Consider the following 57,671-nt stretch of genomic DNA (forward strand, 5'->3'; position numbering starts at 1 on the left):
ATTATCACCACCAATGGTTTGCCAGTATTTATTTGACACCCATCTCCCAGATTTCTTGGGGTGGCGGTGTTTTGCCCAAGCCCTCAGCTTTAGATGAACCTATCCCACTAACATCGAAATATGGTAATTTACTTCTCATATTGAGAAGGGTGTATCTGTTTATGGCTGGTCGTTTTGAAGGATTGAGTGAGCTGGAATGGAAACTATTTGAGGATATATTTCCTGAAGAACCGTCCAAACGTGGAAAAGGAATGCCTCATACACCATATCGTTATGTATTAAATAGTCTGTTATACATACTGATTACAGGGTGTCGATGGTGTGACTTACCACATGGAGATACATGGGCATCAAAAAGTTCAGCCCACCGATGGTTAAAGCGATGGCGTGACGATGGAACATTTGAATATATACAAGGACGTGTATTAGCGATGCCTGCGGCGGGCTACGCCTACGCTAATGAAAGAGGGCTTATAAATTGGGATTTTGGGGCTGTTGACGGCTCTTTTTCCCCCTGGAAAGGGAGGAGGTGAAGAAGTTGCCTACGGAGGTAAAGGCAAAGGTGTTCTTATTCACACACTTACCGAAGGTGGTGGAATGCCCTTGGCTAATTGCACTACCCCAGCCAACGGTAACGAAAGAGAACAAGTAATACCTCTACTCGATAAAGTTAAACTTAAAACATTAAAACCTGGTAGACCACGTAAGCGAATCAAAGTACTAGCTGCTGATAAAGGTTACGACTCGAAACAAAAACGCGCTGATCTACGCAAACGAGGTATTCGTCCTCAAATCCCAAAACGAGTTTGGAAAACCAAGAAAAACATCGGAAGACCAATCAAAATTTCTGTTCCTAGATTTCAGCAAGAGCGGTGTTTTGCTTGGTATCAGCGCAAATACCGCCGTCTGGTCGTTAGATGGGAACGTCAAAAAGTTTACTTTGACGCATTCATTGACCTTGCTACAATCCATATCTGGATTAACAAAATATTATTAGTGGGATAGGTTCTCTGTAAGAATCGAGCTTACTCGGTGTGGGCAGATAAGGAGTCACGCATGAATCTTGCGGGTGGGACTTTCACTCACATCAATCTGAGAGTTCAACCTTTAATGACAGTGATCTGCTGTCAGGCTGGATTAGTTATTTACGGACTGATTACCGTGATTCACTAATCAACGAATCGCACTACCAGACACATTTAAATCTTCTAACGCAATAGCATCAACCTTTCTGGATACTATGAGGTTTGCAATATCCCACTGGTAAGCGACTCGTTTATTTGTAATCTTTTTGTGAAAACGTCCTAACTTGGTAGCTGCTTTTTTACGATTTTTACTACCCTTAACTTTTCTGCTAACTCGCCTCTGTCTAATTTTTAAAGTCCGTCTCGCTTTCTTGTTGGTTGAAAACTTAGGATTATCAATTTGATGTCTGTCGGAGAGATGGACAAGTTTTGTTATTCCTAGGTCGCAACCAAGAATAGAATTAACTTCATTTAACGGTTTCTGCACATAGTCTGGTATGGTTTTATCTTCAATCCTAATAGATGCGTACCAACCATCTTGACGCTTACGGATTGTCGCAGCTTTGATGGTAAAACCTTCTGGTATCACGCGGGAGTTGAAAAAACGCATCCATCCTAATTTGGGAAGATAAACTTTATTCCCTTGAACTTTTGCACCCATCTGGTAAGTAAAGGATGTAAAGTTACTCCGGTTTTTAAACTTTGGAAAACCTCTACCTTCATTCGCGCAGCGTCTCGCAGAGAAGAAGTTTTTGTAAGCAGTATCTAGACGTTTAACGTTTTGTTGTAGCACAGTAGAGTCAATTTCACCAAACCACGGTCTAGCTTTCTTTAACTCTGGCAATGCTGTTACTTGGATATCTCCCGCACTGCGTCGTGGGTTTTTGAGTCTGCCATCCTGATCAAATTTGGCATCTTTCCAGGGTTCTCCACTTGCACCATTCTTACTTACAAAGCAAGTTAGTGGACAGGCTTCTCGCTTGGTTCTGATATCACAATAGTCTCCCTGAATGAATTGCTGATTAGATTGGGCTATTCTGTCACCTAAACTCCAGTTGTAAGTAGAGCGAAGCATATCCAGCCATCCGACCATTTTTTTGACTGACTAATGTTAGAACGCAGCTTAAAACAAAAGTTTGTTAGCAAATATTATTACCTCCTATTGTCGATTAACTTCTTTGAATATACACTACATATATACAAAACACAACCAGCAATTATAGAAAGATGGGAAGTTTTTCTCCAGATGAATACAGACATGAAGGCAATGCAATATCACTTCTTAACTATCACTTCGTTTTTATACCCAAACGCCGAAAGAAAGTGCTAGTAGATGCAATAGCCGAGAGATTACAGGAAATCATCTGTGAGGTTTGCAATGAAAATAGATGGATAATTGTTGCAATTGAAATTATGCCTGACCATGTTCACTTATTTTTGAATGTGAAACCAACAGACAACCCATCCCAAATCATGAACAGAATTAAAGGACGGGCTTCTCATCATTTAAGAAAAGAGTTTCCAGAGTTGCTTAAACTTCCAACTCTATGGACACCAAGTTATTTTGTTTCAACTGCTGGAAATATTTCTACAAAGAATGTAATAGAGTATATTGCACACCAAAAAGATTAAATCGGAACACCGTAAACGGTGCTATTAGCTTTCATCCCCTGCCTGTTCGCGCTTGCGTCTCCCCTTCTCCCAAAGGGAGAGGCTAGCGCCAAGGGAGAAGTACGAAAAACGCAACTGCGTTGCTGTTTCTCAGGGGTTTTCAGCATTTTCCTTATAATTTATGAGTTAAAGAAAGTTTTTAACTCATAACTTTTACTAGGATGTCAATAATTGCCGAATTAACCTGGCTACAGCCTTTTGCGTGAAGCGGTTGGCAATTTGTTGACCTAAACGCTGTACATCTGAATTTACCAATAACTGGGTAATTTGGGGTACAAGTTCCACTGGATCAAAACCTTTTGTTTCTCGGAGAATACCTAATATACGTTTGATATGCTCCAAGGTTTGTTGTTGCTCAACTGTCGCCGACGGAGTTTTATTAACTGCTGTCAATCCTACCCGTTCTCGCAACAAGGAGGTAAAGTTATGCAAAACATTTTTACCGAAAGCATCGAGTCCGTTAACAGATTCATCTACCAGCTTGTCACGAATGAAAGCACCGCGTTCAGATGACAGAAATTCTATCCCCTGATTCAGCACTAAATTAAAGTCGTAATCTTGACTGTTACGCGCATTTCGTAACAAGTTCTCTAAGCGATTCCAGCGAAATCTGCCATCTTTAAATAGCAAATCTTGCAATGATGCTCTTAATTGCGGTGCTGGATCAGTTAACAGGCGTTTAGAAACGTAAGGATAAGCTTCACTGAGAACTTTAAAGGTGGGATCTATAAATATTGCAATACCTTCGAGGGTCACGAGGGAGCGAATAATTAAGGCGTAGTAGGGCGGTACGCGGAAAGGATATTCATACATCAAAGCCGATAGTTCATCGGTGATGCTTTTAATATTAAGATCGGCAACACTTGCTCCTTCAGCATCAGCAAAGACTCTCGCAAAAGCTGGGATAATTGGTGTTAAATCGGTTTCTGGTGATAAGAAATCTAACTTAACGTAATCTTTTGCTAATCCTTCAAAGTCGCGGTTGACGACGTGGACGATCGCTTCAATCAAACCATAACGCTGCGCCGGCTGAATCTCGCTCATCATCCCAAAGTCGAGATAAGCCAGTTTACCATCTGGTGTTGCTAATAAATTACCAGGGTGGGGATCGGCGTGGAAAAATCCGTGTTCTAGCAATTGGCGCAAGGAACATTGTACACCCACTTCAATTAAGTAGCGAGCATCTATACCTTGGGCTTTAATTTCTTCTGTCTGGGTTAATTTGATGCCGTTAATCCACTCCATCGTCAAGACGCGACGATTGGTGTATTCCCAGTAAATTTTCGGTACATATATGTCTTTTATATGACCATATAACTCGAAAAATCGTTCAGCATTTTCGCCCTCGTGGATGTAATCCATCTCTTCAAAAATGCGATCGCCTAATTCATCGAGAATCCCAACTAAGTCACTTCTTACCCGCTTGACCTTTTTCTGCACCCAAGCGGCGAGGTTACGCAAGATATACAAGTCAATGGTGATCCCCTCTCTTAAGTCGGGGCGTTGAACTTTAACAGCGACTTCTTCACCAGTTTTGAGTTTACCTTTATAGACTTGCCCCAATGAAGCCGCAGCAATTGGCTGAACCGAGAGTTCGGCGTAAACCTCTTCTGGAGGTGCACCTAGTTCTTCTTTGATAAACTGGTAAGCAATTTCGTTGGGAAAAGCCGGTAATTGGTCTTGTAGCTTAGTTAATTCTTCTAGGTATACGGGAGGAACCAGATCCGGTCTGGTGGACAAAGCTTGTCCAATTTTGATGTAAGCAGGCCCCAGTTGGGTTAGCAATACTCGTAACTGAGTGGCTCGGCGGCGATCATTTTTAACGACAATTCCCCGTTTACTATCCGACCACAACCCAAAGGCAAAGGATAGAGTCGGTCCCAACACGGCGAAAATCCGCCGGACAACTTGCACTTTTCTATTTTTGTAATGCGCCGCTATGCCCACGGGATCGTAAAGCGTCTCACGTTGGGCAGTTGTCCTCACCTTTTGGGCGGCTAAGAGGCTTGGCGATGTCTGCGACGGGCTACGCCTACCTACAACCAAGCCTTGTGTACCATTTTCTTCTGGCACTACATCAATAACGTCCAGTTCGCCTCGGCCATTTGTGCCGTTGCGACTGTCTTCCGAAATCGGTCGGGAACTAGGGGGAAGTGTCTTAACAATCATGAAGAAGGCCACCAGTCAGAACGATCACGTTAAGTATTGTAACAATATGTTGAGGAATTGGGCATGGGGCATTGGGGATTGGGCATTAATTATTTCCCACTTGCTCCCCGGCTTTGCGACTCCTCTGCCTCTTAAAAGTCTTCAGTACCAATAGGTCTGCTACACTTAAATGGGCATACTAGTTCAATAGTAGTAGCTATTGCTAGTTGCTGAAAGCTCATACTTATTGTCCTGTAAATTGGAAGTATTTGGCATCTGCCCTCATGGAGAATTTGGCTTGATGTTGCTTTGCCTGCGAATTGAAAACTTTGCCCTAATTGACCAACTGGAATTGGAATTTGGCGCGGGACTAAATGTGTTAACAGGTGAAACCGGCGCTGGAAAATCGATTATCTTGGATGCCATTGATGCTGCTTTGGGCGGTAAAGTCTCTAGTCGAGTTATTCGCACAGGGACAAGTCGGGCGATGGTAGAAGCGACTTTCACCTCAAACGCTCCCCTAGCCGCTTGGTTGACTGAACAAGAAATAGATTTGCTTGATGAAAATTCCGTAGTTATTAGCCGAGAAATCACAGCCAGTACTAGTAATATCCGCAGCCGATCGCGGGTGAATGGCGTGTTGGTAAATCGGCAGATCATGGCAGGAATGCGCGATCGCTTGGTGGAAATTACAGCCCAAGGTCAAACGGTGCAAGTGGGACAATCTGCTCAAGTCCGCGACTGGTTAGATTTATATGGCGGCGACTCTCTAATGCAGCAACGTCATAAGGTGGCCACGAATTTCAGTGCTTATCAACAGGCGCATTTAGCACTAGAAAAACGCCGGACATCAGAACGGGAAAGGTTGCAACAATTCGACTTGCTCACTTATCAAGTGCAAGAATTGGGAGCAGCTAATCTGTGCGAACCGAATGAATTGGAACAGTTGGGACAAGAACGGGAACGCCTGAATCATGTCGTCGATTTGCAACAAATGAGTTACAAAGTTTATCAGGCTTTGTATCAAAACGATAATGAAACTCCCGCCGCCGCAGATTTATTGGGAGACAGTGAGGTGACATTAAATCACATGGTAGAATATGATACCCAACTGCAACCCCTATTGGAATTGGTACGGGACGCGCAAGCGGCGGTAATGGAAGTGGGAAGGCAGATTAATGCCTATGGTGATGGTTTGGAAGCCGATCCGCAGAGGTTGGAAGAGGTGGAAGAACGGATTCAGGAATTAAAGCAAATTTGCCGTAAGTATGGGCCAACGCTTACAGAAGCGATCGCTTATTACCAACGTATCCAAGGGGAATTAGCCCAACTTAACGACACCGAACAATCTATTGAAAACCTAGAACAGCAAGAAAAGGCGTATTTTGAAAAACTCACCCAAGCAACTAATCAGTTAACTCAACTGCGGAGTAAAGCGGCTGCTAATTTAGAATCACGTTTGATCGCTGAACTCAAGCCCCTAGCAATGGAAAAGGTAAAGTTTCAGGTTGAGATCGTGCCTACTTTTCCAACTGCCACCGGAGCAGATAAAATTACCTTTATGTTTAGTTCCAATCCTGGAGAACCACTGCAACCTTTAACGGAAATTGCCTCTGGCGGGGAAATGAGCCGCTTTTTACTGGCGCTAAAAGCTTGTTTTTCTCAGGTTGATGTGGCTGGAACAATGGTATTTGATGAAATTGATGTCGGGGTTTCGGGAAGGGTCGCCCAAGCGATCGCGGAAAAATTACACCAGCTAAGTCAACGCAACCAAGTATTATGTGTTACCCATCAGCCTTTAGTTGCAGCAATGGCCGATCGCCATTTTCGCGTAGATAAGCAAACTATTAATCAAGGCAAGGGTAAAAAAGCCAACAATGACAACACCGAACAGCGTACCGTTGTCAGAGTTACTACCTTAGATAATTTAACTACTCGCCGGGAAGAATTAGCGCAGTTAGCTGGTGGTAAATCTGCAAGTGATGCGATCGCTTTTGCCGAATCTCTGTTATTGCAAGCTGCTAATCATCGTCGCGGGGAGCAGACTTGACAAGTTTAACAAGAAAGAATTCAGCAGTCACAATTAAGTATGTGTAAACAGTAGCCTTTTTAAGGGGGGTTAGGAGGATCTAAAAGTGCCTAAATTCACTGGCTGCTCATCGCCATCTTCACTCTTAGCAATAACCTATTACTCAGACTACGCCCAGAACTAGCCCGTTCTCAACTGCAAGGTTTAATAATTGGCGGAGTCATCCTTGCCCTTAGCATCTTCCCCCAAGCCATTGACTGGCGCATTGATTATACGGCTTACTACAAACGTTTCCACAAGCTAGGTCTGAGCATCTCTCTTCCGTAGTCGCTGCTATTTTCATGAAGACTGTCGAAGGTAACAAGACAACCTCATACATTGTAACCAGACCAACAAACTAAATGTATCCTTAATATTCCGCTTTCTCTTGATTTTTTTTAAATTAAACTCTTTCGTTCTCAGTTACTTTAGATTAACTTGATCAAGTTTGGTTTATGAATTCAGTAGATGCTGTTTTAATAGTTAAGTAAGTATTGGGTTATCAGATACTCAAAATGAGCCTACATTTAGATTAATGCTTTCTGATTAGCTGTAGCGCCGAAGTAAAGCACTGAATAGTTTTCCCTCCTTGAAAAATTGAATTTATGCCTCTACTATCCATTTTTGAATCCTCAAATAAAGAACATTTATATAAAGCTTTTAGAGAAAGTGATTGCCCTGCATTTAAGAGAAGATTAATGTTGTTGCCTTGGTGAGATGAAGCAAAGAGCAAAAAGATTTCTGAAAAATCTGTATTTGACAACAAATCATCATTCTTTTTCAGGACAATGGCATTAAGCCATGCGCCAAGGAGTTTGACGGCGTATCAAAACCTGGAAATAGAGAGGGTAGCCAATATGATATCTTTTGAATCAAATGAAGGCAATGTTTTTCATACAGATGGTATCCATTTAGTAATCTGGGAACCAAATCTTATAGTGTTGCCTATCCCAGAAAATAACTCCACTTCCGATTCCAATACTTTTGTAGAATTTAATGTCTACCTGATTAACAACACACCAAACCCTTTTCGCCTCAATCCCAATGAAACTCTAATTCCAGAGCTTTTGACATCAGATGGTCAAGCACTGCAAGGGCAAATAGTTCCAGATGAACCTGTTAACACAGAGCAAAGGAACATACCTGCACGCCCGGAGTTTCAATTGGAATTGAACCAGTTGCTCTCAAACTTATTCCGTTGGTTTTTTCCAAGAAAGACTAGAGAATTTGACCCTCGTTTGATTGATTCCAGGCAGTATGGACTTGCTACTGTGACTTTAAGGTTATTCTGGCAAAATAACTTGCTGCAACTTCAAGTTATTAACCGCTCTAGCTTTTTACAAATCTTTTTTAGTCTTCTTGATAAATCCTGGATTTTTAATCCTCTCCAAATAGGAGCCTATCAGCTTCGGTTCATATGGGGTATTCCTTTTAGGGATAGTGAATCTGGTTCTGACTCCCAAACAACTCAAGGAATAAGTACAGAACAATTAGCAACTAAAATCCTGAATCTTCGGTTGATTGAACCCGTAGGAGCTAACAACAGTGCAACAGAAGTAGATGGTATCCGTTTTGAAACCCTGATGCCAGAACAGGTGTTAACTCTCCCAGAAAAAAAGCGCGGTGTCGTAACTCGTGTACAGTTAGGGATTTGCATTACTAACAACACGTCTAGCCCAGTTCGCTTGAGTTTTTTTGCTACTTTAATTCCCCAACTTGTGGGAGGCGATGGTCAAGTATGTTTGCGGAACTATTTTCGGCGTGGCACTAAAAGACCATTACAGCACTTCCCGAAGTTATGAGGTACACTAATTGATCGAATTACCGTTTGTCTGTGCTAATAGCATTCCAAGTATCTGTACCTCATAGCAGCAGGAAGTGCTGTAGAATCAGATTTTCCATTAGTTATGCCTGGAGAAAATGTGAGCTTATTTCCATACACCAGTTTTTCTTGGTACAAACGCGATCAATTTACCCTTACCATTGATGCCGGAGATGGGGGTTATTGGAGATTTGAAGCTCTTAAAGTGGGTGTCTATCAAATTCATTTCATGTATAACAACAAAAATGCAACTGAAGAAATATATAACCGAGAAAGTATGAACACAAACTTAGTAGAAGCTATTTGGATGGGTATGGTATCTACCCCCACAGCAGAGTTTCGCCTAATCAAAGCTTAAAGCGAAAAGATATCGAGATTCCATCTAAAGATACAGACATTATTTCATAGAAATTTAATACTTACAAAAGGTAGAAGAATGTTAAAAAAACAATATTGCTTAGTTGTATTAACAAGTACTATACTTGCAACTCTACAAAGTCACTCAGGCTTTGCTGTCACAATTGGTAATCCAATTTTTATAAACTCTTTCGTTCTCAGTTACTTGAGATTAACTTCATAAAGTTTGGTTTAGTAATTCAGTAGATGCTGTTTTAATAGTTCAGTAAATAGGGGGTTTTCATATACGCCAAATGAGCCTAGATTTAGATTAATGCTTTCTGATTAGCTGTAGCGCCGAAGTACAGCACTGAATAGTTTTACCTGCTTGAAAAATTGAATTTATGCCTCTAACCACCATGATTACTAAAGGATTTCTGATATGTTCAACGAAAGAACATTTATATAAAGATTTTAGAAAGAGTGACTGCCCTGTATTTAAAAGAATATTGTTGTTGCTGCCTTGGTAGAAATGAAGTGAAGGGCAGGAAAATATTAAACTCATTTTATTTAACCGAATTAAATCTTGAGATTGGAGTGTCATTAGGTTATCTAGAGCATGAATTTACATAACAGTGCAAAATCTTGAAGTGAAGCCTCAGACTGAAACCTAGTTTCTATAGAACCCTCTAAACTTCAGAAAATATCTCATACCTCACTCAAAAGCGACAGTTTTAACTGTGGTTTTAATCTTTTTCGGAATGATAGTATTAAGCCATACACCAATCAATGCGATAGTGCATTAAAAGTAGAAGTTGAGAGGATAGGAAACATGACATCTTATGAATTGAATGGTATACACATAGAAATCTTTGATCCTAACACAATACTCTTTCCGACTAGAGTATATCCCATTCCCAAAAAAAAATTGGGATTAATGTTCCAATTAAATTCGGCGTGAGTATAAATCACACAAGTTCAAATTATTTTTATCTTAACCAATTACAAGCTTTTATCCCACAGCTTTTGACATCAAATAGGCAGATAATACAGGGACATTTAGTTACAGACGATCTGGCTACTAATCAACAAAATAAACAGCCAGATAGTAGCCAAAGTAGACAATCGGATTGGTGGAGAATTAGACCCAAATGCCGTACAAGTTTTTCTGTAACTGCAAAGCTTTTTTGGCAAGATAATTCTTTACAACTAAAAATTTCTACTATTCCCGACTATATTCTTGATCCTTTTAGGTCTAATTACTTTTGGTATTTCGATGCACTTGAAACGAAAAATTATCAGCTTCGATTTATTTTCAATACTGATGTTAGAGATACATATGTTTCAAGTTCTAACATTAACCAAGAAGCAATTGAACGAGAAACTAGTTCAGACATATTGGCAACCCCGTGGGTAGATATTCGTCTTGTTAAACTCTTATCAACTGATAGTAATGCAATAGAACTAGATGGAGTCCTGTTCAAAATAGATATGCCAGAGTCCGTACTGACCATCCCTTCTAAATTATTTCAAGCCAAAACTGATTTCAAGCTAGGTATTTATATTACAAACAATACATCAACCACTCTTGGTTTTTACCAATTAAGCTCTATTGATGCAATTTTAATAAGTGATGATGGTAAACCAATAAATCCCTCTGGCGAACCAACTAAACTTGCTTGGAAAAACAATGAACAAAATTATTACTTGCTTCAACTAGGAGAAAAAATGTTTGTGGATTTATGTGGAAAACTTCTTTGGTATTCTTCTCAACTTCAATTCGCAATTTCTAGCAAAACTCGTAGCTTGAATGGAAAAAGTGGCTCTTATTATTTTCCTAACCTCAAAGCTGGTGCATTATATCGCCTCCAAGTCATATATCAAGTTTCTGAATTGAGAGCAAGGCGTTTAGAAGAACAAGTATTAGAAAAATTTTGGAGTGGGAGAATAGCTATGCCTATTGTAGAGTTTCGTCTTATCAAGGGATGAATAAAAATTGAACGAAATTATTGTCTTTATAAGCGACATCCTCATTTCGCTCAAAAAATGATTGAACCTTAATGCTTAAACGAGGAAAAATGATCCGATTTATCCAATATTCTATTGCTTGTTTTACATCAGCTGTAGTAGTTGCAGTCACAGGTCAAGCTGGTGTTGCATTTACTATTATTCCCAACCAACCTGGGGCAACTGACAAAGTTCACGCTGCCAATTCTGAAAGGCGTAAACCAGCAATATTATCGCAGGTAAAAGTCTCTTTACCCATCCATCGGCGGCAGATTAGCTCTATAATTTGGCCTGCCCAGTTGCGGAAAAACCATTGGCACAAGGAACCATCTTCTTGAGGAGTCATAGACAGAGGAATAAAGCCCTTCTTCTGCCATACCTCTGCTGCTGCATAGATATCATTAACAAGAATGGCAACGTGATGGACAGTATTAAAACCTTGCTCCTGGAATAAGCTAGCGATCTGTTCATGTGGCGTATTAGGCGCAAGCAGTACCAAAACCATGCCTGACGGCATTAAGGCTGAGAGAAAGTACATGCTAGCATCTTCGGGCAATAGGTTTTGCTCTGGACAAAAATCATCAGGCCATTTTCCTGGACCTTCCGTGATTTTTGCATCATAGTTGATCAGAGTCTTCGCGTAGTCTGTGAGAGTTTCTGGATCAGGAAACAACAGTACATAGTGATCTACGACAACTAATTCACCAAATAGATGTATGCAAAAGGATGAGTTTAAGAATTCGGGAGTCTTGCATTCTTGTTTATACAAGAGCAATCCCTCAGTTTCCACAAAAGGCGACTCCTTATTCATCGAAGTCTCGGCTAAGTTAAAATCTTTTGCAGCATCTGCTGGAAGGTTATTGCTCATAATACTCACCTATAAAAAGGATTTAGGAATAAGAATTAAATAACATACAATTTAAATTTATGTCCCTGGCTGACCTCACCCTCAATCCCTCTCCTTATAAAGGAGAGGGAAGCTAGAGAAAAGATGACGTTTTGCATTTTATTTAATCCATGTTCCTTAGTATTTAACATTGAGGCTCAGAAACAGGGCTTATATCTACCATCATAGCTAAGATTGCTTTGAGCTAATGTCAAACACCTGCGATCGCGGTAACTACTAGGCGGGAAGAAATAGCGCTGTTCACTGGTGGTAAATCTGTAAGATAAGCGATCGCTTTTGCCGAATCTCTATTACTACAAGCTGCTAATCATCGCCAAAAAATTAAAAATTAAGCTTCTAGTAATGGCTGACCGAGATAACCTCCTTCAGCCTTGACACCAGGTAAAGCAAAAAAATATCCCCCACCAATGGGGCGAATGTACTCCTCCAAAGGTTCTCCTTTCAGGCGATTTTGCACCGTCACAAACCCCTTCTCTAAATCAGCTTGAAAACAGACAAACAACAAACCCATATCTAACTGTCCAGATTTGTCAAACCCGCGTGAATAATTGAAACCACGCCGCAGAATCAAACTCGACTCTGATTTGCGAGGATTAGCAAGGCGGATATGAGCATCTAAAGGGATTTGTTGACCTTTAGGATCTTGATCGTAATTGGGAATATCTTTCTCGTGCTTCATCCCCAAGGGTGCGCCAATTTCCTTGTTTCGGCCAATAATTGTCTGTTGCTCCTGTAGTGGTGTGCGATCCCAGCGTTCGACTAAGTTACGGATCACCCGCACCACTTGATAGCTTCCTCCTACTGTCCAAGCTGGTTCAGCACTGTTTGGCTTTACCCAGACAATCCGGTTCATCAATTTATCATCGCTAGCATCTAGATTTGCCGTCCCATCTTTAAAACCAAGCAGGTTACGCACCGTAGATTTGCCTTGTTTTTTGTGGGTATTTGGCGGCAGAAACCCCGCTATTTGCCAACGCAAAGTTATCAAATCAGGCAAGTTCTTAATGATATCGCGCAAAGCGTGGAGATTCGATTCCTCAGTATTCGCACAGAATTGCAACAGTATATCCCCATGACATAAATCTGGGTCAAGCTGGTCATTGTGAAAATTGGCCATAGTATCTAACCGCTTGGGTTTCAAGTTGCCAAGTCCAAAGCGGTTATCGAACAGTGAGTTACCTACAGCTATGGTGATTGTCAGGTTATTGGGAGCGATCGCAGGTCCCATAATCCCCGAATCACTGGGGGGAAATTTCGGGTCGCGTTGCTTGGGTGTTCCCCCTGCCATCAGAAACTGAATGCGCTCACTTAAAGTTTTGAACAACCGCACTAAATCTGCTTTATTTGCAGCAGTTGTATCAAATGCGACTATCAACCCCGAAGCAGGAGTAGGGGTAAGAATACCTGCTTGGTGAAGCCCAAAGAAGGGCACGACCTCTTCAGATGGGTCAAGAGGTGTTCCCAGAAGAGTCCGATAACCCAAAGTCGTCAAAGCTGCTACTCCACCTGCTGCTGCCATGCCAATTAACAAGTCACGACGGCTGATGCGGGGAGTTATGCGTAAACTTGGTTGCTTTGTAATAGACATAATTTACTCCTCTAGGAATTCTTGATCAATTAGTTAACGCCCAGAGTGCCACGCAACTGAGACAAATCTTCAGCAAGGGCAGCGATCGCTGTTTTCATGTCTTTCTTGTCTGCTTCACTCACCTTGTTATAGGTAGCAAAACCACCATCAGGGGTTTTGTATTTAGCAAGTTTTTGGTCAACTTTGGTGAAATTTGCATCCACACGCGCTAATAAATCTGGGTTGGCTTTTTGGATGACGGGGCGCAATAACTCCACAATCTTTTGGGAACCATCTACATTAGCGCTGAAGTCCCATAAGTCAGTATGGCTGTAACGGTCTTCTTCTCCAGAAATCTTAGTTTTACCCACTTCTTCAATCAAGTCAGCAGCACCACCAACCATATTTTTCGGTTCAATGGTCAAGGTGGCAATGCGCTTTTGTAGATCGAGTCCATCTTTCTGTAGCTTTTCGGCAAAAGGTTTCATGCCTTTTGTCGTTTTGTCTTGGAATAAAGCTTTCTCTAGGCGATGGTATCCAGTGAATTGTGGGTCAGCCTCTTTTTTAGCAAAGTCATCAGCACGAGAATCCATAGTTTTATCGAGATCGGAGAAAAGTTCAGCTATCGGTTCTGCACGTTCCCAGTGGGCATGAGTAGAGGGATAGAGTTTCTGAGCTTTAGCAAGATCTCCAGCAATCACGGCATCTGTGAAAGTCTTGTTATCTGCCACTAGTTGGTCAGTTTCTTTAGTGACGTAGACTTTGTATTCTGCGATCGCACCGACTAATTGACCCTGATCTACAGTCCCTTTGGCTTGAGAATCTCCAGATCCTGCTTTGACAGTGATTTTACCTTTAGGATTGCTGCGTAAACCGCAAGCCATGTCATATTCACCCGGTTCTAGATTGGTTTTGAGTTTTTGAACAAAGCCAGGAGCAATATTTTCCTTTTCCTCAACGACTTTCACCCCAGACAAAATCTCCCACTCCAAAGGTTGGCTGCTTTTGTTGGTAAGCACAAAGTTGTTTTCCCCAGATGCTAGTGTCAGCTGATTGGGTTCGCAACCTTTATCTGTCACAGCCAAAGCAGTTTCTGTAGAGTTGTTAGCAGAGGTATCACTCGCTACTTTAGCTTCTGGAGAATTATTCGCAGAAGTATCGCTTGATTTGTTGGATTCACAGGCAGCTACTGTCAAGGCAATTAGACAGATAATTGTTGAGTACTTTAAAACATTTTTCATTCTTGTATTTTCCTAAAAATTATTGAAGTAGCTAATAATCCCTTGCTGTAGTCTTCTGTCTGGCGTTATCCCCTAAGAAGAACAGCGACATCGTAGGAATTAGATAGCCAAAATAGGCGATCGCCTCGCTGACAGTCGGGGTATCGTTATAGCCAAAAAATCCCGTCAAAAGTGAACCGAGAAACCCGTTCTTGGGAAGTACCCCACTAGCATCAAATAACACTGTTTGTAGTGAATTCCACACTCCGGCTTCATGGAAAGCTCTCACCCCACTTGCTAAGAGTCCAGCAGCAACTAGGATAATGAAGGCTCCTGTCCATTTAAAAAATCGCTTCAAGTTGATGCGGATACCACCCTGATAGATGCCTACACCGACGGCTAGTGCGGCTGCATATCCAAACAATGCCCCCACGGGAGCTTGAATTCCCAAATTTTGCTGAAACGTGGCCAGCAAAAACACTACTGTTTCCAGACCTTCCCGCAGTACTGCAAAGAATGCCATCCCCACTAGTGCTGTACCCCATTTATCCCCCGACTGAATGGCAGTTTCAATTTGAGACTGTAACTCGCCTTTAATCGAACGAGCAGCACGGCGCATCCAGAAAACCATCCACGTCAGAACCCCAACTGCGACGATGGAAATTACCGCTTCAAATAGTTCCTGTTCTTTCTGCGGAAACTCCTGGCTGGTTATTTGCAAAATAATCCCAGCACCGAGACAAAGAAAAGTCGCTAATGCGATGCCAATCCAGACTGACTTCATCAAATGGGTACGTCCAGTTTGCTTGAGATAACTGGCAATAATACCCACGACAAGTGCAGCTTCAACGCCCTCTCGGAACATGATCAAGAAGGGAAAAAGCATGGATAACCTTATTAGTTATAATTACTATCAAATCATCATGAGAATAATAACTTACTTGAGAACATTTGTATATAACTGCGAGTTAAAAATCTCTAAAATCCTAGAATAATAAATTTTCTGTTTAGATGAGAGTCTGTCAAATAAAGATTGCAGACTCTCAATTATTACTCAATTGAACTACGTAAATAAATCAAACAACTCCTGCAACGCATTGCTAGGAGTTGTTTCCAGTGTTTTTACTCTTGAGAGATGGATAGCAAAGTGTTAGTTTAACACCTGTGTTTCCCGCATTAGCTGACGTAATATCAGCTAGCAATTAGGATTGTGTTATACATCTTGTGGCGACGGTAAGCCGATGTGATTTTTGAGAATCTGTATTTTTTACTGGTTTCGCACTAGCAGAATACCCACGAATCCTAATAAATTCACAGAGATGGGCGTAAGTTCTAAAGAGTATTGATAAGTGCTTCTACTTGTACTCCTGCAAAGCCCCTAACTTCCGAATTCCCGGCCAAATCATAGCTGTAGCAATCACCACCACAATAGTGCCAATTCCACCACCCACAACCGAAATCACCGGGCCAAATAAAGCTGCTGTCAATCCAGACTCAAAGCCCCCTAATTCATTCGAGGCACTAATAAACACGCTATTAATAGCAGCAACCCGACCACGCAAATAATCAGGTGTTCTGATTTGAACTAATGTATGGCGAATCACAACACTAATACTATCTAGTGCGCCACCAAGGGTCAGCATCAACATAGACAGCCAAAAGGAACGAGAAAGCCCAAAGATAATTGTCACAACGCCAAAACCAACCACTGACCACAATAAGGCTGGGCCGGCTTTGCGTAACGGTGGTAAATACGCTAGGGTAATCGCCATAGTCAAAGCACCGATGGAGTGTCCTGCCTGTAGGTATCCCAACTCCACTGGCCCCACATGTAAAATATCTTTGGCAAAGATGGGGAGAAGCGCGATCGCACCACCCAACAATACTGCAAACATATCCAATGTAATCGCTGCTAAAATCAACTGATTCTGCCAGACAAACTTGGCACCAGCTGACAGGGCTTTGAGTGAGATTGGCTCAGTTGTGCGAATGACTTTTTGCTCTTTTATCGGTAGGGTTAAAATAAAACACAGCAACGCGGCGATCGCTGCTAACACATACACTCCTGTAGCACTTCCCAACAGCGCAATCCCGAATCCTCCGAAGGCTGGGCCGATAACTGCGGCTAACTGAAAGCTACTACTATTCCAAGTTGCTGCATTGGTAAACGCACTGACAGGTATCAACTGCCACATTAAGGCATCACTAGCCGGTCTGAGGAATGCCCTAGCGACACCTGTTAATACCAAGCAGGCGTAAATTAGAAAAATTGCACCTTGGGTATAGGAAAGCACTGCCAAAGCCAGCGAACAGAGAGCTAGCAGCATCACTGACAGTAACATGATGAGTTTGCGCTCGCGGCGATCGGCCACATGTCCGGTAATCAAGGTGAGAGCAATCATCGGCAAGACTTGCGCCAGTCCCACACCACCTAGAACGATAGCTGAGTTAGTCCGCTCATAGAGTTCCCAGCCGATGGCTACAGTTTGCATTTGCGACCCCACAGACAGCACCAGCCGTCCAATGGTAAATAGCCGATAGTCTCGAAACTTCAAGGCTGCAAAGGGATCGTGCTGTGCAACTTCAGAGTTATGGGGATTTGAGTTCTGTTTGCTCGAAGACATTTTTTAGTAGAGTTAAGCCTTCTTCAATGTTGGAAATTTGCTCTTGTGTAAGACCTTTCAGTAGGTCGGTAATATGAGCACGAGTTTGATCTTGGGATTGCTTGAGATGATGCCTTCCATCTTCAGTTAGATTCAGCAGCACCCGCCGCCGCTCTTGAGGATGAGCGATCCGTTTCACGAAGTCGCGTTGGACTAAGCGTTCTATGGTTGCTGATGCGGTGGCAGAGGTGACACCTAAATGCTCTGCTAGCTCAGATAATGAAGCCCCAGGATTCCGGTTAAGAAATGCTAGCGATCGCAACTGAGGTATAGATAAAAAAGCAGCGCTGTGGGCACGCATATCCGCTCGGATAAACCGCATCATTAATGGAACTGTGTCCATTACCCTAGCGGCACATTCTTCGGAAGTTGCACCTTTAGTAGGTTTATCCAAGGTCATGGGACTGTTATTCTCCTAATTACATTGCCATCCGTGGATCAAGTTTTCCACCAATGATGGGTGAACTACTCAGACTTGCCTGCGGCTGAAGTCTGAGCTTCTGTACTCACGGGGGAATGCCCAAACTTAGACTTTCGTCCAAGTCTAGGACTTACCTCCCCTCCTACAGCAGAGACGGCTGAACCTTCCGCCTTTAGTATTCTGATGCCTTCTGCTCTAATATTGATAGCTGCGTTTCCATCTCTATCATGATGATTGCCACAATGAGGACAAGTCCATTCACGGACATCCAATTGCATCTCACTCATTTGATAGAAACAATTAGAGCAAAGTTTGGAACTGGGGAACCATCTATCTATCTCCACTAACTTCCCACCCTTGCGTTCTAACTTGTAGGCTAAAAAATTGGTGAATGTTCCCCACCCCACATCAGATATTGATTTCGCCAATTTGTGATTACGTACCATGCCTTTGACATGAAGATTCTCTACTATGACAGCTTGGCTATCGCTGGACAACTTATAACTAAGTTTATGTAGAAAATCCTGCCGCGAATTGCTAACTCGCTCGTACAATGCAGCGACAACCTTTCTATACCTATTCCTTGAATTACTCCCTTTTTGTTTACGGGCTAATTTTTTCTGTTTGCGTTTGAGGTTTTTTTCGTGCTTGGCAAGGTGCTTAGGGTTATCGTAAAAAGATACCTTTTTGCCATCGGTTACAACAGCGAAATGTTTCAATCCTAAATCAATGCCGTAAATTTTACCTTCTGAAATAACTGGATTTTCGCCCTCTCTCTCAGTCAAGATAGATGCAAAATATTTACCTGAAGGTGTTTTACTCACGGTAACGGTCTTGATTTTACCCTCAATCGGTCTGTGTATTTTGGCTTTGACTATCCCGATATTACCGGGAAGTTTCACATTACTATCTACAATTTTGACGTTTTGAGGATACTGAACAGACTGTTTACCATGTTTGGATTTAAACTTAGGAAACCCAGCACGTTTCTCAAAAAAGTTTTTATATGCAGTGGTCAGATTCAGTGTTGTAGCCTGTAAAACTTGACTATAACAATCAGCCAACCATGCTGTATTTTCTGCTTTTTTGAGAGCAGGAAGAAATGCGTTGAGTGCAACACGGCTAAGTCCCTTGCCCGAATATTTATAAGTCTCAATAGATTTATTTAGGGCATAGTTCCACCACCATCTAGCACAGCCAAACGTCTGAGCTAACAAAGTTTGTTGTTCAGTTGTTGGGTATAAACGGACTTGTACAACCTTGTGTAACACTCAACATCACCTCCTTAGTATCTAATACTTTAGCACAAATATATATTATGCTAAACTAATCAAACAAAGAAAATAACTGGTGAGGTAGTTCGGTCTTAGGGGTTTCCCCTCTTGAGTTACTACCGAACCCGTCAGACCAAAAAAACTACGGAGTAATTGATGGCTATTCCCGATGAATTGGGAGAGCTACGACTTCAGCCTTAGGCAAGTCTGAGTAGTTCACTAAGAGAATTGTACAATCCAGACCAAAGCCATAGACGCTAGAACCATTGCGGATTACATTGCTACCCGTGGATAAAGTCGTCCACCGATGATCGCTAAGATTGTTACTGTTAATAAGAGAATTGCCAAATCCCAACCAAAGCCATAGACGCTGATTCCATCCACTAGCATTGTGCTGCGTAAGGCGTCAACCTCATAAGTTAAGGGATTTAAGTGGGAAACAATCTTTAACCAGTCGGGCATCATTGAGATCGGATAAATAGCATTGCTGGCAAAAAATAACGGCATGGTTAACATTTGTCCAATTCCGGTCATCCGCTCTCTGGTTTTTGCCAAACAGCCAATAATTAATGAAAAAAGACAAAAGCAAGCCGCCCCCAGCATCACTATCAGTAGCACTTGCCCAAAAGCCAGAGGATGGAGATTTAATTTTACACCTAAGAAAAAAGCCAATACATAAATTACTGCTACTTGTGATAAGCACCGGACTCCACATGCTAGAGCTTTGCCCAAGACCATTGCTATACGGGGTGTAGGACTAGCAAGAAATTTGTGTACAATCCCTAAATCTCGCTCCCAAATTAGTGTCATTCCACCGGTGAAAATGGCCACATTCAACACGCTTTGAGCGAGAATGCCAGCAGCCATGAAGTCTAAATATGGTAAGTTCCCTGTATGAATTTCCCGAAGTTTGGAGAATACTTGCCCAAAAATTAGCAACCATAATGACGGTTGCACTGATCTGACTACTAAATCAGTGGGATCGTGGCGGAGTTTACGCACTTCCAATTCTGCGATCGCCAGGGTTTTCGTAACTAGCTCTTTAATTGCAGAGATGATATTTACTCGGTAAGTAGCTGGGCTTTTAACCCAACCGTTGAGCAGTACGTCTGGTTCTTGCTGTGTCACGGTAGTTGACTCCTGATGTTAACTGGTCGCCTGTATAGTGAATAAAGACATCATCCAAAGTTGCGTTTGGTTTATCTAAAGAAGCTTTTAAGTCGCTTGGTGCGCCTGTAATTACGACTTCACCTTGTCGCATAATCGCCACGCGGTTACATAAGCTGTCCGCTTCTTCTAAAAAGTGGGTTGTTAAAAATATCGTTGTGCCGTAATCTGCACAGAGTTGTTCCACAAGTTGCCATACTTGAGTTCGAGCGATCGGATCTAATCCGACAGTCGGCTCATCAAGAAACAAAATTTGGGGTTGATGTAGCACTGATACGCCGATTTCCAGCTTGCGGATCATCCCACCAGAGTAGTTTCGTACCAAGCGCTTCGCCGCATCTTGCAAACCCATATATTCTAGAATCTCATAGATGCGGCGATCGCGTCCTTTCGCTGGTATTCCATACAGTTTGGCGAAGATTAAAAGATTTTCATAACCCGTGAGACTACCATCAGCAGAGAGAGCCTGGGGTACATAGCCGATAGCCCGTCTCACAGGATTAGATTGGTGAGTCACATCATAGCCAGCTAAGGTTGCTTTCCCTGCACTGGGAGGCAGTAAAGTTGTCAACATCTTAATAACTGTACTTTTCCCTGCCCCATTCGGCCCAAGCAGCCCAAAGACTTCACCCTGTTCCACAGATATATTCAGGTTATTAACAGCCGTTAACTTGCCAAAACGGCGTGTGAGTCCCTGAGTTTCCAAAATCAGCGGTCTTGGCTCGCTAGGAGGTTCTGACCGATTTATTTTTCCCGTCAGTATTGTCACAAGTTTGATGCACTTCCATCAATTAGTAAAACTAACTATTAGCTTCTCAATATATTTGTCTGAAGTCAATAGATTTCTGGCATAAATTTGAATCAGAGTAAAAGGAAACTCAGTAGAGTGGCGGCGAGGTTATCGATGGGTGAAGTATCACTGAGTGCGATCATAGTCTACCCATCGTCAGCAATTTTACTGTGGCTGATGGCTAGAAAGGTTAATTATCCTTTATTTTTCTGGGTGATAAAGATGAAGGATAGTTTTTTTACTGGGAAATTCCTACAAGTGCGATATGTAATAACTTAAACCTTGTACAAGTTGAAACCTATAGTTTTTATAGTATTGCCTGAAAAGCTTATGTACCTATGGCTATATACCTCAACAGGCTGTTGAAAAAGCTACAGTTTCCAAAATTGACGTGGTTTAATATAGCAGTATTAATAATTAAGTATGACAATTTACACACCTGGAGGAATGCCAATCAGCTTCCCGATGAACTATGCTTTTAGCTTACTCGCAAGACTTTATCCGAAGTATCGACCACATAAGGTTTTGAAGATAGCTGAAGGTATGGATAAAGCGCCTGAAGCTATTGCATATCTTTTGGGATTTATATTATTTGCACTGCGAATTTCGCCCGTAATAATTTTTACAAATGTTCTCATTTTACCAGTAATTCTGCGTTGGATGCATATTAGGAGTAAATATATTGATTATGTCGTGAATTTAGGTGTGATATTCAACTCTATTGGGACAGTTGGAATAATTTCGATAGGACTTACTGTGTTTGGATGGTACTCAGTAGGATGGCAAGGTTTAGTAGCATTTTTGTGTGCAAGGTTCTTTGGGGGATTTATCAATAGTATTCTTGAGGCACAAGAAAAGAATCGAATCAGAGTGTTAGCAAAAGTCAACTATAACGAGTTTGATAGATGTTTTATAGACGCATATCGATTTTGTGCGAATAAGATTGGTATAACTATCGATTTATCAGTTTCTGAGCAGGAGCTAGCGAGTAATAATTGGCAGATTATCTACAGCGACTATTCTGATCAAAACCCTATCCTGTTTAAAATGAAAGATTTTTTATGAAGAATTTCAGTTTAGTGATGGAAATATTTATGACTATTATTTCAGGGGTGTTTGTATTCATTTTAGGACAATTAGTACTCAAGTTGATTATCGAGCCTATTCAAGAATTTAGAAAAACTTTAGCCGATATCGCTTTTGCTTTAATCGAATATGCAAATATTTATTCAAATCCAGGATATGCTGGCAATGAGCTTGAGAAGAAAGCCTCAGAAGAGTTCAGGAAACTCTCATCACGTCTGAATGCTCAAATGTATTTGATACCCGCTTATAAAAGTATTTCAAAACCATTTGGATTACCTTCAAAAGATAATTTATTAGAAGCTGCCAGCGCTCTAATTGGTCTTTCCAACGGCGTGTTTAAATCGCCAATTGATTTGGTAAATATAAATTTAGAGAGAGCTAAAAAAATTCGTACTCTACTTGGCATTTATGACCCAGAAAATGATTAAGTAAAAAGTGAAACGATTCCTAGTGCTTGAATTATCGAAGAAGGTTCTGATGTCCCAAGATTAACAACCTGCTATCCTCTGTAATATCTAGAAGTGATACAAAATGACTAAAAGTACAATTAAGTTGCTGGATGTAGTAGCACTGACAGTTGATCTACCTGAATACAACCTGTACCGTGGTCAAGTTGGCACAGTAGTAGAATTATTAGCTGGTGGTGCTGCATTTGAGGTTGAATTTAGCGATGCCTCCGGCGGGCTACGCCTACGCAATGGGCGCACATACGAATCTGTCGGTTTACACCCAGAGCAAATTATGGTGTTACATTTTGAGCCAGCATCCCCTGATTCAGTGTCAGTAATGGTGTCAGTGTAATCGGTATAAAAACGCAGATGCTAATAATATTTACGATGGGCTACCCTGACGCAGATAAACATAGAGAATCTAGCGATCGCTTATTGTATATTGTAATTTTGAGAGCGATGCCAAGATAGATAGAAAGTAGAGAGCAAAATAATGCTAAAAACATTCAGAGCTTGGTTGAAAGGAAGTCGTTTACAGTGGATTGATAATGTACCTACGTTGGGAGAGCAACAAATCCCAGTTCATGTTACATTGCTGGAAAATAAATCAGTCATAGATAAACAAGCACGGGGACGAAGAATGGCTGAAATATTAGAGAAACTTGCTGTGAGTCAAGCTTTGACTGATGTTGATCCAGTTATTTGGCAGCAAGAAACTCGTCAAGATCGTTCACTTTCGGGACGATAAAACGTGCTGCTCGATAGCAATATTATTATATATTCTGCTCAATCAGAAAACGCAAAATTGAGAGAGTTAATTGCTGAATATGCACCTGCGGTAAGCTGTTGCGTATTTAATTTGTATATGCGACGCGGGCAAGATGCCCGCACTACAATAATTTTACGTTTTCGTGTTATACAATTTAGCTGCACATCAGCTTATCAGCGCTCAGTTATTTGGAAGTGTTAGGCTATCATCTGCTTAATCAGGAACAACGTCAGTATTTTGAGGAGTTTTTTCAAGTTGCTCAGGTTCTACCAATCTCTCAAGATGTTTTAAATCAAGCGGTAATTCTGCGACAACAGAAACGAATGACTTTAGGTGATGCAATTATTGCCGGCACTGCTTTGGTCTATGGACTAACTTTGATAACAAGAAATACAGATGATTTCCGTTGGATTACCCAAGTGAGATTGTGGAATCCGTTTGAGTCTGATAAACCCAGTTAAGAGAAAAGTGCGATCGCAGCACTAAAATTAGAAAAAAATAGTATGGAGCGATGCCTACAGCTGGCTACGCCTACGCATCTCTAAAATCATTCCTAAACCAGAGATTTAGTTTAGCAAAGGCGATGTCTACGACGGGCTACACAATTGCTAGAGGCTGTCCTGTCCCCCTTGCTTGTTGTTGCCTGCTCCCTTCTTGCCTCTTTTTCAATATCAGTGTATACAGGATGTCACGCACGTGCTAGTAACGGAGCAGCAGCTAGTAAAGTTTTGGTATAAGGGTGCTGAGGATTGGCAAAAATATTTTTTGTCAGACCGAGTTCGACAATTTTACCGCTATTCATCACGGCAATCCGATCGCACAGAAATCGAGCTAACCAAAGATCATGAGTGATGAACAGATAAGTTAAATCAAATTCTTCCTTTAATTGCAACATCAAATCCAGCACTTGCGACTGCACGCTAGCGTCTAACATACTCACTGGTTCATCGCAGATCAAAAGTTTAGGGTGAGTAATCAAAGCACGAGCGATCGCAACTCGTTGCTGTTGTCCACCAGACAAATCTGATGGATAACGCTCATAATACACTTTTGGCGGTGTTAACCCAACTTTCTCTAGCATCCACAAAACCTGTTCTTTTGCCTTAACTGGATCGGCTAGATTGTGGATAAATAAAGGGTCAGCAATACTTTCTCCCACTGTCATCGCTGGATTGAGACAAGCATGGGGGTCTTGAAAAACCATTTGGATTTGTCGCCGTGAGGAGCGAATTTCTCGACGCGACAGTGTAGTTAAATCCTGTCCTAAAAACTCAACTTTGCCACTAGTGGGACGAATTAGTTGCAATATTGTTCGTGATAGCGTACTCTTACCACAACCTGATTCCCCGACTAAGCCGAGAATTTCTCCTGAATAAAGATCCAAGTTAATACCATCTACTGCTTTAATTGTCTGCGCTTGTGTGTTAAACAGTCGTTCGATAAAGTTAGGTTCTATGGTGTAGTATTGCTTGAGTTCTGTAAGACTCAAAATTGGGGATTGCTGATTAATAATCGGTAATTGCTTTTCTGCCTCATTGACAATTATCAATTCTCCATCATCATTTACTGCTTGAATGTGTAAAGCTGCTTTTAAGAGCGATCGCGTGTATTCATGTTGAGGGTGTCTAAATACAGTTTCTGTAGAACCCATTTCGACCATCTTGCCGTTGTACATAACGCCAATGCGATCGCAATACTCAGCCACCATTGCTAAATCGTGAGAAATCAGCAACAATCCCATGTTTTCTTCACCGCACAGGCGAGTTAATTCTTGCAATATCTGCGCGGAAACGGTGACATCTAAACTGGTGGTGGGTTCATCGGCAACAATCAACTTGGGGTTGAGGAGTAAAGCTAAGGCGATCGCTACCCGTTGGCGCATTCCCCCGCTAAACTCATGGGGATACTGATTCCAGCGACTAGCTGGAATATTCACCTTTGCCAAGGTAGCAAGTGCTTTTACTTTGGCTTCCCGTCTTGATAATTCTGGTGAGTGCGCCTGAAGGGTTTCGATACAATGCTTACCAATCGTCATCAGTGGATCGAGGCGTGTCATGGGATCTTGAAAAACTAATGCGATCGCCTCTCCTCGAAACCTCCGCAACTGGTTAGGCATCAAGTCAAACACCGACTGTCCTTGAAATGTCACCTGTCCTTCAACACAACTAGACGCTGGTAATAAACGCATTACTGCCCGTCCGATAGTTGACTTACCACAACCCGATTCTCCCACCAATCCCATTCTTTCACCTGGTTGCAAGCTGAAAGATACATCATCAACCGCCCAGCTTGCTTCTTCTCCACTCCGCCCAGGATAGGCAACTCGCAGATTTTCGATACAGAATAAGGCTTCACTCATAGTTAGTTATCAGCCCTGAGCTACCAACTTTTATAATTTCAAATTTAAGATAGTCTATCAGATTAGTATTAAACCTCAGTTGTGCCAATATCTTTTATTGTCTTAGCGATCGCAACGAGTTCCGCCAATGTTCTATCATACTAATTTATACCGCTTGTCTCAAGTTTTATCCGTTCATGTAGGAGACGCGGAAGTTTGCCTACCTTTACAGCAGATTCCAGATTTATGAAGTACAGTAGCAACAGTTTGCAAAGCAGTTTCGTAAATGCTTAGGATTGACTAAATCGAGGGCAGTAGCAATTAGAGTATCAACCATTTTTGTTGTGCTTGGAGAGAACTGACGTAAAAAAGACTTAAGTTGCGACCACCAAAGTTCAATTGGATTAAAATCTAGGGAGTAGGGTGACAAATTAAGAACATTTGCACCAATACCTTTAATTAGAGGTTCAATGGAAATGTATCGACACCAGATGTTTTTGTTTGATAGTTTTTGATTTCGTGGGTATTGCCCTGCTAACTCAATAATGGCGTGTTACGCTATGGCTAACGCACCCTACTTGCTAGATTGTCAAAGTATTGTTTGGATTTTTACTTTTTCATCCGGATCAGACACGCTCACAAATACTAAATCTGGATCCCAATGTCCAACTAAGTCAAGTTTAGCACATACACTCCATCCTCTATTTTTATCCCCAAGTCCTAGCTTACGCTCTCTATAAGTAGCATTAAGTGAGTCTTCAATAATTAGAACTTTATCTTGAATTAATGCTAATCTAGCAAGCATTAAAGCACGCTCTTTTGTAACGGCAATTATTTTCTCTTCCATCAATCAATCCTCCCTGAACGTTATTGGTCTCTAAGGGATCTAATATATCTAGTTAATTGAGATGGTAGCTGGATTTACGCCGTGCTGTACTAGGTGTTTAGCTGATTAATTCACCCATTTGTAGGAGGTAATTAACAAGTAAATAAGTGTACTTTGTTTCTAATCCGACCAACACAAAATGGTTTGAAGCAGCATTCACGCAATAAATGTATCAATCATGCTAAACCTGATATTCACCGGATATATAAAAATAAAACCCTTGCTGGTTTCAACAGCTTTTTTGCTGGCTGTACAGACTTCTGCCAATGCTCAACAAGCCTTCCCTAGTTTGACTCCAACACAAGCTCAACATTTATCCCGTGACTTAGTTCCATATAATTCTCAAGACTTTTTTAGGCAAGGAAAAGATTCGATTGAGAGAGAAATTCAAATTCTTAGGCAAAGGCAACTGTCCTCAATTAAACCTGTTCTTAAGATTGATTTAGTACCGCAGATAAAAAGACCACAGACTCAGCAAAACCCTAACATCTTATCTAAGTAAGAATCATCATCCTTCTATGACACCTTATAACTGTGCGATCGCTACTTCTTGTACTGTTAATTCTTGAGCTATAGTACTTAAACCATACCCACAGGCATCACAATCACTATGCTCTACTTCCTGGTAACAGAGTTTTTGTGTTTTCAATCAGTTTTGCAACACAAATTTACAATTTTAATCGTCTAGCAAACTCATCAACGCCTGAATTTCAAGGTCTTGCGGCTCTGACAATTGACACTGTAACTCTAATAATTCATTCTGTAATGCTTCTACTACATAGAGCATATTAGATTCTTGGGCAATTTTTAGCTGATTTTCTTTAATTTTGATTTGTTTAAGCAAGTTGTTTTCAACATGAATTGAATTGTAATGTTGAGCAATCATAGCTTTACATTTCTTATTAATCTATAGGGTGCAATTAAATTTACCACCTATGTATTATTCCACACTTTTATCATTTTTTAAATATCTGGTGATTTAACGAAAAATCCTCAAACAAGAAAACTGCATAGTTTTTTTACATATCCATTCTCAATAGTTTGGGAATATTGGCTTAATCCCCCATGTCCATATTTTTACAGACTTTTACAAAAATGGAAATCATGATATAAGATTGGTTGACTTAGGGAAAATTTTAGATAACACACATTGACTTGTCTGTTACTTCGCCGAGTATTGTAGATATGTTAAACATTTTTTTGTCAATACGATGAACTTAAAGTTTATAAAGAGAAACATTTTTGCCGTTATAAAAGTTATATCTACAATGCTTATAACAAGCGCAATTGGATTGGAATCGTGGAATATTTATGCAGTAATAACTAATAGTAATCTACCAAGCAGCCTTAATCCAATTTTTTGGATTGAGCGTTTTGCCATGACGAGCCATTTTATCGAAAGCATTATAGCAGCTTTTTATGCACCTTCAAGAAAAAAGATGCCAATAAAATATGCTACTTATACTTTTTTTGTAGGCACAATTGGGTTGTTAGAACTGTTTGATCAAGAGAATGACTATTAAGGCTTCTTTGCAAGAGTACGCGCAGAATCTCGCAGAGAAGAATTCTTTTCTGAGTAATTTATTCCTTGAAAGTCCGAGATTACAATCCAAGTTCAGCAAACACCTCTGGAGAGAACATATCCCACAATACCTGGAAATATGGAATTAAAGTTTCTGCTTCTTGAGAAGTCAAGCTAATGTCTATTTCTTTTCTCAGCAAATGTAGCATTTGACGAACTACTTCCCACTGCACTTTTAATCTGGGATAGAGCATTACACATAAGGGAAATAACTCTTGTTGGATAGCTCCACAGCTTGTTTCTAAAGCACATACCCACAGGTATATTTGAAACATTTCTACATCCCGAATACTAGAAGTCTTAACTATTGGAGCACTTAATGCACCAGACATTGAGTTGTAATTTGGATAAAGTTCAATTACTCTTTGGGAAATCCTGTTAGCAATTTGTGTACTAATTGGTAGCAACTTTTGCACTGCGGATAATGCTACAGAATTAGAATCATGGTTAGCTGCTGCTTCATAAGCACGTTGCAATGGCATATACAAATGGTCGTCAATCACTTTAAAGTATGTACTAATAAGTGATTGTTCTATTGGCTCAAGTGATTGTATGAGCATTTGACTTGTATAATGAAACTGCATACTTACAAAGCCAATAACTCTAGGATCATGACTTGTGTATTTCTTTCTGAGCTTTCCTATATCCGCACCAATAACTGTAGCCAGCTTGCTAGGAGCCACTTGTTCTGTATAAACATCTAATGCCTGTTCATAAAGTGGATTCTCTGAATCAAGCAGGTTCCTTACCAAAGAAAGAGGTTGTGATGTTGTTTGTTGAGTATATACATCCAAAGCTTTTTGGTAAATGTTAAAAGAATCTCCGGCGATTTCCCACGGATTAATTAGGTTTAAGTCGATGCCATGTTGTTTAATTTCTCTTGATAATAATTCCTCAGTTTTATTCCAGGCTCTAGCACTAACACTTCGCAAAGAATCCAATACTTTTTGAGCAGTTCTCTTTCGTCCCTCTGGTGATACTATCTCTGATAAATTAGGTATTTCTACTTTTTCTGTACTATCAGTATCAATCTTGAGGTTCCCTATATATTTTTTAGCCCATTGTTGTGCTAAAGATTCAACAACCGTCTTATTTCCTTCACGAGAAACTGATTTTAAATGATTTACTGGAAACTCTTTCACAATAGCCATTAGTTAATATATCCTCATAAAGATGCTTATGTTACAAATATTAACATTAAATCCAATTAATGTTAATATTTTTTATACAAATACTAGGGTTGTAATTCTATGTATGACGGTTATAAAGTGTTTTAGTATTAATGTATATATCTGGCATATTAAATAAATAAAGTTTTTATAACCAAGTATTATTACTGATAAAAGACAAAAGTAATATAAGTAGATAGGTATGAAAACACCAAACTATATAAAGATAAATAGATGCATAAAATGAGAAAACTAAAAATAGTCTTATTAACAAAAGGTGATCAACGCGATCGCACCCTACGTACAAAAGCTGTAGGTTATCAAATATACGCTACTAAGTAAAAGTCAGTTGCGGGGGTTTCCCCAATGTAGATGACTGGTGAATCTGACAGGCAGAAGGGGGTATAGTTTGTATAGTTAGCTTTTTGCTGAAATTTTAGTCTGACACTAAGGAATTAAAAAATGTCTACTGATACTCACATAGTTGCTTACGTTCAAGAAAGTGATTTTGATGTTGTTTTAAATGGAAGTGAAGAGAAAGTCGTTGTTGTTGATTTTACTGCTACTTGGTGTGGTCCCTGTCGCCTGATCAGTCCGTTAATGGATCAACTCGCCGAGGAATACAAAGGTCGTGCCAAAGTCGTTAAGGTCGACGTTGACAGCAACAAGCCGATTTTCAAAAAATTCGGTCTTCGCAGTATTCCAGCAGTTTTAATTTTCAAAGATGGTAATTTAGCAGAAACCATCGTAGGAGTTTCTCCTTATGAGGACTTCAGCAACGCTGTTCAAAAGCTTCTTGAGGTTGTTTCAAGTTAATTCGTAATTCATAATTAAAAAGGGTTTATACCCAATGCCTGATAACGGTAGTAACGTTTCAGGTGGAGTTTAAATTCCCCGAAGTTCCGAGCCTCGGAAGCCGACCCTCGGACTTCTCACTACTTGAAGCACAATTATAAATTTTTAACCCTTTACTTTTTGCCTATAATGTGATTGGACTAAACCATTAGGATATTGTTTTGAGTTAATCAGCTCCAATTTTTCTTCAGGGCTGGGCGGTGGGAAAAGGTGTATACCGCCACCTAAGATAATTGGAATAGTCGAAATGATATATTCGTCAATCAAACTGTGCTGAAGAAACGAATTGATTAATGCTCCGCCACCAACTAGCCAGATATTTTGAAAGCCTTGAGCCTCTAGATTTGCTAACGCCTGTTCTACTGTGTCCGAAACAAACACAATGTCCTCACGGTCAGATTGGAGATGGCGCTGGGTGAAAACGAAGGATTTCTTCCCCGCATAAGGCCATTCATCGAAACTAAGCCCGACTTCATATGTATTGCTACCCAAGACAATAGCATCAATCGATTCATAGAAAGCAGCGTAACCGTAGTCTTCCCCTTCTGTATCAAGAATTGATAGCCAATCAATTCCGCGATCGCTGCGAGCAATGTAGCCATCCAAACTAGCTGCGATGTAGAGTATAACTTTCGTCATTGTGCTTGGTGAATTTGGTAGTTTTCACTCAATTGGTGCAAGCGATGCCTGCGGCAACGCGAAGCGCGATCGCAGGCTTAATTCCTTCTAGAGCATTTTAGCCTCTGATGGTTCTGGAGGATATTTTAATTGAACAGATCACAAAAGAGCGATGTCTACGACGGGCTACGCTTACCCAATTACTTAGGTTTTTTGATTGTGCGATTTAAACCGACCTGCAATAAATTCTCGCTTAGATAAATGCTTTGTATCGCGTTTGGTGACTCGCTCTCGCCACATCTGGAAACTAGATTCTTTCATTTCGCGCCTCATTAGGGCAATTACTTGTTTCTCCAGTAGCCCAAACTGAGCTTCAATGGCATCAAAAGATGTTCTATCTTCCCATGCCATTTCAATAATGCGATCGATGGTTTCTGAATCGAGGTTAGGTAGCTTCATTCCTTTGCTGGCAATTGCTAAATTCGAGCTATATATATTTTACTTTTCATTTTGAAGAACCATTGTGTCTGCTGCACCCAGTTGCAGGGCATAGAGGTTCGCATAGACACCTTGCTGATCGATGAGTTCGGCATGAGTACCCTGCTCTACAATTTGTCCCTGCTGAATTATTAATACCTGATCTGCCTGAGTAACTGTACTGAGGCGGTGGGCAATCACGAAACTGGTACGACCTTGCAGCAAGCGGGCGATCGCACTTTGTACTAGCGCTTCTGTGCGGGTATCGATGCTGCTGGTTGCTTCATCAAGAATCAGAATTCGGGGGTTGATCAACACCGCACGGGCAATACTGATTAGTTGTCGCTGTCCCTGGCTCAGGGGTGCGCCCCGTTCACCCAATTGAGTTGTATAACCCTGTGGCAGTGAGGTAATGAACTCATGCACATTTGCTAGTTGTGCAGCCTCTTCGATATCAGCTTGGGTGGCGTAAGGAGCGCCAAAGGCAATGTTTTCGGCGACGGTGCCGCTGAACAGAATATTGTCTTGCAGGACGATACCAATTTGACGCCGTAGACTTGCTTGAGTAACACTACGCACATCAATATCATCAATTTTCACTGCACCGCCAGAGACATCGTAGAAGCGCAAAATCAAGTTAATGATCGTACTTTTTCCCGAACCGGTCTGCCCTACTAACGCAACCATCTGCCCTGGATAGGCGTGCAAATTCACCCCTTTAAGAACCAGTTGATCTGGGTTGTAGCCAAACTTGACATTCTCGAATGTCACCTCACCCTGAATGGGCGGCATTTCTGTCGCATCGGGTGCGTCTTTGAGTTCTGACGGTTCATCTAGCAATAAAAAGATTCGCTCTAATCCGGCGAAGGCAGATTGAGCTTGGGTGTAAAACTGGCTGAGAATTTGGATCGGGCGGAAGAACTGCTGGACGTAAAGTAAAAAGGATGTCACCACACCCACTGTTGCAGCTCCTGTTACCGCTAAATAGCCGCCATAGGCCAGCACGCCTGCCGTTGCTAGTGTGTTGAGAAAATCAATGGATGGTAAAAAGGCTGAAGTTATTGCCACAGCCTCGACGTTGGCATCACGATTGGCGGCGTTAAGAATGGCGAATTCTTCGATATTCATCTGTACACGATTAAATGCCTGTGCTTCTCGCACGCTGATAATATCTTCTTCCAACTTGGCGGAAAGCTCCCCAATGGTCTGTCGGGTGACGCGAAATCTGACTCTTGCCCAACGTGCAAATAAGCTTGTGGTAAAAATCATCAGTGGCACTACCAGGTTGCTCAACAAGCCTAGTTGGAGGTTGATTGAGAGCATAGCAATAACAATGCCGACCAAACTGAAAGTGTTGCCCAGCATTTGGGCGATCGTCAGTCCAAATGCCTGATTCACGGTATTAACATCATTCAGCAGGCGGCTCATTAAATCGCCCGCTTCACTGCGATCAAAAAAGCTGAGTGGCAGACTTTGGATTTTAATGAAAATATCTTGCCTCAGTTGAGCCAGCAATCGCTGCATAATCCAGCCGACTCGAATAATTTGACCCCGGATTGCCAGGACACCAAGTCCATAGTTCAGCCCTAACAGCCCTAATAACAACAGTAGTCCCTGCAAATTTCCTTGTGCAATTAGGTGATCAATCGACCAGCCGATAAAGAATGGCCCAATTGCCTGGGTTATGGCACCAATCAATACTAATGTCAGGGCGATGGGAATTTCTTTGCGATAGAGTAGCACGTATTGCAAAAAGCGCCGCAGGGTGGAAAGTTGCTGACTTGGTTTTTCCTCAGATTCAACAACGGGAATAGTGCCTCTCATAAAAATTTTGGATTTTAGATTTCGGATTTTGGATTAAAAGTTTTTATTACAAGGCTGTGATCAGAATTTCCAGCCAGACTAATTATGCTAATTTGGGATCATTTTTCTCCTTCGCTTTTACCTGAGATTCCAAAATCACACCGTAGAGTGGGCTGGTTTGCATCAATTCCTCGTGAGTGCCTTGTGCCACCAATCGTCCTTTATCCATGAGAAAAATGCGATCGGCATTCTTGACGGTACTGATGCGTTGAGCCACGACAAAAGTTGTACAAGCTTTTTGGCGCATTAAGTCATCTAGTTTGGCTTGAATCTGGGCAGCAGTCTTTGCATCTACCGCTGAGGTACTGTCATCCAAAATCAGAATTCTGTAATCGGTCAGTAAGGTACGAGCGATCGCAATTCGTTGTTTTTGTCCACCAGATAAGCCCACGCCCCGTTCACCCACAATCGTCTCGTAGCCATCAGGCAGACTACTAATGAAATCGTGCATTTGTGCGGTTTTTGCAACCTCAATTACCTGTTGTAGGGTTGCATTGGGTTTTGCGTAGGCAATATTCTCACGGATTGTGCCAGAGAAGAGGGTGGTTTCCTGAAATACAATGCCAATACGCGATCTGAGGCTTTTGAGCGTGAAACTTTTTACATCTCGTCCGTCAATGCGAACCGCTCCCCCTGTGGCATCGTAAAAACGGGGAATTAAGTTCATAATTGTGCTTTTTCCCGATCCAGTCATCCCTAGAACGGCGATCAGTTCGTTGGGTTTCGTTTCAAAGGAAACTTCTTTGAGAGTTTCGGTTGTCGCTCCTGGATAGCGAAAGGAAACATTTTCAAAGGTGATTCTCCCACCGCAGGTGTCAAATGGGACAGCACCGGGGCGATCGCGAATTTCTACTTCTGCATCTACAACTTCGTAGACTCGTTCCGCAGAAGCAGCTGATTGAGCGATCGCAGGTGCAGCAAATCCAATCAACAAAATAGGTTGGAGAATCAACGCTAGGTAGGAGTTAAACGCCACCAGTTCGCCAATGGAGAACCGATCCCCAATCACCTGCGCTCCCCCGTAGCCGAAAACTGCCAGTGTTACCAAATTACTCAGCAAAAAGATAACCGGGAAGGTATCACGGATGGCGCTAATGGTCTTCATGTTTGCCTTGACTAGGGCATCATTCATGGTCGTGTAACGCGACCTTTCGGTTGACTCTCGGACAAAGGCTTTCACCACCCGGATTCCTAGCAAGTTCTCTTGCAATACAGCATTGAGGTCACTCAGTTGCTCTTGGACTTGCCGAAAAAGTTTATTATTTTGAGTGATGAATCGCGCCATCAACCAACCGGCTAGGGGTACTACCGTTAGCGTAATCAGTGCTAATTCCCAGTTCATCACTAGCAAAATCACCGAAATACTTACCAATGTCACAACTCCACCGATGACCTGAATCAAGCTAGTGCCAACAAAGGTGCGGATCTGCTCAATGTCGCTGGTGACACGGGTTAACAGTTGGGAAGTCTGCGCCTGGTCATGATAGCTGAAACTGAGATTTTGAATCTTGCTAAAAATTTTGTTTCGTAGATCATAGGCCACACCCTGAGATACTGCTTCTGCCAAATAGCTTTGTCCAAAGTTAAATAAACCACGAGCGATCGCAGCGAGTACCATCCAGGCGGCACTGTATAGCACAATTTGGAGGTTTTTTGGGATGATGCCCTGATCAATTCCCCACCGAAATAGTTGCGGGGTGACAGCGTTTGCGATCGTCAACAGTAACAGGCTGGCCAAGGCTCCCAGCGAAGTCCATCGGTAGGCGCTCAAACTCCCAAGCACGCGCTGGATTGACTGTATCGACGAAGTTTCTTGGAGTTCTGGTTGCTGAACCAATGGTATTTACCCCTGTATCTTTGGAAAATTATCACCTACTTTGATTGTATAAAACTGGTTGGCCAGTTGAGAGGATGTTTGTAAAGTCCTCTTGTCGGTATCAAAAAGTTTTAGATCCTCCTAAATCCCCCGATAGATTGGGGGACTTTGATTCCGGTTCCCCCCTTTTTAAGGGGGGTTAGGGGAGATCAATAAGTGCTTAAAATCACAGCCAAATACTTTTCAAACACCCTCTAGAGTGGGGAATATGGGATCTATTTGTGGTAGAAATTCCAAATTTTGGGACAATGGTATGGGAAAATACCTCTTTGGCAAGTATTGCGGCTAATCTTAAATACCTAAGAAAACCAAAGAACAAGAATAATGGCTCAAAATTTTCATAGTAATTCCCAACTTCCCTCGGATATCTCAACTGCTATCAGTCGCACAGCAAAGCCAAGTTCTGAGTTCTACTCTCTTTTTTCTGAAGAAGAAGTTTTAGGAATAATTCATGCATTAGAAGTCAGGCGAGAAATCCCTCTAAAGTATTCTTATAAAGGTAGAGGCGCAAAAATATGGGACGATTTTTATCTAAAATATATTATTCCTAGATGGTATCGGACATCAAATGTAGAAATTGACCTTTTAAAGAAGAACTTTAAATACTTTAATGGCAATATTCAAAGTGGCGAAAAAGTAAATATTGTAGACGTTGGTGCCGGAAATTCATATCCCGTTAAAAATTTTATTCAAAGACTTAATAAATTAGGAAAGGTTAATAAATATATTGCCTTAGATATTAGCGAGGAATTGCTTCATTTATCCAAAAATAATTTTAAAAAATGGTTTCCTCAAGTCGAGTTTATCAGTTCTAAAATTGACATAGAAAATAGTTGTATACCCAAAAATCTATTCCAAAATAAAGCTAGTCTTGAAATTGATGACACAGCAAAAATATTTTTCCACTTAGGTGTTACCATTGGCAATCATCAAAATAGAGATCAGGTACTAAAAAACTTTAGAGATAGCATGGGAAAAAATGATTTTCTGGTGTTCACTAATGAAACTGGTTCTAACTCTAAATGGGATGGAAACGTTAGAGGTGGCTGCAAATATCATGTAGAAGAAATATATGAATGGGTTAAAAGCAAGATTGGGATTAAATCTGAAGATTGTGAATTGGTGAGAAAATATGATTTAAAAACAGATAGTATAGTTGCTAATATGAAACTCCGTTATGATTACACTATAAATTTCAGTCGGATGGGGATAGATAAGAAAATTGAAATATCTGAAGGTGAAGAAATTACTATTTGGCGACATCATAAGTATGAAATCCCTAAACTTTTGCAAGAACTAGAACGTTCTGGACTACAGCTTCTTCACTATAGTACTGACAAATACAAATCACATATTATGGTGATTTGTAAGAGGATGTTTTAAAAGTCTTCTTGTCGGTATAAAAAATTCTAAATCCCTCTAAATCCCCCTTCAAAAGGGGGACTTTGATTCCGGTTCCCCCCTTTAAAAGGGGGGTTAGGGGGGATCAATAAGCGCCTAAAACCACAGTTAAAGATATTTGTAGGTTGGGTTTCGTTCCTCAACCCAACCTACGCTGGTTTTGGTTTTTAGCTTTAACCCAAACGTATTATGCTATAGATACCATTATGGCAGTCTGTAGAATTTTCTAAGTCTTTTAGCAAAATTTTTTCTGATTCGCATCTAAAATGGTGTCAAATATTTCTGAATGATGCTAAAAAACCAGTTTGACTTAGCTTGTGTATCAATTAAATGGACATCAAGCGCGGTCTAGGTTCAGGAACTGGACGCCCTACATCCTTAGCTGTTTCTATCCATTCCTGCATAACTAATTCTACATTATGCAGAGCTTCTTGATAAGTATCGCCATCAGCAGCACAGCCTGATAATTCTGGCACTTCAGCAATAAAGGCTTGATCTAATTCACTCCAGTAGAGAATAATCTCATAGCGAAACATCATTTTTACTTCCTAGCTTATACTTGAGAATCACTGCCCGAACTTGTTTAATCTGATAGCTTTTGGCTTTTCCTCTCTTATGTTGCAGGTTCAATATTTCCTCAACACCGACTTTGATAAAAATCCGATGATCGCCACGAATCCGTTCATCAAAGCCTAGTTGATATAAAAGTTGCCACAGTTGGGCGAAAGGGATGTCTGTATCAGAAGTCCCAGAGAGGATCTTTTCTAAGAGTTTGTCTTGCTGACTCACGTTTTTATGACTGTCTTAATGCTTCTATAGTCTCATATTTCTTTAAAATCAGGGTATACAAGAGCAAAAAGAGAGATTTGCTCCTGAGTCAGAGCATCCCAGATGACATTAGCACCAGGCACAGACGTGTAGCAGCTTGTGGTTAGGCATCGCTTCTTTGTAAAATCAAGAAATGCAATCTGTGTCTATTTGACTTAAAGTTCAAAGAAGTAGAAGTGTAAATTTTATGTCTAATTATCAAAAAGTATTACAGCAAGGCCAAAGCCTGACCCCTGAAGAACAAATAAGTAGCTAGGCATAAATAATTAGAAGATAATAAACTTGCACAACCAGTGAGTGTTTACTCAAATTTACAAGTGATATAGGCAACTACAGAGGGCAAACTGTTGAGATTGCTCATATCATAAGCTGAGGTATAAATCCATCTCAGTTAATGTTTAATATTGAGTAAGAAATATTACACGAATATGAAGAACCAAATTCTAGCCATAGCTGCCTTTTTAACCACGATTAGTTTGACAACAACCGTACAAGCTGCAAATTCTGAACATGTTAGACAGTTATTGGCAACCAAACAATGTCAGAACTGCGATTTGACTAGTGCAGGTTTAGTGATGGCTGACTTATCTGGAGCCAATTTGAGCGGTGCTAATCTCACAGGTGCTAACCTCAGCCGTGCAAACTTGAGCGGCGCAGATTTGCGGGGTGCAAACTTGAGTGGCGCGAGTTTATTTGGTGTTAATCTGAGCGAAGCTAAATTTAGTGGGGCAAATTTGACGGGTGCTGATTTAAGAAATACCTATCTAGCAAATGCAGAACTGACTGGTGCTTACCTGAATGGCGCTAACTTCCAGGGTGCGGTTGGTATACCATCACAAATTGCTTCACCAGAAGAATTTTATGCTTGGGGTGTAGCAGAAGCGCAAAAAGGCAACCAACAGCAAGCAATCAGTTATTTTAATCAAGCGATCGCTATTAAACCAGAATATGCAGGTGCTTATTTAGCTCGTGGTGTCGCCCGTTACCAAATACTAGATAGACAAGGTGCATTCCAAGATGCCCAAGTCGCTCAAAAATTGTTTACATCCCAAAACAACAGCGCTGGAACGCTAACAGCCCAAGCTTTTATTAAAGAGCTGCAAACACCCGTTAATGAGAAGGTAAGCGCTGGTAGCCCCAGTTTTGTTGACTTTTTGGGAAGTCTAGGCTCAGTCTTGCTCCAGTTTTTACCTTTTTGAGTGCTTTCTTTTTGAGGGGGAGAGTTGAAAGAATAGAGGGATAATAACAGATGACAAATGACAAATAACAAATGACTTTATCTAACGAATTATGGGCAGCAAATCAAGACTTAGCCCAAGCTTGCCTAGAGCATCCTTTCGTTCTAGGCATTGGTGATGGTACTCTTGAGCAGATGAAATTTGCTTACTACGTAGGGCAAGATGCTTTTTTCTTAGAAGCTTTTGCCCGTGCGTACAGTATCGCCGCAGCCAAAGCACCAGACTGGTTAGGTTTCACCACATTTCATAACTTAGCTAGTGGAGTTTTAGAAGAACTGCGACTACATAGTGGCTATGCTTCTGTGTGGGGAGTCAATTTGCATTCTGTGGAACCAGGAGCCGCCACCCGCCGCTATACTGACTTTTTGTTAGCAACTGCTTGGGGTTCAGATGTGGGTTTAACTGCTGCGGCGATGTCTCCGTGTATCCGTTTGTATGCCTTTTTGGGAGAACAGTTAGCTGGTAACGGTATTCCTAATCATCAATATGCAGACTGGATTCGTACTTACAGCAGCGCAGACTTTCAACCACTAACAAAACAATTAGAAAGTCTGGTTGACAATTATGCCACTACCAATCCTGTTGTGCATTCAACCTACCGTTATGCGATGTTTTGTGAGCGCGACTTTTTTCAGGCTGCGTGGATTTTGGAGTAGGGACACACACATGTGCTACCCTAACAATGCTTAATGTTAGCAAGACAGAAAGTTTGTATGCTTACTATTAGAACAAAAAAATACCTAGAGTACGACTAGATTACGTATCATACCATGTTTGGTCAAATACTCACAATTATTGCAAATCAAGCAACAACCCCTACCGCCAAGCAGCAAGGGTTTAAGGCGTTGATGCTCAATTAAGCACATCTGACATCACAGCCAAGCTCGGTCGTATTGAACAGGCCAGAGTTTATCGTGTCCTAACTGTTTGGCTGCCAGATGTGGCCAGTAAGGATTGCGGAGTAGTTCACGTCCCAACAGCACTATATCAGCTACTTCTGTACGAATAATCTCGTCAGCTTGTTCAGGGGATGTAATTAAGCCTACGGCTCCTGTAGGAATATCGGCTTCGCGGCGGATGCGTTCGGCAAACTGAGTCTGATAACCAGGTTTAATTGGTATATTGATGCCCGGTATAATACCGCCTGATGAAGTATCGATGAGATCAACTCCTAGAGACTTGAGTTTGTCACTTAAAGCGATACTTTGCTCAATGTCCCAGCCATTGTCTACCCAATCGGTGGCAGAAATACGTACCCACAGTGGATGTGTCTGGGGCCAAACCTCTCGGATTGCTTGAACAACTTCTCTGAGCAAACGAGTCCGGTTTTCAAAGCTGCCACCATAATCATCTTGCCGTTGGTTAGAAAGAGGTGAGAGAAACTGGTGCAGTAGATAACCGTGGGCAGCATGGATTTCAACTACCTTGAAACCAGCTTGCAGAGAACGTTTAGCAGCTTGGACAAAGGCATCAATAACTTTTTGAATTCCCTCAAGACTTAAGGCTTCTGGAACTGGGCTATCTTTGCTAAAAGCGATCGCACTACTCGAAACCAAGGGACGCCAACCTTCCTGAGATTCATCCAGCGCTTTCCCTCCCTTACTCGGTTTGGCAGTGCTGGCTTTTCTACCTGCATGAGCAAGTTGAATACCTGCAACAGCTCCAAAGTTATGAATCAATCCCACAGTTTTAGCCAAAGTTTCTATGTGTGCATCTGACCAGATTCCTAAATCTTGGGGGCTAATGCGCCCACCCGGCTCTACAGCTGCTGCTTCTGTTAGCACTATACCTGCACCGCCAATTGCGCGAGAAGCCAGATGAATAACGTGCCAATCATTAGCATATCCATTTGTACTGGAATATTGACACATGGGTGAAACGGCGATGCGGTTGCGAAAGGTAACTTCACGAATCTTGAATGGTTCAAACAGATGTGCCATTGGTATTGATTCCTTCTCTTGCTAGGTAAAAGAAATTGCGGACGGATTTGCAGCATGAACTCGAATTTGCATTAAACGGCCGTAAATTTTCTCTTATGTACACTGAAATGAGCGATAAACGCCACAGCCAACAAAAAGAATCCTACTAAGCTAAAGTACAAACGCCTTTCCACTGCCACAATCCCCAGGTATAAGTACCAAGAAAAGAGCCGAGTGCGCCGCCAGTGTAGTTAGTGACCATGTACACCGGATTCAAACGGCTCTCAGCATTTGGAACTAAGTTGTAGACGCGGATTTGATTTGAAATGTAACCAGTGTGCATTCCCAAGTCAAGAATAAGCACTCCTAATATAAGACCCATCAAATGAGTTCCACCAGCTATCCAAAGGATGACAAAAGCTGATAGAGATAGAATAACAGCTATTCCAACTAACATTCTGGGGTCTTGCTTGTCTGCTACCCATCCAACAATGGAGGTGGTAAAGAGGCCAATTATGCCAAATAGACTTGCAACTCGATTGGCGTAATTATACGCAATAGATTCCAGCCGAAAAACTAGAGTCACCCACGTAGCATTAAAGGCTGCAAATACTAGTGCAAGCTTAAATATTTGTTGAATGACTAGAGTCTTCATCAAGGCTTGGATGAATAGGCTTCTCATCAGGCTTTTGGCTCTGTAATTCCCAGATATCGCGTTTTCCTAGTTCTTGATCCACTAATAACTGTAGATTATCTGGTAATTTAGTTTTTTGCCAAATTGACCAAATTTCTCCACAAAATAATTCTTTTTCAATTTTTCCGAAAAACATTGCTTTATCCTCCAGTCATGTCACAATTTCAGTTTAGTAATTCCTAAATTAGGAAAGATGAAGTAGCAAAATTTTCATCCTTCATCCTTTCGCCGTCTTTAAAACACAGGTACAATTCGCCCCTGGCATTGGTTGTTAATAAAATCTCTCACCTGTGGATCGTTAAGCAGCTTGTTCAGCTTCTGGATTTTTGGCTCATTTTCTCGACCCTGTAATGTGACTAATGCCAAAGCATACTTTTTATCTTTAGCTATCTCCTGTCCCATAGATTGCGGTGTTATTTCTGCTAGAGCAACAGTCTGAGCCGAAGAAACAATGAAGTCTACATCATTAATAGCTTGAACTACTTGGACTCCTGCTACTTCCTTGATTTGCAAGCTTTTGGGATTCTCGGCTATGTCTCTGGTGGTTACAAATTTCTTGGTATTTTCCTTTAGTTTGATTAAACCATTACTTACTATTAGCCTGAGTCCTCGGTCATTATTAATCACATCATGGGCAATTGTGACTGTGGCATTTTGGGGAACGTCATTCACAGATTTGAGCCATTTGGAGAAAAAACCGAGTGTGCTTAAGTAAACTAGATTTAATGGAACTAAATTGATTTTGAGTTCCCTAACAGTATTATTCATGAAAGGTCGATGTTGAAAAAAATTTGCATCGATTACTTTGTCTATTAAAGCTGTATTCGGTTGTATCCAGTCATTAAAAGTAACAACTTTTACTTCTAATCCTTCCTGAGGTGCCAGCTTAGTATTTATAAACTTCAAAATATCTTCAGATATGATTCCCGTCACCCCGATTTGAATGACCTTTTTTTGTGCAGTTGCTTGGGCTGTATTTGAAGATACTTGAGCTTGTTGTTGGCTACAGCTAACAAAAAATATGGATACACTAAATAAGGTTAAGGCTCTGAGGAAAAATCGGCGGTTAATTTTTGTATGTTGTATATTCATTAGCAATATTCTTGGTTCAACTTAAACGAACTGCTCCAGACGCAAAGAGAAAAGAGAAGATTCAAGAGTTTACGAATCCTGGCAAAATGGCGATTTATCGTCTAGCTTTAGAAGCAAACCCCAAGAAAGCTTCAGGATTAGCCTTGATTGACAAAGTTGTGTTCCCTCTAGACGCAGAGTCATAGGGATATGACTAGAACATCAGTCTCTAAATTCAGTTGCGAAGTAGAACTATTGCCTGACTCAGATTGATATGCACTCACGATTACATCTCCTAACTTATTGAATTGGGCATTAGTTATTTCTTCCCTGCTCCCTCATCCCTTTGCAGCCACAAGTTCTAAGGAACGAACTCGTGGCATTACCTCCTCAGAAAAACGCCTCATCTCAGTCGCGAACGGCTGGAATTGCAGCATGAAGGTGCCGATTCCCACCCTGGTAAAGTCGGCAATGCGACCAGCCACGGTGTCATAGCTACCAACTAAGCCAGCAGCTGTGCCACCGTTACTTCCTACGCCAGGGTACTTGGCCAAATTCTTGAACATGACCACTTCGGAATCGACTCCTTTGAGAAGCTCTGAGCGATCGTCTTGTGCTATTACCATTGCCCTCAAGTTGTGATATTCTTCTTGTGCTTCTCCATCTGTGGGTCGAGCAATCACAAATGCGGACATCGCAAAGTCCAGAGGTTTGGAATGAGAACGCGGCTGTTTAGCAACCTGAGCAATGGTTTCTCGGATCACTTCTATAGGACGACCATTGAGAAAAAAAATATCTGCTTCTTTTGCCGCCAAAGCTTGCGCTGGTTCTGATTCACCTCCCACATACACACGCGGATAAGGATTGGCCACGGGACGAGGATTGAAGCTTAGGTCACTAATATGAAAATAATCTCCTTGGAAGTTAACTCTTTCTCCACTCCACAGCGCCTTTACTACTCTTATCCACTCGTCGGAATAGCGGTAACGCTGATCATGGGGAAGAAAAGATATGCCAGATTTTTCCATTTCTGGCTTAAACCAGGCACTTACCAAGTTGATCGCAAAACGCCCACCACTGATTGCATCAATGCCTAATGCCATCTTCGCTAAGATTGCTGGATGAAAAAGTAAAGGCTTCACAGCGGCGATAATTTCGATAGAATTTGTTGCTTCGGCAAGAGCTGCTGCTGCTGCTGTCCAAGTTTCCAGCTGATCTAATTGTTGATTTCTGGGATTAATGATGTGTTCTGCGATCAAAGTTGTAGTAAACCCGCACTGTTCAGCTAACTGGACGAGATCCTTTGCTCGTGAGTAACTGGCATCACGAGGTTCAAGAGGGTGGTTCATTACGCCGCAGTTGCCGTAAACAGGAATCCAGATCCCGTAGCGTGGCTCAGACATAGCTTTCAATAACCCTTGTAATAGACGCTAAAAGTTTACTTGGCACTAAATTTTGAGTTTATTGGCTAACCCACTAATTTGCTGCTACATCTACGGTAAATCGGGCAACTTACCGTAGTATACAGTTATGAGGTTTGCATAGATTGTGCTAAAAAACAAGAGGCTATTAAAATTTATTGATATTACTCCTTAAGAGAGTTGAGTGTGTGGCGAAAACTTCTCAAAAAAGTAAAGGACAAGAATTATACTTGTCCTCAATGGTTAAAATAACAGATTCTGCGTCGAATAGGTTAGATAAAATTAGTTCTCCGTAGCCGTTGGCCCGGAAAATTGAAAGCGTCCAATGCCGATAAATTGGCCAGCAGTTTTCTCACCAGAGGGAAAAGCCTTAACGCCAAATAAATAGACGCCATCAGAAAAAGGATTGTAGTAAGTGTGCAGACAAATAGTAACCGTCTTACCTGGTGGTATGGGAGTGTCAAAGGTTACTGTGATAGTCTGCTGTTTGCCGTTACCTTTTACAGCTTTGAGTGCCAATTTTGAACCTTGGTGATTGCGTGTGCCTTCAAAGGCAAATGTATCTTTCTGATTGAATTGAATATCTTCAGTCCCCTGAATCTGGTTAAAGGTAACCTGTTGCAACGGTTCCCCAGCCGTCGCTGGCACTTCCAGAGTGAAATAGTACGTCGTATTCGGAACGCTTGTATTGCTGTATGGAGTGCTGGCACTAACTAAACGCGGTGGTTCGGCAAAGGCGATGGTGCCATTGCCTAAGGTAACTGCATCGGCTACCGAATGAGGTAGTAAATATAGTCCAGCGCTAACAACAAATAAAGTACTAAAAAAACTAGTAATGTACTTCATAATTTATATTTTTACCTCAATTATTTTTATCTCAGACACAATAATTTGAGTCTGGCTTCAAATACCCATACTCAAGCCTGAGCAAATGAATTATTCCAGTCTCTAAAATTACCAACCGTAATTAACTTTTTCGACTATTTATTAAACAGTTTTGCTGTAATTCTAGCACGCAGTTTAAAGTTGTCCAGGAAGAAAAATCACTAGTTAAATTTAAATTTAACTAGTGATTTTGTCGGAGTTTTTATTAGTAAATTCCCTCAAAAGTCGATGATTTTACCGGGCTTTGACTAAACTCAAACACCAGCAAATCGATAAGTTTACAGGTGTTTAAATAATTCAATATATCTAAACAACGATATAGTTACCGTAGTTTAAATAATAAATTATCTGAAAAATCGATAATTTTACACAAAATAAATTTATCAATTAAATTATATGTCAATAATGTTACTGGACTTATAATTAGCGAATTATCCTAAGAGGCTATTCATAAAGTAAAAATAAAATTCTTGTGGGGTGTGTTAGGCGCACATTTCGATATGATTTGTCACGACAAATATCACTCTCGGTTATCATATCATGTCCGGGTAATTCGTTGTGATTCTCATAGTTATTGCACCCCACACGCCAGATGCTCCACTTGGGGAGACGCCAAGGGCGATGGGGTTTCCCCAAGTGGAGTGACTGGCGTGGGTTAGAGGGGATCAATTAAGTGCCTAAAATCACAGCCAAACACTTTTCAAACATCCCCTAATATTTACTTTATAAATAGTCTCTAAAAGAGGAAAATACACTGCTTTATGATGATTTAATTTCTTCAAAATCCACAAATTTAGCAGGTTTACAGGACTTACGCAACTGTCACAAGCAATGGCGCGGTGTAGCCGTGCCGCGTGCCAAACAACTAGGCAATAAACATGGGAACATCCGGGCGTTTTAGTTGCTGAACTAAATAATTTGATAACAATCCATGCTTACCATTGTGAAAAAGGGTGTTTTACTAAATTGCTGTTGAAATATCTGGAGTCATCAGAAACTTCTTGTCCAATCCAGCTTGGTAGTTCAATTTGCTGGTTTTCATCACTAAGTTCAACTTCTGCTAAAATTAGTCCTTTATTAACACCATCAAACTCATCTATTTCCCAAATTAAACCACCCGACTCTATTTTATATCTGATTTTTTCTATAAAGGGACGTTCACACAATGTCTCAAGGATTTCTTGAGCATCTTCAACAGGAACAGGATACTCAAACTCTAATCTTGAATATTTAATATTGGGGCCTTTAATGGTCAAATAGCTTTTTTCCCCTATTATACGTATACGTACAGTCGCTTTGTCTTGTGTGGCAATGTATCCTTGACGATATACACTACCTTCAGCTAATCCTCTCCAGCTATCTCCTCTGACTAAATATTTCCGCTCTATTTCTTTCGCCATTTTACTTACCTTATTATTTGCTTTTGTCTACAAACAAGCTGAGTCCACACTAATCGGTTCCTCATCCGCTAAACCCAAATGCTCAATTAAAGCTATCGGCTCATCATGATTAATTTCTAGTTTTGTGGCAACGGCGATGTCTGCGGGCACTTCTAAGGTACGAAGTAGTTGGAACCTGGCTTACCGTACAACACTGCCACGCTTGTTCTACAGCCAGCCGGATGCTAGACTCCAGAATTTGGCGGGTGCGGATGAGGGCTTTTTATTATCTTTGGCATATTCCACTCAATGAGGTTATTGCAGAAAGCATCCTTTTGCTGGAGAAATTTGTATAGGGGAAGTGGAGATGGTGATTTGCCCAGAAGAGTTGAAATTTGAAGTTGCGATCGCTAACATAAAGGAGTTGTTTCATCGCCTCAACCTGCCAGAACGTTTATGGAAACTTTCTCCCACCACCTTTTCTGGAGGCCAAAAGCAACGGGTGAATATCGCCCGCGCCCTTTGTGTCAACTATCCAATTTTATTGCTGGATGAATCCACATCAGCCCTAGATGCTACTAATCGCCAAGTTGTAATGGAACTTCTCCAAGAACACAAAGCAGCCGGTTGTGCTTTAGTTGGTATTTTTCACGATGAAGAAGTGCAAATGCAACTCTGTAACCGCGAATTAAGCTTTAGCAAGGATAACTCATACCAAATTGAGATCACTAGTATTGTCTGAAATTCCACTGAACAGCTTTGTAGCAAATACTTTTAATCCCCCATGCCCAATCCCCAGTCCTCAATTTAAACTAAACATTTGATATTTATTTATAGCGCTGACTATGCTAGTGAGGTATACCTAGACTTTATACTTTATATATAAATCCTTTTAACTTTGAGGATATACCTCATTTGAGCGAGAACTGCTATATATGCAAGAACTCACCAAATTTTCTTGTTTAAGTTGTTCTTTCGCTAAAGCCAATGCATGATGAGCATTTTTAAACTTTGTTTCATCTGTAAATTTATGATCAAAACAGTTTAAATAAGCTTCCAGATACCGAATACGTAAGCGTGGATCAGCCGGACTCTCAAGAAAGGGGAGGTCAGCTTCGACCATAAACCGGATAGCCAACAAGGGGATAGGGCTACGAAGTGGACGAAAGTTTGGGTTATGCAGACCAGGACTATCATTACGTTTATGAAATTCTCCTATCATCAGTCCTGACTCAACAAACAAAGGTTTAAGTTTTTGTTGGACACTATCTATCAGTTTAGAAGCTTCTTCTATATGGATGTCAGGAAAGATAAGTAAAAAAGCTTTATTGATTGCTAATTCATGCTCTTTAAGTTCCATTCCAAGAAAGATATCTCGGTAGCGTCCAACAACCTCTTCTAATTGTTCTCGATACAAATCTTTTGTGTGAATAACTGCCAGATGAATACTGTTTGACTTGAGAGAGTAAGGTACAAAAGGGCAAACTACGCCGGGTCTTCCTAAGTTAGGATGAGGCTTTCCTAAAAAATTTTTCACCCACTCCATAATTTCAATTAAGCACGGAAGATCCTCGTGTTGCTGGAGTTGTTCGATTTCACGAGTTGTATAGAGTTGCATAAAATTGAGAGGATGTTTGAAAAGTATTGTATGAAACACCAAAAGCCTTAGAATCTAACCCCCCTGTCACCCTTCTTTCTAGGGAATTGGGGTTTAAAAGCCTCTCTCCGTTTTGGGCAGAGGTTTTTTAGTATCCTTAAAGACTTTCCAAACATCTTCTTAACTAAACCCGATTCATTATATACAAGAACTCACCAAATTTTCTTGTTTAACTTGTTCTTTCGCTAAAGCCAATGCTTGATGAGCATTTTTAAACTTTGTTTCATCTGTAAACTTATGACCAAAACGCTTTAAATAAGCTTCCAGATACCGAATACGTAAGTGTGGGTTATCTGGACTCATAAGAAAAGTAAGGTCAACTTCAGTCATCGGGCGGATAACCAGCAAAGGTATGGGACTCCGCAGTGGTCGAAAGTTGGGGTTATGTAGCCCAGGACTCTCAGTCCGGTTGTGAAATTCTCCTAGCATCAGTCCTGACTCAACAAACAAAGGTTTAAGTTTTTTTTGGACACCATCAATTACTTTAGATGCCTCTTCTATATGGACATCAGGAAAGATAAGTACAAAGGCTTTACTTATTGGTAATTCCTTATCGCCTGGTTCTCTCTCAAGGAAGACATTTCGGTAGGGTCTCACAATTGCTTCTATTTGCTCTAAACACAAATTTTGTGTGCGAATTACTGCTAGCCAAATGTTATTTGATTTCAGAGCGTGAGGCACAAAAGGGCAAACTACTCCCGGTCTTCCTAAATCAGGATGAGGTCTTACTAAAAAACTTTTCACCCACTGCATAATTTCAATTAACGAAGGAAGGTCTTCGTGTTGCTGGAGTTCTTCGATTTCACGAGTTGTATAGAGTTGCATAAGCTTCAATAAAATGTAATAATTGTTTAATTCTAAATCAAAAATTAGTTTTACAATACATAAACATCATGTAGGTAAAACTAATTATTTAAGTAGACAAAATAAGCCTTAATTTTTTTCTTTTTGGTTGATATGTGGCTTGTAGCAGAGAAAAATACTCTGCGATTTGTTTTGTGAACTTAAAGTAATTCGCGTCAATACACACACAAACATATTTTGCATCAAGGGGAGCATCCCAATGCAAGCAAATTTACCAAGATGATGAGTTGTCATTGCGAATGAAGCGTAGCGGAATGAAGCAATGACAAATTATCTTTGTACACATTTGGGATGCTCTCGCATCAAGCAACTTGTATTCATGGATTTTGGACTTATTTTGTAATATTTTATCTACAATACTTACGTATGATCATTATTACGGATCTTCTCCTACTCTTTTTACACTCCTAACCTTCTTTTATTTTTAAGAGATAATTATTATAAAGTTTATGTCTAACTAGTTATTTTTAGTGTAAAAATTTAGTATAGATTTAACAGCAACTATAAAATTACTATCAAGATAGTATACTGTGATCCAAATAAGAGGATGTTTGAAAAGTACTGGGCGAATAGAATTCGCTACTACACAAACGTAGGTAAAGCCTTGCCACAGGGTAGTCCACCTCCGTAGACTAACGAAAAATCAAGGTTTTTAACCCACGTTCGCGTAGCGTTCCGTAAGAATTGGTGGGTAAAGTCTTGTGTAGCCGCGACTTCTAATCGCCAGGGCTAGTAATAAATTGGAATTCTCTTATTTATCAACAAATTCTTTCACCACTGCCCTAGCATCAGGAGGAATCTGCGTAATTAGGCGAAATGGAAATGCCGCAGTGGAAGCAAACTGGGCATAATCTGATGTCAGAAAGATAGCGTAGTTTTTAGCTTCTGGAGTCATCTGTGCAGCAAACGCCAAAGCTATAGCTTTAACGTACTTACGAACATCTGCTGCTTGTTCACCCACAACTTCACCGCCACTAATCGGTGTATTCGGTTGTCCTATCTGATCCAAAGTGGTACTGGGGTCTTTCACACTCAGATGAGTACCCCCAAGTATACCAACTAGCCATTTGGGGGATGGGATTTTATCAAATCCCACAATCTGTTCAGTTAAAGCTGGGGTGGTTTTATCTGCGGAACTTGCTAACACTAGAGTCGGAACTTGCACCTTAGTTAACCCAGTTTTGCCAAACATCAGAGAAGTTGTCGGATTGAGAGCGATCGCCTGTTTTATTCTAGTATCCCGTAGTTGATAGCTATTTTCTGGGAGTTCTTGAGCGATGCACTGCATAACTTCTCCCTCACTGAAGCTAGTCAAGTTCTTTTTACAGCGTTGTTTGAGTCGTTCTAGTTGTAATTCGGCTCCAGCAATTTCTAAAGCTGTACCACCACCAAAAGAATGGCCAATGACCATCGCGTTAGTGGTTGCAAGTTTCCCTTGTAGCGGATGATTAGGCGTTTGGTTGAGCTTTTCTAATTCGTCGAGGACAAAACTAATATCTTGAGGACGATCCAAAAACTCATGAGGCTTCATAACTCTGGTTTTGCCTTGTAATGCTGAGTTAATATTTGCCTGGTTACTACCGGGATGCTCTAAAGCTGCTACTACATAACCGTGGGATGCTAAATGTTCTGCTAAATAACGCAAGTCCGTGCGGACTGATGCGAAGCCGTGAGAAAGGACAATTACGGGTTTGTCGAGAGTTGCAGCAGTTGACCAATAAATATCAACTGGAATTTGGCGATCGCGCTTTTGGTCATTCAGGCTTAAGTTGAGTATTTTTACTTGAGCGTTTCCTGGTTGGCTGGGATCAAAAGGGAAAGCAATCTGTGGTGTTTTGGGGTCGAGTTGGGGAGCGATAGTTAGCATAAATTGCTGGGTACGCCAAAAAGCTGTATTCAAACTCCCTGCAACTATAAAAGCCTTTGGCAAATCAATTTCTAGGCGTTTACTCGGATAAGCGGCGATAAAACTCAGTACAGAAAGACCCTGCGGTGCAGTAGAGCCTAATACCAATCCTGCTCTCAGTGCTTGTACCCCAGCTTTGTCTTTTCGGGCTAAGGCTGTAGCGAAATCATGGAGAATAGTTGTGCCAATCTGAGTATTAACTAACTTATCAACTGTGACAACATTTATCGGTATATTCATGCCCAACGCCCCCAAGAAGAAGCGGCGTTGTTGTTCAGATAATCCTTTAGCGTAAGGCTGCAAACTCCCAGGCAATTCCCCAGTTTTCGCAGCCTTTTGCAACTCAGCAAGAGAGATGGTTTCTGTAAATAAACCCAAACGCACGATAACTGTGTCAGCCGCAATGGCCGAAGTATTTACCCCGAACTGTGTAAGTACAATTGCGCCAAAAAAACCAGCAACTGTCTTAAGACTTCCCCAACTTCTTCCCATAAACATTTATACCAATTGTTACTTACGGGAATATAACGAATATTTGTGTATTTGACTACTCGACTAATTACTTAGAAAGAAAAGCAGATTTGTTCGTGAACTTGATAGCGATGTCTACGACGGGCTATGACGCTCTCTACGATCCGCTGTGCGTAGCTGGCTTTTGAGCAGGGGTACGAATACTCGCTAACGCTTCTCTACGAGACGCTGCGCGAAGGCTATCGGCGTCGCCCTGATCTCCTCAAAGCATCTGCTGATGGGAACAGAGCTACATCAAAAGCATAACAAAAGCAACGAATTGTAGAATTCATCACAGTTAAAAATTTGAGCATAAATCAGTGTTGACAGCCACAAAAGCCCGATTGTTTCTCAGCTAGGTTTAATACTGTAACGAAACTTTAGAACAGGGTAAGCGATGCCTGCGGCGGTAAACTACGCATCTACAATCTGCACTTTTTGTGGGCTGATATCTTGACTGCAATTTTTTTGACAGGAAACTTTAACCGACTGCTTAATGTTTTGTCTTAATTCTTTAGAACGTGTTGCAGAGGTGTTGCCGGTGGATAGTCTTACTGCTGTAGCTGCACTATCATTACTCATCAAATTCTACCAGCCGCATCAACAATTTTTCTTGGCTTTATGCGTCGCAGACTCCGCTATATTTCAATTTTGCTGCTCTCTCTGAGTATTATTACACTGTGGTGGCCTGTGAATGATTCTGATTGCAATTTCGAGGCTTTTCTAGCATCAAAAACTACAAAATTCCAAGTACATGCTACTAAGGTTATTGTTCAGCCGTGGCGTGGTCGTCACCATGTATATGGAATCTTTATGATTCCTGATGAATACAAACAAGCTCCATTTTTTGTGTTAACAGTCCAAGGTGCTGGCAGTTACTGTTCAAAACAATTTGGTTATAAAAAAAACTTTAATGATATCTTTGCTGAACCAGGGACTTATCTGGTGAGGAAGTTTATTAGAACTCGAACAGCTCTACGGCTCATTTTCAAAGGTTTGTACTTCCAGATCAATGATAAAAAGAATTGGACGTTGACTTTCCCTGAACCAAAAACTAGTACCGCTAGTCCGAATTAGTGATTTGTTCTTTAATTACGAATTACGTTAGCGTAGCGCGAAGGAGTCCGCGTACTCCTGCAAAGAAGCAAGCTACGCGCAGCGTCTCGTAAGAGAGCGTCATTACGAATTACGAATTATTCGGTCAGCTTGGTGGTTGAGTTTCCAAAACCTCATTTTTCTCTAATAAGGCAGTAGTAGTATTCACTACAATCTGTGCTGCTCCTGTGAAAAACGATCGCTCGATAGTCGCTGGAACATCGCTAGGTTGATGATAGTGCGGAGTGCGTAAATTTGCGGTATCTGTCACCAGCACAGCACCCACACCCTGATACCAAAACGGTGCATGGTCGCTGCGTAGGGTGTCTGGTGTCAGTAAACCTTTAAAAGGAATCGGTACTGTCAAGACTGGTGGCAGATTTGATTTTTGTTTATTCAGAGCGATTGAGGGAAACATCTGTGAGCTTTGAAAGGCATTCAGCAAAGGCAAATGTTCTGTATCACCGACTACTGCCAAAAAGTCGCCCTTGTCGCTAGGTGGGGTAACAGGCAATCCGGCAGGGTATTTCTGACAGCCAGCAGTGTAACAAGCATAACCCACCATATCCATAACGATCGCACCGCCCAAGTTTTGCAAGCGTGGTGTCTTGCTAACGAAAGCCCGACTACCCAAAAGTCCTGCTTCCTCTTTGTCAAAAAAAGCTAGTTGTAACGTCCGTGGCGTGGGACGGGAACCCAGCAACCGCGCTACTTCCAGCACTACGGCTACACCACTGGCGTTATCATCGGCACCTGGGGATAACGCAACGGTATCATAATGTGCTGCTACAAGAATTGCTTTAGCGGCTTTGTTAGTTCCTGGGCGTTCGGCAAAAATATTCATACCCTCAGAGAACTTTTCCAATTTGGGTTTCCAGCCTAACTTTTTCAGTTCAGTTGTGATATAAGTGCGAGTAAGCGATCGCTCTTTTGTTGTGTAGCGCTGAAAATTTAACTTTTGGATATGGGCTAACAGCTTGTCAGCAGACACTTGCGGGGTACTGTAAACTTCCTTTGATTCTGGCTGTGGTTGGGGTGTTTTCACTGGAATGCTTTCAACCATTTCTGGTGACGGACGCTGTTCAAAAAACGTACTACCCCTACTACCCACCACAGCAACTGCCACCAGTACTAACAGCATCAGCCAAATCCATTTTCTCATGTCATTTATCCTTGGCTTCCAGACTTAGGGTAGCGCGAATCCCCAGTCAGAATGAATTAGATAAACATCTAACTATTACCAACTCAAATAGTATTCATTTTCAATGGTGATAGACTCCAGAAACACTACTGAGAAAGAATGTTGTGCGGTTATGGATAGTCTAGCTGTAAACAAAAAGCATTCAAAAAAATTCTAATAACGTGTAATCAGTAAACTTCTTGCAAAAATGCGAATAAGCAAAAAGTGAACCACAGATGAACATCGGTGTTAATCTGTGGTTGAATATCCAAAACATAGACTTTTGCAAAAGGTCTAATACCACACTTATTAACAAATGTGCTATCGAAACCTCCTCCTCCTTAGTACAGCATTTCATCAATTCGTAACGTTTCTAAAGCCTAGTGAGTAGCACTGAAAAGGCTTATACTTGATTATGAATTGGCAAAATCCTGTATTTAGCTAATTCCTGATCGGGGAGCTTGGGCTGAACTTCTGGCAGATGCTGGTCAATTGGACACAAAGCATGAGAATTCTTCACTACTACTTGGATGCCATCAGGTGTGACTTGCACGGCGACGATTCCAATTCCATCAAACTTTGTTAGCACAGCTACTACAATGACAGTTAGCAAAGCTACACAGGCAAGATAGCTAGACTTTCGGTTGGTAAATAAATCCATTTTCCCCTCCAAGCGATTAATTTGTTTATCAGCAATAGAAAACAGTGCACGAAGTTGACGCTTCGGAACATTGCGCCTTAATGGATGTAAAAACATGAAATATGCCTTGAAAAGGCTTGATTTTTGGTTACTGACAATATCTTCGCTGACGAAGAAGCAGCAAATTATCAAACCTATACAGGAAGATGATTTTACATATCTATAAGCACAATGCCACTAAGTTAAGTCACAGAGAAGTATTTATCATGTATTAAAAGCCGCACTTAAGTGAGGCTTTTAATACAATACCAAATTTCATACCATTGTCAAGCGTTTAAAAGCCTCACATAACAGAAATTAAGATTATCCATATAAGTCTCCAAAACTGCTGTGATATCGTAGAACTAGAACAAGTGAGGCTTTTTACAGGTTTGTAGATGACTCAGATTTATCGGGATACTCTTAAAGACTTAGTTGGCGAAGAAGGCGTGTCTGATAACGAACTAGAAGTTCTGGATTTAGCCTTAAATGGAAAGTCGCCAGCAGAAATCAAGACAATCTTAGGACGGCAGTCTGAAAATGCGGTGCAGAAAACGCTGTCGCGAATCTATACCAAGTTCCGAATCACTGGTGCAGGGCCTGGAAAACTATCTAAATTGCAGAAGATCCTCTCTGATCGCCTTCAAGCCAAGCAAGGTAGACGCAAAGTCCTTATTGCTTGGGCTGGTAGCAATAGTAAGTACCAAGCTGAAAGAATTAGAGATGTCATTTTTAAGCATCCACAGATTGAAGCCTTCATCTTAGACATTGATGGGATTTCAAGATCCGGTTGGCTTCAAGAAACGGAACAGATTCTTTCAAGCGTAGACTTTGGTATCCTCTGCTTGCCTAAGGAATGCCTTGAACAAGCACGGGTTTATTTCCTTATAGGCTTATTCTCTGGAAGACTCCATAATTTCAGGCTCTTACGCTTCAGTAAACAAGTTAATTTTGAAACTCCAATTCACTTTCCCTCAATTAATGGAACAGATAAGAAGAATTTGGCGTATTTGCTTCATGAAATAACTGGTGGTGACATAGAAGAAGCAAAAGGTTGGATCGACTATAAACTCTCTACTTCTAACTGGTTAAACGAATTGCTTGAAGAAGAACTGAACTGTCTACTTCCAGGTGAAATTTCAAAAAAAAGAATTATTTTAAATACTGTAGAACCAATTCTGAAGGGTAATAATTATTTACAGACTAACAAAATATTCCAACAGCTTGTCACTAATGATATTGCCGATATCGATGAGCGGATTGAAGATTTTATTTCTAACGGCTCAGTTTACTCGATGCCGTTAGAGTTATATCCGCGCCGTCTTACTGCCTTACAGCAGAAGCTCAAAGCGCGTGTGAAGGCAGTAGCAATCGTTGATGGTGTGGAATCTTTTTGGGCAAGTGACAAAGGAGATGAAGTTGCAAAAACTGCACATCCAGAAAGTGAGAGACTGTTTGTTTTTTCAAGTGAACAAGATTTTGAAAGAAGCTTGAACTTTTTACTAAGACATGCTTCATATTACAAGGTTTTTGTCACAACAAAAGATATTTATATTCCCTATGCAGAAGAATTCTCTTTGAGAGATACTTCAACGATATACACTGTTGAATCTTTTAATTCCAAATTATCAACTTTACCAACTAAAGAATATGCAATTATTGAAACTGATGATGGGAAAAATCAGTTAATTGCGTGGTATGAGAATGACAACATTAGGCAAAGTCGGAGTGTAAGGTTAGCTAATTTCTCTCCTAAAGTATGTGAGATTGATCAGTACAAAGAAGTTCTCTCAAATTTCCTGGCGCGAGCTACCAGGAATGAAGGTGTCTTTCAAGTGACAGTAGAAAATTCAATTAAACAAGTAAATTTTCAGAAAGGTCTAGATAAAATAGTGTTTCAAAAGCTTGATCTAATTAGAGAGAATTTATTTAGGAAATCGCCATATGAATTTCTCAAGTTTCCCAATGAGCTACTTAAAGATTTACAAAAAGTTAGAAACAAATTAAATCGTTTTAAAGATAAGGGTGAGGTAATTCAGGAAGCTCTTAAAGTTGTACGTGAGAGACTTAACTCTCAAACGGCTTCTATTTTTCTATTCTCAAAGGATGGACACCTACATCGTCAAAAAATAGTAGGTCTAGATGCCAATGGTGATGAAATAGATGATAAATGGTTTGAAGGCGAAAACTATGTACCTGGTGAAAGTTTCACTGGTCAAGCTGCTCTTCCTCAGGAAGATGGATTTGGGAAGCCTCAGTCAGCCAATGATTTTAGTGAAATACCTTTAGATACCAAAAGCCAAGAGAAATATTCAGAGAAACTCGGAGGAATTTATTCTGCCATTGCTGTTCCTCTAGACGGTCAACACAAAACTTATGGAGTCCTCGAAGTAATTAATAAAATTGATCCAATTAAAAGGAAAATTATTCCAAATTCTGGTTTCTCTCAAGAAGAGATCCATTGGTTATATACAATAGGCTCGTCTGTCGCATCTGCAATATCAAATTTACGCAAAAAACGTCAGGTAAAACTTCTGGCGGATTTGTCAGATGCTTTAGTTGGTTATCGTAGTAATCTTTCTGATATCCAAAATGCATACAAAACTGTTGTTAACCGTTTAGTTTCAGATGATACAGCCTTTGAAGTATGCATATTACGAGTAAAAAATGAGAATCGTTTACTTGAAGTTGTACACAAAGCAGGGGTTGATAGAGTTAAATGGGATAAAAGATTAGATGATCCTAGAGGTTATGAAGATGGATTCGTCGGAGATACTATTAGGGAAAAACATGCTATCTCACTTACCGGAATAGATAATCAGAACATAAAAAAATTCCAAAACCAAGATTGGATAGTGCTTAACCAATTTAAATCTTTTGGGTGTTTTCCACTCATTTACAAAGAAGAAGTTGTAGGAGTGCTCTCTTTATATACTGGGTATGAATATGATTTTCATGCTGGCTGCAAAGAATTCTTGGAAAGAGTAGCATCCTTAACTGCTGCTTTTATAGGAAGAGTCAGAGAGTCAGAGGTAGTGAATAGTGTGGTTCGGGATCTCAACAATTGCCCCGAACCCTCTGATTTATTGCAACTTAAGGAAGAAGAACTGCGTGAGCAACTTGATGTTTTCCAAAAACAGCGAGATACTATTCGGGAAACACTTGACGCAACCTTTGGAAATCGCGATTCATCCAATCATCCAGAGTTTTCAACCGAAGCTTCTATAGAGATAGTCACAAAGCATTGCTCTTAATATAATTCTTGAGTAGATTAGCCTTGGTGATTTCCAAAAGCGTCGGATTTTAATTCTCAGTTACATAGCCATATTCTCAATAGGTGATTTATCACCCTAATTTTCAGCAACTCACAAAATCGCACTGCTACCGTCCTAATCAAGTTTGACGGTTTGTCTTTTGACAGCGATCGCAACTTAACTTAAAGTGCCCCACTAGAGGAGTGCTGAGTACTGAGTACTGAGCAAAGAAGAAGAGAAAACAATTTCTTCTTAAATTCTTCAAAATCTTTATTCTTACACTCAGGACTCAGGACTTTTTTTATGGTAGATTTGTTGCTGATCTCAATCCTGGGGTTTTTGGGGAGTTTTGGGCATTGCTTTGGGATGTGTGGCCCTCTAACAGTGGCGTTTTCCCTGTCTCATCAGCCAAAAGTTTCACAAACAGCTTCTTTGGGACGGACATCAACCTTAGAAAAGTCCGACACTTGGCGACAGCAATTAAAATTTCATCTTTTGCTAAACCTGGGGCGGATGTTGAGCTATGCTCTAGTCGGTGCTGGCATTGGGGCGCTAGGTTCGGTATTGCTGCAAGGTGGACAACTAGCGGGTGTTGGCAGCGACTTCCGGCGCTGGATGGCAATTATAACTGGTGTA

58 protein-coding genes and 1 pseudogene (1 of these 59 running past the window's edge) are annotated in these 57,671 nt (G+C 41.0%); 23 read left to right on the plus strand and 36 right to left on the minus strand.

Annotated elements, in window-relative coordinates:
• Together V7K30_RS00005 and V7K30_RS00010 are read left to right on the plus strand one after the other, a co-directional pair.
• A partial coding sequence (locus V7K30_RS00005) for a transposase (protein ID WP_334995900.1) occupies window positions 1-533 on the plus strand: 533 nt, incomplete at its 5' end.
• The gene (locus V7K30_RS00010; RefSeq protein WP_334995902.1) at window positions 496-1,005 is read left to right on the plus strand and encodes a transposase; all 510 of its coding nucleotides are present in this window, start codon (window positions 496-498) and stop codon (window positions 1,003-1,005) included. The genes V7K30_RS00005 and V7K30_RS00010, both read left to right, overlap by 38 nt.
• Window positions 1,006-1,173: 168 nt before the next feature.
• Here the strand turns inward: V7K30_RS00010 and V7K30_RS00015 are convergent, their stop codons facing one another.
• Window positions 1,174-2,100 (minus strand): RNA-guided endonuclease InsQ/TnpB family protein, encoded by a 927-nt coding sequence (locus V7K30_RS00015; protein WP_334995904.1) that lies wholly within the window; start codon window positions 2,098-2,100, stop codon window positions 1,174-1,176.
• 152 nt (window positions 2,101-2,252) lie between these two features.
• Between V7K30_RS00015 and tnpA the strand changes: the two genes are divergently transcribed.
• Window positions 2,253-2,657, plus strand: coding sequence for an IS200/IS605 family transposase (tnpA, locus tag V7K30_RS00020; protein ID WP_334995906.1), 405 nt, complete (start codon window positions 2,253-2,255; stop codon window positions 2,655-2,657).
• A gap of 195 nt (window positions 2,658-2,852) precedes the next feature.
• On the opposite strand, the gene V7K30_RS00025 is transcribed toward tnpA, so the two are convergent.
• Complete coding sequence (locus V7K30_RS00025; protein WP_334995908.1) at window positions 2,853-4,865, minus strand: ABC1 kinase family protein; 2,013 nt, start codon at window positions 4,863-4,865, stop codon at window positions 2,853-2,855.
• Between the two features lie 280 nt (window positions 4,866-5,145).
• Here V7K30_RS00025 and recN point away from each other — a divergent pair, with 280 nt between their 5' ends.
• The 4 genes from recN to V7K30_RS00045 all read left to right on the plus strand — a co-directional run bounded on the left by recN (window position 5,146) and on the right by V7K30_RS00045 (window position 11,059).
• The gene (gene recN, locus V7K30_RS00030) at window positions 5,146-6,894 is read left to right on the plus strand and encodes a DNA repair protein RecN (RefSeq protein ID WP_334996137.1); all 1,749 of its coding nucleotides are present in this window, start codon (window positions 5,146-5,148) and stop codon (window positions 6,892-6,894) included.
• A gap of 875 nt (window positions 6,895-7,769) precedes the next feature.
• Window positions 7,770-8,714 (plus strand): hypothetical protein, encoded by a 945-nt coding sequence (locus V7K30_RS00035; protein WP_334995910.1) that lies wholly within the window; start codon window positions 7,770-7,772, stop codon window positions 8,712-8,714.
• A gap of 120 nt (window positions 8,715-8,834) precedes the next feature.
• On the plus strand, window positions 8,835-9,092 hold the full coding sequence (locus V7K30_RS00040) for a hypothetical protein (protein WP_334995912.1): 258 nt from the start codon (window positions 8,835-8,837) through the stop codon (window positions 9,090-9,092).
• A 935-nt stretch (window positions 9,093-10,027) separates the two neighbouring features.
• Window positions 10,028-11,059: a hypothetical protein gene (locus V7K30_RS00045; RefSeq protein WP_334995914.1), complete on the plus strand. Its 1,032-nt coding sequence runs from the start codon at window positions 10,028-10,030 to the stop codon at window positions 11,057-11,059.
• A gap of 211 nt (window positions 11,060-11,270) precedes the next feature.
• Here the strand turns inward: V7K30_RS00045 and V7K30_RS00050 are convergent, their stop codons facing one another.
• The 9 genes from V7K30_RS00050 to V7K30_RS00090 form a co-directional block, all read right to left on the minus strand.
• Entirely contained in the window at window positions 11,271-11,945 is a 675-nt protein-coding gene (locus V7K30_RS00050; protein ID WP_334995916.1) for a VOC family protein, read from the minus strand.
• Between the two features lie 367 nt (window positions 11,946-12,312).
• Window positions 12,313-13,572 (minus strand): iron uptake transporter deferrochelatase/peroxidase subunit, encoded by a 1,260-nt coding sequence (gene efeB / locus V7K30_RS00055; protein ID WP_334995918.1) that lies wholly within the window; start codon window positions 13,570-13,572, stop codon window positions 12,313-12,315.
• Between the two features lie 29 nt (window positions 13,573-13,601).
• The gene (efeO, locus tag V7K30_RS00060; protein ID WP_334995920.1) at window positions 13,602-14,792 is read right to left on the minus strand and encodes an iron uptake system protein EfeO; all 1,191 of its coding nucleotides are present in this window, start codon (window positions 14,790-14,792) and stop codon (window positions 13,602-13,604) included.
• A gap of 31 nt (window positions 14,793-14,823) precedes the next feature.
• The gene (gene efeU, locus V7K30_RS00065; protein ID WP_334995922.1) at window positions 14,824-15,657 is read right to left on the minus strand and encodes an iron uptake transporter permease EfeU; all 834 of its coding nucleotides are present in this window, start codon (window positions 15,655-15,657) and stop codon (window positions 14,824-14,826) included.
• Between the two features lie 469 nt (window positions 15,658-16,126).
• On the minus strand, window positions 16,127-17,395 hold the full coding sequence (locus V7K30_RS00070; RefSeq protein ID WP_334995924.1) for an MFS transporter: 1,269 nt from the start codon (window positions 17,393-17,395) through the stop codon (window positions 16,127-16,129).
• Window positions 17,361-17,834, minus strand: coding sequence for a MarR family winged helix-turn-helix transcriptional regulator (locus V7K30_RS00075; protein ID WP_334995926.1), 474 nt, complete (start codon window positions 17,832-17,834; stop codon window positions 17,361-17,363). The genes V7K30_RS00070 and V7K30_RS00075 overlap by 35 nt, the downstream gene beginning before the upstream one ends.
• 65 nt (window positions 17,835-17,899) lie before the next feature.
• Window positions 17,900-19,126: an RNA-guided endonuclease InsQ/TnpB family protein gene (locus V7K30_RS00080; RefSeq protein ID WP_334995928.1), complete on the minus strand. Its 1,227-nt coding sequence runs from the start codon at window positions 19,124-19,126 to the stop codon at window positions 17,900-17,902.
• Window positions 19,127-19,402: 276 nt separating this feature from the next.
• On the minus strand, window positions 19,403-20,257 hold the full coding sequence (locus V7K30_RS00085) for an ABC transporter permease (protein WP_334995930.1): 855 nt from the start codon (window positions 20,255-20,257) through the stop codon (window positions 19,403-19,405).
• Window positions 20,214-21,065 carry an ABC transporter ATP-binding protein gene (locus V7K30_RS00090; protein WP_334995932.1) on the minus strand — a complete coding sequence of 284 codons (852 nt, stop codon included), beginning with the start codon at window positions 21,063-21,065 and terminating at the stop codon, window positions 20,214-20,216. The genes V7K30_RS00085 and V7K30_RS00090 overlap by 44 nt, the downstream gene beginning before the upstream one ends.
• A 444-nt stretch (window positions 21,066-21,509) precedes the next feature.
• Between V7K30_RS00090 and V7K30_RS00095 the strand changes: the two genes are divergently transcribed.
• From V7K30_RS00095 to V7K30_RS00115, 5 genes are all read left to right on the plus strand, one after another.
• On the plus strand, window positions 21,510-22,151 hold the full coding sequence (locus V7K30_RS00095; RefSeq protein WP_334995934.1) for a hypothetical protein: 642 nt from the start codon (window positions 21,510-21,512) through the stop codon (window positions 22,149-22,151).
• Window positions 22,152-22,180: 29 nt separating this feature from the next.
• Complete coding sequence (locus tag V7K30_RS00100) at window positions 22,181-22,600, plus strand: hypothetical protein (protein ID WP_334995936.1); 420 nt, start codon at window positions 22,181-22,183, stop codon at window positions 22,598-22,600.
• Between the two features lie 103 nt (window positions 22,601-22,703).
• Complete coding sequence (locus V7K30_RS00105; protein WP_334995938.1) at window positions 22,704-22,973, plus strand: DUF4926 domain-containing protein; 270 nt, start codon at window positions 22,704-22,706, stop codon at window positions 22,971-22,973.
• A gap of 141 nt (window positions 22,974-23,114) precedes the next feature.
• The gene (locus V7K30_RS00110; protein WP_334995940.1) at window positions 23,115-23,369 is read left to right on the plus strand and encodes a hypothetical protein; all 255 of its coding nucleotides are present in this window, start codon (window positions 23,115-23,117) and stop codon (window positions 23,367-23,369) included.
• Between the two features lie 215 nt (window positions 23,370-23,584).
• On the plus strand, window positions 23,585-23,851 hold the full coding sequence (locus V7K30_RS00115) for a type II toxin-antitoxin system VapC family toxin (protein WP_334996139.1): 267 nt from the start codon (window positions 23,585-23,587) through the stop codon (window positions 23,849-23,851).
• A 227-nt stretch (window positions 23,852-24,078) separates the two neighbouring features.
• On the opposite strand, the gene V7K30_RS00120 is transcribed toward V7K30_RS00115, so the two are convergent.
• On the minus strand, window positions 24,079-25,749 hold the full coding sequence (locus V7K30_RS00120) for an ABC transporter ATP-binding protein (RefSeq protein WP_334995942.1): 1,671 nt from the start codon (window positions 25,747-25,749) through the stop codon (window positions 24,079-24,081).
• Window positions 25,750-26,317: 568 nt separating this feature from the next.
• Complete coding sequence (locus tag V7K30_RS00125) at window positions 26,318-26,575, minus strand: hypothetical protein (RefSeq protein ID WP_334995943.1); 258 nt, start codon at window positions 26,573-26,575, stop codon at window positions 26,318-26,320.
• A gap of 217 nt (window positions 26,576-26,792) precedes the next feature.
• Between V7K30_RS00125 and V7K30_RS00130 the strand changes: the two genes are divergently transcribed.
• The gene (locus V7K30_RS00130; protein ID WP_334995945.1) at window positions 26,793-27,116 is read left to right on the plus strand and encodes a hypothetical protein; all 324 of its coding nucleotides are present in this window, start codon (window positions 26,793-26,795) and stop codon (window positions 27,114-27,116) included.
• A 24-nt stretch (window positions 27,117-27,140) separates the two neighbouring features.
• Here V7K30_RS00130 and V7K30_RS00135 read toward each other — a convergent pair whose 3' ends face one another.
• Window positions 27,141-27,263, minus strand: a complete 123-nt coding sequence (locus V7K30_RS00135) for a hypothetical protein (RefSeq protein ID WP_334995947.1) — start codon at window positions 27,261-27,263, stop codon at window positions 27,141-27,143.
• A 27-nt stretch (window positions 27,264-27,290) separates the two neighbouring features.
• The gene (locus V7K30_RS00140; RefSeq protein ID WP_334995949.1) at window positions 27,291-27,500 is read right to left on the minus strand and encodes a hypothetical protein; all 210 of its coding nucleotides are present in this window, start codon (window positions 27,498-27,500) and stop codon (window positions 27,291-27,293) included.
• 325 nt (window positions 27,501-27,825) lie between these two features.
• On the opposite strand from V7K30_RS00140, the gene V7K30_RS00145 reads away from it, so the two are divergent.
• Window positions 27,826-28,137: a hypothetical protein gene (locus V7K30_RS00145; protein ID WP_334995950.1), complete on the plus strand. Its 312-nt coding sequence runs from the start codon at window positions 27,826-27,828 to the stop codon at window positions 28,135-28,137.
• A gap of 79 nt (window positions 28,138-28,216) precedes the next feature.
• On the opposite strand, the gene V7K30_RS00150 is transcribed toward V7K30_RS00145, so the two are convergent.
• A complete protein-coding gene (locus V7K30_RS00150; protein WP_334995951.1) occupies window positions 28,217-29,347 on the minus strand; it encodes a hypothetical protein in 1,131 nt (376 codons plus the stop codon).
• 480 nt (window positions 29,348-29,827) lie between these two features.
• Between V7K30_RS00150 and trxA the strand changes: the two genes are divergently transcribed.
• On the plus strand, window positions 29,828-30,181 hold the full coding sequence (trxA, locus tag V7K30_RS00155) for a thioredoxin (RefSeq protein ID WP_334995953.1): 354 nt from the start codon (window positions 29,828-29,830) through the stop codon (window positions 30,179-30,181).
• Between the two features lie 144 nt (window positions 30,182-30,325).
• On the opposite strand, the gene V7K30_RS00160 is transcribed toward trxA, so the two are convergent.
• From V7K30_RS00160 to V7K30_RS00175, 4 genes are all read right to left on the minus strand, one after another.
• Complete coding sequence (locus V7K30_RS00160) at window positions 30,326-30,859, minus strand: dihydrofolate reductase family protein (RefSeq protein ID WP_334995955.1); 534 nt, start codon at window positions 30,857-30,859, stop codon at window positions 30,326-30,328.
• 183 nt (window positions 30,860-31,042) lie between these two features.
• Complete coding sequence (locus V7K30_RS00165) at window positions 31,043-31,297, minus strand: TIGR03643 family protein (protein ID WP_334995957.1); 255 nt, start codon at window positions 31,295-31,297, stop codon at window positions 31,043-31,045.
• A gap of 39 nt (window positions 31,298-31,336) precedes the next feature.
• A complete protein-coding gene (locus tag V7K30_RS00170) occupies window positions 31,337-33,139 on the minus strand; it encodes an ABC transporter ATP-binding protein (RefSeq protein WP_334995959.1) in 1,803 nt (600 codons plus the stop codon).
• A gap of 82 nt (window positions 33,140-33,221) precedes the next feature.
• Window positions 33,222-35,015 carry an ABC transporter ATP-binding protein gene (locus tag V7K30_RS00175; protein WP_334995961.1) on the minus strand — a complete coding sequence of 598 codons (1,794 nt, stop codon included), beginning with the start codon at window positions 35,013-35,015 and terminating at the stop codon, window positions 33,222-33,224.
• Between the two features lie 363 nt (window positions 35,016-35,378).
• Here V7K30_RS00175 and V7K30_RS00180 point away from each other — a divergent pair, with 363 nt between their 5' ends.
• Window positions 35,379-36,437, plus strand: a complete 1,059-nt coding sequence (locus V7K30_RS00180; RefSeq protein WP_334995963.1) for an L-histidine N(alpha)-methyltransferase — start codon at window positions 35,379-35,381, stop codon at window positions 36,435-36,437.
• 344 nt (window positions 36,438-36,781) lie between these two features.
• Here V7K30_RS00180 and V7K30_RS00185 read toward each other — a convergent pair whose 3' ends face one another.
• Both V7K30_RS00185 and V7K30_RS00190 read right to left on the minus strand, forming a co-directional pair.
• Window positions 36,782-36,994 (minus strand): type II toxin-antitoxin system HicB family antitoxin, encoded by a 213-nt coding sequence (locus tag V7K30_RS00185; protein WP_334995967.1) that lies wholly within the window; start codon window positions 36,992-36,994, stop codon window positions 36,782-36,784.
• Window positions 36,978-37,244, minus strand: coding sequence for a type II toxin-antitoxin system HicA family toxin (locus tag V7K30_RS00190; protein ID WP_334995969.1), 267 nt, complete (start codon window positions 37,242-37,244; stop codon window positions 36,978-36,980). The genes V7K30_RS00185 and V7K30_RS00190 overlap by 17 nt, the downstream gene beginning before the upstream one ends.
• Window positions 37,245-37,711: 467 nt before the next feature.
• On the opposite strand from V7K30_RS00190, the gene V7K30_RS00195 reads away from it, so the two are divergent.
• Window positions 37,712-38,482 (plus strand): pentapeptide repeat-containing protein, encoded by a 771-nt coding sequence (locus tag V7K30_RS00195; protein WP_334995971.1) that lies wholly within the window; start codon window positions 37,712-37,714, stop codon window positions 38,480-38,482.
• 71 nt (window positions 38,483-38,553) lie between these two features.
• Window positions 38,554-39,177, plus strand: a complete 624-nt coding sequence (locus V7K30_RS00200) for a TenA family protein (protein ID WP_334995973.1) — start codon at window positions 38,554-38,556, stop codon at window positions 39,175-39,177.
• A gap of 216 nt (window positions 39,178-39,393) precedes the next feature.
• Here V7K30_RS00200 and namA read toward each other — a convergent pair whose 3' ends face one another.
• From namA to V7K30_RS00220, 4 genes are all read right to left on the minus strand, one after another.
• Window positions 39,394-40,461, minus strand: coding sequence for an NADPH dehydrogenase NamA (gene namA, locus V7K30_RS00205; protein WP_334995975.1), 1,068 nt, complete (start codon window positions 40,459-40,461; stop codon window positions 39,394-39,396).
• A 145-nt stretch (window positions 40,462-40,606) separates the two neighbouring features.
• A complete protein-coding gene (locus V7K30_RS00210; RefSeq protein WP_334995977.1) occupies window positions 40,607-41,095 on the minus strand; it encodes a hypothetical protein in 489 nt (162 codons plus the stop codon).
• Window positions 41,064-41,270 carry a hypothetical protein gene (locus tag V7K30_RS00215; RefSeq protein ID WP_334995979.1) on the minus strand — a complete coding sequence of 69 codons (207 nt, stop codon included), beginning with the start codon at window positions 41,268-41,270 and terminating at the stop codon, window positions 41,064-41,066. Before V7K30_RS00215 ends, V7K30_RS00210 begins: the two co-directional genes overlap by 32 nt.
• A gap of 98 nt (window positions 41,271-41,368) precedes the next feature.
• Window positions 41,369-42,226 carry a MetQ/NlpA family ABC transporter substrate-binding protein gene (locus V7K30_RS00220; RefSeq protein WP_334995981.1) on the minus strand — a complete coding sequence of 286 codons (858 nt, stop codon included), beginning with the start codon at window positions 42,224-42,226 and terminating at the stop codon, window positions 41,369-41,371.
• 11 nt (window positions 42,227-42,237) lie between these two features.
• On the opposite strand from V7K30_RS00220, the gene V7K30_RS00225 reads away from it, so the two are divergent.
• Window positions 42,238-42,411, plus strand: a complete 174-nt coding sequence (locus tag V7K30_RS00225) for a hypothetical protein (protein WP_334995983.1) — start codon at window positions 42,238-42,240, stop codon at window positions 42,409-42,411.
• Between the two features lie 132 nt (window positions 42,412-42,543).
• Here V7K30_RS00225 and V7K30_RS00230 read toward each other — a convergent pair whose 3' ends face one another.
• The 4 genes and pseudogenes from V7K30_RS00230 to V7K30_RS00245 all read right to left on the minus strand — a co-directional run.
• Window positions 42,544-43,608: an LLM class flavin-dependent oxidoreductase gene (locus V7K30_RS00230; RefSeq protein WP_334995985.1), complete on the minus strand. Its 1,065-nt coding sequence runs from the start codon at window positions 43,606-43,608 to the stop codon at window positions 42,544-42,546.
• Between the two features lie 300 nt (window positions 43,609-43,908).
• Window positions 43,909-44,472 carry a DUF2808 domain-containing protein gene (locus tag V7K30_RS00235; protein WP_334995987.1) on the minus strand — a complete coding sequence of 188 codons (564 nt, stop codon included), beginning with the start codon at window positions 44,470-44,472 and terminating at the stop codon, window positions 43,909-43,911.
• 974 nt (window positions 44,473-45,446) lie between these two features.
• Entirely contained in the window at window positions 45,447-45,911 is a 465-nt protein-coding gene (locus V7K30_RS00240) for a CYTH domain-containing protein (RefSeq protein WP_334995989.1), read from the minus strand.
• A 27-nt stretch (window positions 45,912-45,938) separates the two neighbouring features.
• Window positions 45,939-46,073, minus strand: a pseudogene (locus tag V7K30_RS00245) (phosphonate metabolism transcriptional regulator PhnF); the annotation flags it as partial.
• A 184-nt stretch (window positions 46,074-46,257) separates the two neighbouring features.
• On the opposite strand from V7K30_RS00245, the gene V7K30_RS00250 reads away from it, so the two are divergent.
• Window positions 46,258-46,632: an ATP-binding cassette domain-containing protein gene (locus tag V7K30_RS00250; RefSeq protein ID WP_442941032.1), complete on the plus strand. Its 375-nt coding sequence runs from the start codon at window positions 46,258-46,260 to the stop codon at window positions 46,630-46,632.
• Window positions 46,633-46,782: 150 nt separating this feature from the next.
• Here V7K30_RS00250 and V7K30_RS00255 read toward each other — a convergent pair whose 3' ends face one another.
• The 4 genes from V7K30_RS00255 to V7K30_RS00270 all read right to left on the minus strand — a co-directional run bounded on the left by V7K30_RS00255 (window position 46,783) and on the right by V7K30_RS00270 (window position 51,409).
• Window positions 46,783-47,508 carry a DUF6875 domain-containing protein gene (locus V7K30_RS00255; RefSeq protein ID WP_334995991.1) on the minus strand — a complete coding sequence of 242 codons (726 nt, stop codon included), beginning with the start codon at window positions 47,506-47,508 and terminating at the stop codon, window positions 46,783-46,785.
• A gap of 177 nt (window positions 47,509-47,685) precedes the next feature.
• The gene (locus V7K30_RS00260; RefSeq protein ID WP_334861899.1) at window positions 47,686-48,372 is read right to left on the minus strand and encodes a DUF6875 domain-containing protein; all 687 of its coding nucleotides are present in this window, start codon (window positions 48,370-48,372) and stop codon (window positions 47,686-47,688) included.
• Between the two features lie 790 nt (window positions 48,373-49,162).
• Complete coding sequence (locus tag V7K30_RS00265; RefSeq protein WP_334995993.1) at window positions 49,163-50,809, minus strand: alpha/beta hydrolase; 1,647 nt, start codon at window positions 50,807-50,809, stop codon at window positions 49,163-49,165.
• Between the two features lie 432 nt (window positions 50,810-51,241).
• A complete protein-coding gene (locus V7K30_RS00270) occupies window positions 51,242-51,409 on the minus strand; it encodes a hypothetical protein (protein WP_334995995.1) in 168 nt (55 codons plus the stop codon).
• A 39-nt stretch (window positions 51,410-51,448) separates the two neighbouring features.
• Here V7K30_RS00270 and V7K30_RS00275 point away from each other — a divergent pair, with 39 nt between their 5' ends.
• Window positions 51,449-51,904, plus strand: coding sequence for a hypothetical protein (locus V7K30_RS00275; protein WP_334995998.1), 456 nt, complete (start codon window positions 51,449-51,451; stop codon window positions 51,902-51,904).
• Window positions 51,905-52,028: 124 nt separating this feature from the next.
• Here the strand turns inward: V7K30_RS00275 and V7K30_RS00280 are convergent, their stop codons facing one another.
• Together V7K30_RS00280 and V7K30_RS00285 are read right to left on the minus strand one after the other, a co-directional pair.
• Window positions 52,029-53,084: a M28 family peptidase gene (locus tag V7K30_RS00280; RefSeq protein WP_334996000.1), complete on the minus strand. Its 1,056-nt coding sequence runs from the start codon at window positions 53,082-53,084 to the stop codon at window positions 52,029-52,031.
• A 421-nt stretch (window positions 53,085-53,505) separates the two neighbouring features.
• Window positions 53,506-53,859, minus strand: a complete 354-nt coding sequence (locus tag V7K30_RS00285; RefSeq protein WP_334996002.1) for a hypothetical protein — start codon at window positions 53,857-53,859, stop codon at window positions 53,506-53,508.
• 320 nt (window positions 53,860-54,179) lie between these two features.
• Between V7K30_RS00285 and V7K30_RS00290 the strand changes: the two genes are divergently transcribed.
• Together V7K30_RS00290 and V7K30_RS00295 are read left to right on the plus strand one after the other, a co-directional pair.
• Window positions 54,180-57,035 (plus strand): GAF domain-containing protein, encoded by a 2,856-nt coding sequence (locus V7K30_RS00290; RefSeq protein ID WP_334996004.1) that lies wholly within the window; start codon window positions 54,180-54,182, stop codon window positions 57,033-57,035.
• 303 nt (window positions 57,036-57,338) lie between these two features.
• On the plus strand, window positions 57,339-57,671 hold the beginning of the coding sequence (locus V7K30_RS00295) for an urease accessory protein UreH domain-containing protein (protein WP_334996006.1). It continues 939 nt past the right edge of the window; only the first 333 of its 1,272 coding nucleotides appear in the window; its start codon is at window positions 57,339-57,341; the stop codon falls past the right edge of the window.

Origin of the sequence: Nostoc sp. (assembly GCF_036917655.1) — a bacterium.
In the GTDB taxonomy this organism is placed as follows: Bacteria; Cyanobacteriota; Cyanobacteriia; order Cyanobacteriales; family Nostocaceae; genus Nostoc.

Excerpts from the sequence above, each read along its gene's own strand:
- V7K30_RS00050 (WP_334995916.1), bottom strand. The coding sequence starts at position 11,945 with ATGAGCAATAACCTTCCAGCAGATGCTGCAAAAGATTTTAACTTAGCC.
- V7K30_RS00230 (WP_334995985.1), bottom strand. The coding sequence starts at position 43,608 with ATGTCTGAGCCACGCTACGGGATCTGGATTCCTGTTTACGGCAACTGC.
- V7K30_RS00275 (WP_334995998.1), top strand. The coding sequence starts at position 51,449 with ATGCGTCGCAGACTCCGCTATATTTCAATTTTGCTGCTCTCTCTGAGT.
- V7K30_RS00095 (WP_334995934.1), top strand. The coding sequence starts at position 21,510 with ATGACAATTTACACACCTGGAGGAATGCCAATCAGCTTCCCGATGAAC.
- V7K30_RS00180 (WP_334995963.1), top strand. The coding sequence starts at position 35,379 with ATGGCTCAAAATTTTCATAGTAATTCCCAACTTCCCTCGGATATCTCA.
- V7K30_RS00280 (WP_334996000.1), bottom strand. The coding sequence starts at position 53,084 with ATGAGAAAATGGATTTGGCTGATGCTGTTAGTACTGGTGGCAGTTGCT.
- V7K30_RS00220 (WP_334995981.1), bottom strand. The coding sequence starts at position 42,226 with ATGAATATACAACATACAAAAATTAACCGCCGATTTTTCCTCAGAGCC.
- V7K30_RS00035 (WP_334995910.1), top strand. The coding sequence starts at position 7,770 with ATGATATCTTTTGAATCAAATGAAGGCAATGTTTTTCATACAGATGGT.
- trxA (WP_334995953.1), top strand. The coding sequence starts at position 29,828 with ATGTCTACTGATACTCACATAGTTGCTTACGTTCAAGAAAGTGATTTT.
- V7K30_RS00070 (WP_334995924.1), bottom strand. The coding sequence starts at position 17,395 with ATGTCTTCGAGCAAACAGAACTCAAATCCCCATAACTCTGAAGTTGCA.
- V7K30_RS00165 (WP_334995957.1), bottom strand. The coding sequence starts at position 31,297 with ATGAAGCTACCTAACCTCGATTCAGAAACCATCGATCGCATTATTGAA.
- V7K30_RS00145 (WP_334995950.1), top strand. The coding sequence starts at position 27,826 with ATGAACTTAAAGTTTATAAAGAGAAACATTTTTGCCGTTATAAAAGTT.
- namA (WP_334995975.1), bottom strand. The coding sequence starts at position 40,461 with ATGGCACATCTGTTTGAACCATTCAAGATTCGTGAAGTTACCTTTCGC.
- efeB (WP_334995918.1), bottom strand. The coding sequence starts at position 13,572 with ATGTCTATTACAAAGCAACCAAGTTTACGCATAACTCCCCGCATCAGC.
- V7K30_RS00150 (WP_334995951.1), bottom strand. The coding sequence starts at position 29,347 with ATGGCTATTGTGAAAGAGTTTCCAGTAAATCATTTAAAATCAGTTTCT.
- V7K30_RS00200 (WP_334995973.1), top strand. The coding sequence starts at position 38,554 with ATGACTTTATCTAACGAATTATGGGCAGCAAATCAAGACTTAGCCCAA.
- V7K30_RS00160 (WP_334995955.1), bottom strand. The coding sequence starts at position 30,859 with ATGACGAAAGTTATACTCTACATCGCAGCTAGTTTGGATGGCTACATT.
- V7K30_RS00195 (WP_334995971.1), top strand. The coding sequence starts at position 37,712 with ATGAAGAACCAAATTCTAGCCATAGCTGCCTTTTTAACCACGATTAGT.
- V7K30_RS00125 (WP_334995943.1), bottom strand. The coding sequence starts at position 26,575 with ATGGAAGAGAAAATAATTGCCGTTACAAAAGAGCGTGCTTTAATGCTT.
- V7K30_RS00240 (WP_334995989.1), bottom strand. The coding sequence starts at position 45,911 with ATGGCGAAAGAAATAGAGCGGAAATATTTAGTCAGAGGAGATAGCTGG.
- V7K30_RS00250 (WP_442941032.1), top strand. The coding sequence starts at position 46,258 with ATGGTGATTTGCCCAGAAGAGTTGAAATTTGAAGTTGCGATCGCTAAC.
- V7K30_RS00170 (WP_334995959.1), bottom strand. The coding sequence starts at position 33,139 with ATGAGAGGCACTATTCCCGTTGTTGAATCTGAGGAAAAACCAAGTCAG.
- efeU (WP_334995922.1), bottom strand. The coding sequence starts at position 15,657 with ATGCTTTTTCCCTTCTTGATCATGTTCCGAGAGGGCGTTGAAGCTGCA.
- V7K30_RS00140 (WP_334995949.1), bottom strand. The coding sequence starts at position 27,500 with ATGATTGCTCAACATTACAATTCAATTCATGTTGAAAACAACTTGCTT.
- V7K30_RS00215 (WP_334995979.1), bottom strand. The coding sequence starts at position 41,270 with ATGTTTTTCGGAAAAATTGAAAAAGAATTATTTTGTGGAGAAATTTGG.
- V7K30_RS00120 (WP_334995942.1), bottom strand. The coding sequence starts at position 25,749 with ATGAGTGAAGCCTTATTCTGTATCGAAAATCTGCGAGTTGCCTATCCT.
- V7K30_RS00290 (WP_334996004.1), top strand. The coding sequence starts at position 54,180 with ATGACTCAGATTTATCGGGATACTCTTAAAGACTTAGTTGGCGAAGAA.
- V7K30_RS00185 (WP_334995967.1), bottom strand. The coding sequence starts at position 36,994 with ATGATGTTTCGCTATGAGATTATTCTCTACTGGAGTGAATTAGATCAA.
- V7K30_RS00130 (WP_334995945.1), top strand. The coding sequence starts at position 26,793 with ATGCTAAACCTGATATTCACCGGATATATAAAAATAAAACCCTTGCTG.
- V7K30_RS00265 (WP_334995993.1), bottom strand. The coding sequence starts at position 50,809 with ATGGGAAGAAGTTGGGGAAGTCTTAAGACAGTTGCTGGTTTTTTTGGC.
- V7K30_RS00285 (WP_334996002.1), bottom strand. The coding sequence starts at position 53,859 with ATGTTTTTACATCCATTAAGGCGCAATGTTCCGAAGCGTCAACTTCGT.
- V7K30_RS00015 (WP_334995904.1), bottom strand. The coding sequence starts at position 2,100 with ATGCTTCGCTCTACTTACAACTGGAGTTTAGGTGACAGAATAGCCCAA.
- V7K30_RS00075 (WP_334995926.1), bottom strand. The coding sequence starts at position 17,834 with ATGACCTTGGATAAACCTACTAAAGGTGCAACTTCCGAAGAATGTGCC.
- V7K30_RS00210 (WP_334995977.1), bottom strand. The coding sequence starts at position 41,095 with ATGAAGACTCTAGTCATTCAACAAATATTTAAGCTTGCACTAGTATTT.
- V7K30_RS00100 (WP_334995936.1), top strand. The coding sequence starts at position 22,181 with ATGACTATTATTTCAGGGGTGTTTGTATTCATTTTAGGACAATTAGTA.
- recN (WP_334996137.1), top strand. The coding sequence starts at position 5,146 with ATGTTGCTTTGCCTGCGAATTGAAAACTTTGCCCTAATTGACCAACTG.
- V7K30_RS00235 (WP_334995987.1), bottom strand. The coding sequence starts at position 44,472 with ATGAAGTACATTACTAGTTTTTTTAGTACTTTATTTGTTGTTAGCGCT.
- V7K30_RS00110 (WP_334995940.1), top strand. The coding sequence starts at position 23,115 with ATGCTAAAAACATTCAGAGCTTGGTTGAAAGGAAGTCGTTTACAGTGG.
- V7K30_RS00260 (WP_334861899.1), bottom strand. The coding sequence starts at position 48,372 with ATGCAACTCTATACAACTCGTGAAATCGAAGAACTCCAGCAACACGAA.
- V7K30_RS00025 (WP_334995908.1), bottom strand. The coding sequence starts at position 4,865 with ATGATTGTTAAGACACTTCCCCCTAGTTCCCGACCGATTTCGGAAGAC.
- V7K30_RS00255 (WP_334995991.1), bottom strand. The coding sequence starts at position 47,508 with ATGCAACTCTATACAACTCGTGAAATCGAACAACTCCAGCAACACGAG.
- V7K30_RS00270 (WP_334995995.1), bottom strand. The coding sequence starts at position 51,409 with ATGAGTAATGATAGTGCAGCTACAGCAGTAAGACTATCCACCGGCAAC.
- efeO (WP_334995920.1), bottom strand. The coding sequence starts at position 14,792 with ATGAAAAATGTTTTAAAGTACTCAACAATTATCTGTCTAATTGCCTTG.
- tnpA (WP_334995906.1), top strand. The coding sequence starts at position 2,253 with ATGGGAAGTTTTTCTCCAGATGAATACAGACATGAAGGCAATGCAATA.
- V7K30_RS00105 (WP_334995938.1), top strand. The coding sequence starts at position 22,704 with ATGACTAAAAGTACAATTAAGTTGCTGGATGTAGTAGCACTGACAGTT.